A 57,671-nucleotide genomic window follows, 5' to 3' on the forward strand; every position below is an offset into this window, starting at 1 on the left:
TACCTGAAACCGCCGGGCCTTGCTCATGCAAAGCTACGATTCACTCAACAAAATCAATTATTTGCCGTTTGTGGACGGAAACTAGCCTAGGCGGTCTTGCGAATCGGCTGGCGAGATCCGGACTGTTCTTGCGAAGTCAGTTCTCCGGCAGTGACCAATCGGTTGCGGCCATTTCTTTTGCCGATATACATCAGCCGGTCGGCGAGCGCGACCAGGGCATCCGAATCGGCGGCGTCCACAGGATACATGGCGATACCGACGGTGCAGCCGATCTGGATGGCGCTATCCGGCGCCGGGATTTTGATCTGCAGCCTTTCCAGGATGCGCTCGGCGACCCGCACCGCCTTTTGCCGCGCGAGATCCGGCTCTCCCGAAAACAGGAAGGCGAACTCATCGCCACCAAGCCGCGCCACGAAATCGTCACTGCGCAAGATGGAGCGAAGGTTCTTCGATACGCGCTGCAGCAGTGCGTCGCCGGCCTCGTGGCCGAGCGTGTCGTTGACTTGCTTGAACCGGTCGAGGTCGATGAACAGAAGACCGGCCGCCTCGCCGGTGGCGCCACAGCGGGCGACCACCGATTTCAGTTCATCGTGGAAGGCGCGCCGGTTGGGCAAGTCGGTCAATGCATCGTGGTTGGCCGAATGGTCGCTCTGCAGCTTCGCCAGTTCGATCTCCCGCTTTTGCACGGACAGTTCCTCGTTGGCTGCCTTCAGATCCAGCAGCAGCTGGGAATTGAGGTCCTCGACAACCTTGCGGTCGCTGATGTCGACGACGAAACCTTCCAGGAATTCGAGTTTCCCGGTGTCGTCCCAGACACCGCCGCCGATCTCGCGCACCCATAGCGGTTCGCCGACCTGCGGGACGATGCGATAGTCGACGTTCCAGTTGCAGCGCGCCTCGAGCGCGCCGTCGACGGCGGCATAAACGGCGGCGAGATCATCCGGATGGATGGCCGAGACATAGTCACGCACCGCGTTGTGAATGAAATCGCTCGGCCAATAACCGCTGACGGTGAAAATGCCGTCGCTGATGTAGAGCATGGTATAGGACGCATCGTTGCGACAGCGGTAGAGATAGCCGTCCATGCGGCCGGTGATGCTGAGAAGCGCATCCAGGCGTTCGTCCTGATAGGCCCCCTCGCCGACCACCGATGCTGGAACTCGATCATGCTTCATGGCCGCACCCCCGTTTTGGCGGTCTGAGCGAGCCGTAGATGCCATCACGGCACGTCGGCAGGACATTCCCTATATCAGCTGAATCTTATCAATCTCTTATGGCTGAGCGCCGGCGGCCGTCTGGACGCCGTCCTGTCCGAAAGCCAGGTCGTCGGCTTTTCGTCCGCGGCGCGGACCGTTCGTCAAGTCCCAGCCGTATATGCCGCGATCGCCGCCATGTTGACGATGTCCGAGTCCTTGGCATTCAGAGACACGATCTGCACAGGCTTGTTCAGCCCGACCAGCAGCGGGCCGATTACCGTCGAGCCGCCGAGTTCCTGCAGCATCTTGGTCGAGATCGAGGCCGAGTGGAACGCCGGCATGATCAGCACATTGGCCGGGCCGGTCAGCCGGATGAACGGATATTGCGCCATTGCGCGGGCGTTGAGCGCGACATCGGCGGCCATTTCGCCGTCATACTCGAAATCGACGCGACGCTTGTCGAGGATGCGCACGGCTTCCTGGACGCGTTCGGAGCGCTCGCCCTGCGGATGGCCGAAGGTCGAATAGGCAAGCATGGCAAGCCTCGGCTCATAGCCCATGCGGCGGGCGAAGCCTGCCGCCTCCTCGGCGATGTCGGCGATCTGCTCGGCGTTCGGCATATCGTGCACGGCGGTGTCGGCGACCAGCACGGTCCTGCCCCGTGCCAGCACGATCGAGACGCCGATGACGCGGTGGCCGGGCCTGGCATCGATGACGCGGCGGATGTCGTCGAGCGCGGTGGAATAGTTGCGGGTCACGCCCGTGACGATACCGTCGGCATCACCCAACGCCACCATGCAGGCGGCGAAGTGGTTGCGGTCGTTGTTGATCAGCCGCTGGCAGTCGCGGAACAGGAAGCCTTTGCGCTGCATGCGCTCGTAGAGGTAATCGGTGTAGACGCCGTTGCGGCGCGACAGCCGTGCATTGATGATCTCGATGCCTTGCTTGTTGAGGTCGATGCCGGCGAGCTTGGCGTTGTCCTTGATGACGTCGTCGCGACCAAGCAGGATGGCGGTGCCGAGCTTCTGGTTCACATAGGAGACGGCGGCGCGCATCACCTGTTCCTCCTCGCCCTCGGCGAAGACGATGCGCTTGGGCTGGCGGCGCACACGGTCGTAGATGCGCTGCAAGGTCGAGGCGATCGGGTCACGGCGGGCTGACAGTTCCTGCGCGTAGCGGTCGAGATCGAGGATCGGCTTGCGGGCGACGCCTGAATCCATCGCCGCCTTGGCCACCGCAATCGGAATGGCCGAGATAAGGCGCGGGTCGAACGGCACCGGGATGATGTAGTTGGGGCCGAATTTCGGCCGGTTGCCCTGATAGGCGGCGGCGACGTCGTCGGGCACGTCCTGGCGCGCAAGCGCCGCAAGTGCCTGCGCGGCGGCGATCTTCATATCGTCATTGATGGTGGTGGCCCTGACATCCAGCGCACCGCGGAAGATGTAGGGGAAGCCGAGCACGTTGTTGACCTGGTTAGGATAGTCGGAACGCCCGGTCGCCATGATGGCGTCGGTCCGGATCTCGGCCACTTCCTCCGGCGTGATCTCCGGGTCGGGATTGGCCATGGCGAAAATGATCGGGTTCTTGGCCATGGACCGCAACATTGCGGTGGTGAGCGCACCCTTGGCGGAAAGGCCAAGGAAGACATCGGCGCCGTCGAGCGCCTCGGCGAGGCTGCGTGCCTCGGTCTTGACCGCATGCGCCGATTTCCACTGGTTCATGCCTTCGGTGCGGCCTTGAAAGACCACGCCCTTGGTGTCGCACAAAATGATGTTTTCGGGCGTGAAGCCCATCGCCTTCATCAATTCGATGCAAGCGATGCCGGCGGCACCGGCGCCGTTGCAGACCATCTTGGTAGTCTTCATGTCGCGGCCGGTGACCTCCAGCGCGTTGATCAGGCCGGCGGACGAGATGATGGCCGTGCCGTGCTGATCGTCGTGAAAGACCGGGATGTCCATCAATTCGCGCAGCCGCTGCTCGATGATGAAACACTCAGGCGCCTTGATGTCCTCGAGATTGATGCCGCCGAAGGACGGGCCGAGGAACCGCACGCAGTTGATGAACTCGTCGGCGTCCTCGGTATCGACCTCGAGATCGATGGAATCGACATCGGCGAAGCGCTTGAACAGCACCGCCTTGCCTTCCATCACCGGCTTGGAGGCGAGCGCGCCGAGATTGCCGAGGCCGAGAATGGCGGTGCCGTTGGAGATGACGGCGACCATGTTGCCGCGCGTCGTGTAGTCGAAGGCGCGGCTGGGGTCCTCGGCGATGGCGAGAACCGGAACCGCGACACCAGGCGAATAGGCGAGACTCAGATCGCGTTGCGTTGCCATCGGCTTGGTGGCGACGACTTCCAGCTTGCCGGGGCGGCCCATGGCGTGGAATTCGAGCGCTTCCTGCGCGCTGACGGACGGACCGTTGTTCTCGGTTTTCCTGGCCATGATGTTCTTGATTTCCTCGCCGGTGCAGCACCTCGTTGAGGCGGGTGCTTTGTTTCGATCCGAATTAAGACCACGCGCCGCCGCGTGTAAACCGCCAGCGCTTGGGAATCGCGGATCGTCCGGGAAATTGCGAACACCCGGCAGCCCGGTAGTCCCCTGTTTTTCGAAGCCCCGGCATTAAATCGTGCGATCACATCTGCTAGCGTGCCGTGCATGAACATGCATACTCCGAACGAGCCGGACGCCCCCGAGGCCATGACGCCGTTGCCGACCGCCGGCGCCACGCCGATGATAGAGCAGTTCATCGAGATCAAGGCGGCGAACCCGGATTCGCTGCTGTTCTACCGCATGGGCGATTTCTACGAGCTGTTCTTCGACGACGCCGAGAAGGCGAGCCGGGCGCTGGGCATCGTGCTGACCAAGCGCGGCAAGTATCAAGGGCTCGACATTCCAATGTGTGGCGTGCCGGTGCATGCGGCCGACGACTATCTGCAGAAGCTGATCGGCCAGGGATTTCGCGTTGCCGTCTGCGAGCAGATCGAGGATCCGGCCGAGGCGAAGAAACGCGGCTCGAAATCCGTGGTGCGCCGCGACGTGGTGCGGCTGGTGACGCCTGGCACCATCACCGAGGACAAATTGCTGGCGCCGTCGGAATCAAGTTTTCTGATGGCCTTGGGGCGGGTGAAGGGTGGAGGGACCGATCACGCCTTTGCGTTGGCCTGGATCGACATCTCGACCGGCGCCTTCCGCGTCACCGACACCACCGCCGACCGGCTGCTGGCCGACATCTTCCGTGTCGATCCGCGTGAGCTGATCGTCGCCGAGCCAGTGTTTTACGATCCGGAGCTGAAGCCGGTGTTCGACGTGCTCGGCCGCGTCGCCAGCCCGCAGCCGCCGTCGCTGTTCGATTCGGCATCGGCCACCGGGCGCATCGCCCGTTTCTTCGACGTGGCGACGCCGGACTCCTTTGGCGCCTTTTCGCGCGCCGAACTGTCGGCGATCTCCGGTGCCATTGCCTATGTCGAAAAGACGCAGAAGGCCGAGCGGCCGCCGCTGTCGCGGCCGGAGCGTGAGGAGCAGGGTTCGACCCTGTTCATAGATCCGGCGACGCGCGGCAACCTCGAACTGCTGCGCACGCTCTCCGGCAGCCGCGAGGGCTCGCTGTTCAAGGCGATCGACCGCACGGTGACCGGTGGCGGTGCAAGGCTGCTCGCCGACCGGCTGATGGCGCCGCTGACCGACCCGGCGGCGATCGGCGCCAGGCTGGATTCAGTGTCGTTCTTCCGCTCCGAAACGCGGCTCTGCCAGGCGGTGCGATCGAGCCTGAAGAGCGTTGCCGACATGCCGCGGGCACTATCCAGGCTGGCGCTCAACCGCGGCGGCCCGCGCGATCTCGGCGCGCTGCGCGCCGGTTTCGAGGCGGCAGGCGCGATCGCCGAAATCTTTGCCGCGACCGCCCTGCCCCAGGAGCTCACGGCGGCACTGGCCGCCATTCAGGCGCTGCCTCAGGCGCTGGCCCAGCACCTGACGCAGGCGCTTGGCGAGGAACTGCCGCTGCTGAAGCGCGACGGCGGCTTCGTGCGCGGTGGCTACCACCCGGATCTCGACGAGATGCGGGCGCTGCGCGACGAATCGCGAAAGGTGATCGCCGGGCTGGAGCGTTCGCTGATCGAAGAGACCGGCATCCGCTCGCTGAAGATCCGGCACAACAATGTGCTTGGCTACTACATCGAGGTGACCGCCAATCACCATGCGATCATGACCGGTAGCGACGGCGCCAAGGCGCGCTTCATCCACCGGCAGACCATGGCCAACGCCATGCGCTTCACCACGACCGAACTCGCCGAACTGGAGACCAAGATCGCCAATGCCGCAGACCGGGCGCTCAGCATCGAGCTAGCCGCCTTCGACGCGCTGACGGCGGAAGCGGTCGGCGAGGCGCAAAAGATCCGCGCCGGCGCCGATGCGCTGGCCGTGCTCGACGTGTCGGCGGCACTCGCGCTTTTGTCGGAAAGCGAAGCCTGGTGCCGGCCGGTGGTGGATTCGAGCTTGGCTTTCGAGATTGCGGGCGGGCGGCATCCGGTGGTCGAGCAGGCGCTGCGCCGCTCCGGCGAAGGCCCGTTCGTCGCCAACGACTGCGACCTGTCGCCGGAAGGCAGCGCCAGGAACGGCGCGATCTGGCTTTTGACCGGTCCCAATATGGGCGGCAAGTCGACGTTCCTGCGGCAGAACGCGCTGATCGCCATCCTGGCCCAGACCGGCTCCTTCGTGCCGGCGACATCGGCACATGTGGGCGTCGTCGACCGGCTGTTCTCGCGCGTCGGCGCCTCGGACGATCTGGCGCGCGGCCGCTCTACATTCATGGTCGAGATGGTCGAGACGGCGGCGATCCTCAACCAGGCCGGTGAACGGGCGCTGGTCATCCTCGACGAGATCGGCCGCGGCACCGCCACTTTCGACGGCCTGTCGATCGCCTGGGCGGCCGTCGAATACCTGCACGAGAAAAACCGCTGCCGGGCAATCTTCGCTACCCATTTCCACGAGATGACGTCGCTCGCCGGCAAGCTGGCGCGATTGCACAACGTCACCATGCGGGTCAAGGAATGGGAAAACGACGTCGTCTTCCTGCACGAGGTCGGCAAGGGCGCCGCCGACCGTTCCTACGGCGTGCAGGTGGCGCGGCTGGCCGGCCTGCCCGAAGCGGTGGTCGACCGGGCCAAGGAAGTGCTGCACCAGCTCGAAGAAGGCGAGGTCTCAGGCAAGACCAACCGGCTGGTCGACGATCTGCCGCTGTTTTCGGTGGCGGTGAAGCGCGAAGCGCCGAAGCCGGTGAAAAGTGATGCGCTGGGTGCAGCGCTGGGCGAGATCAATCCTGACGAGATGACGCCAAGGGAGGCGCTGGAAGCGCTTTACCGGCTGAAGGGGCTGGCGGGCAAGTAGTCAGATCATCTCCAGGCCGCGCTTGCGCGTCGGCGGCGGGAAGGTGCGGTCGAGATCGGCGAGATCTTCGCCCGTAAGCTTGATGTCGAGTGCAGCGACATTCTGGCGGACGTGCTGCTGGCGGCTGGCTTTCGGAATGGCGATGACGCCCTCCTGGTGCATCACCCAGGCCAAGGCGATCTGTGCGGCCGTGGCGTTGTGGCGGGCGGCAATTGCGTCGAGCCGGGCATTGCGCGCCAGCGCGCCCTGCTCGACCGGCGAATAGGCCATCAAAGGGATGCCGCGCTGCCGACTCCAGGGGGCGAGATCGAATTCGAGGCCACGCCGGACCAGATTGTAGAGCACCTGGTTGGTCTGGACGTTGCCGCCATCTGGCAGGCCGACCAGTTCTTCCATCTCGTCGGCGTCGAAATTGCTGACGCCCCAGTGGCGGATCTTGCCGTCCTCTTTCAAGGCCTCGAAGGCCGCGACCGTCTCGGTCAGCGGCACGCCGCCGGGCCAATGCAGCAAATAGAGATCGATGCGGTCGGTGCGCAGGCGTTTCAGGCTGTTTTCGCAGGCGCGCTGCACGCCCTCGCGCGAAGCGTTTGATGGTAGAACCTTTGAAACCAGGAAGGTCTCGTCGCGGCGCCCGGCAATAGCCTCGGCCACCACCTCCTCGGCGCGGCCGCCGGCATACATTTCAGCGGTGTCGATCAGTGTTATGCCGAGGTCGAGGCCGAGCTTGAGAGCATTCACTTCATCGGTGAGGCGGCTGATATCCTCACCCATCTTCCATGTCCCCTGACCAAGCACCTGAACGGCTTCGCCAGACGGCAATTTGGTGGTTCTGATGATCGATGGCATGACAAGCTCCAGTGGGGCCGGATCGCATCACAGGCTGGGCGAGAAATCCAGAGGCGTTCTCGATTGCCTTGGCGATTGCCTGAAGCTTACTTCACCGGGTGGGCGGCGAGCCATGCCTGCATCTGCTTGATCTCGGCTTGCTGGGCGGCGATGACGCCTTCGGCGAGCTTGCGGATTTCCGGATCCTTGCCATTGGCAAGCACGACCTTGGCCATGTCGATGGCACCTTGATGGTGCGGGATCATGCCCTTGACGAAATCGACGTCGGCATTGCCGGTGTACTCGGACGCCATCATGTCGGTGTGCATCTTGTCCATCGCCGCCTTGTAGCCTTCCGTCGAAGGGCTAGTCGCCGCGCCCGTCGCCATGGCGCCCATGTCGTGTTTCATCTCTTCGCTCTGCGCCGGAACGCTTTCGAGGAAGACGGCAACCAGCATTCCGGCCGCCATCAGCAAAAGCACGATTTTCTTAGCCAAGGTCATTCCTGGTCTCCTGTTGATTGGTTTTCGTATTTGGGGGCTTGGATCAGAGTTTCAATGTTCTGAGCCGCAGGGCGTTTGATATCACCGACACCGAGGACAGGCTCATCGCCGCCGCCGCCAGCATCGGCGACAACAGCGTGCCCGTGAGCGGATAGAGCACGCCGGCAGCGACCGGCACGCCAAGCACGTTGTAGAGGAAGGCAAAGAACAGGTTCTGGCGGATGTTGCGGATCGTCGCCTGGGCCAGCGTGCGGGCCCGCACGATGCCATTGAGGTCGCCCTTGACCAAGGTGATGCCGGCGCTTTCGACGGCGACATCGGCGCCGGTGCCCATGGCGATGCCGACATCGGCCGCGGCAAGCGCGGGTGCGTCGTTGACGCCGTCGCCGGCCATGGCGACGCCCGCGCCTTTTGCGCGCAGTTCCTCAACGAGGCCCGCCTTCTGTTCCGGCAACAGGCCGGCGCGAACCTCGTCGATGCCGAGGCTCCTGGCAATGGCGTTGGCCGTACGCTCATTGTCGCCGGTCGCCATGATGATCCTCAGGCCGCTGCCATGCAGCGCCTTGATCGCCTCGGCGGTGGTCGCCTTGACCGGATCGGCGACAGCGACAATGCCGCCCAGTTTCTTGCCGACGGCGACGAACATCGCCGTCTTGCCTTCCGCCTGCAGCGTCTCGGCCTGAGCCGAGATGGATGCGGTGTCGATGCCGATATCGGCCATCATCGCGGCATTACCGAGCGCGACCTTCTTTCCCGATACGGTGCCGGAGACGCCCTTGCCGGTGACCGCCTCGAAGCCGCTGGCATCGGCGACGGCTATGCCGCGCGTAGCGGCGCCTTCGACGATGGCTTCGGCCAGCGGATGCTCCGACCCCTTCTCCAGGCCTGCGGCAAGCGCCAGCAATTCGTCTTCGGAAAAGCCCTTTGCCGCAACGACATCGGTTAGTTTCGGCCGGCCTTCGGTCAGCGTACCCGTCTTGTCGACAATCAGCGTGTCGACGGAGGCGAAGCGTTCGAGTGCCGCGGCTTCCTTGATCAGTACACCGGCGTGCGCCCCACGCCCGGTGGCCGTCATGATCGACATCGGCGTGGCGAGGCCGAGCGCACAGGGGCAAGCGATGATCAGCACCGACACCGCCGAGACGATGGCAAAGATCAGGCTGGGCTCGGGTCCGAACATGGCCCAGGCGACGAAAGCGGCAATCGCGATGAGGACGACGGCCGGGACAAAGTAGAAGGAAACGCGATCGGCCAGCCCTTGAATCGGGGCGCGCGAGCGTTGCGCCTTGGCGACGAGCTCGACGATGCGCGCCAGCGTCGTCTCGGAGCCGATCCGCTCGGCGCGCATGATCAGCGAACCGTTCTTATTGAGCGTGCCGCCGGTCAAGGCATCGCCTTCAGTCTTTTCGACCGGCAACGGCTCGCCCGTGATCATCGATTCGTCTATCGAGGAACGGCCCTCCAGCACGATGCCGTCGACCGGCACCGCGTCGCCGGGACGAATGCGCAGGCGATCGCCGGCCTTGACCGCATCAAGCGACACATCGCTTTCGGAACCGTCGGCGGCGAACAGCCGCGCGGTCTTGGGTGCGAGATCGAGCAAGGCACGGATTGCCGAGCCGGTCTTTTCACGCGCGCGCAATTCCAGCACCTGGCCAAGGAAGACCAGCGCGACGATGACGGCGGCAGCCTCGAAATAGACCGGCACGGCACCGCCATGGCCGCGGAACTGATGCGGAAAAATGTCCGGAAACAGCGTCGCGACGACGCTGTAGAGATAGGCAGCACCTACACCTAGCGAGATCAGGGTCCACATGTTGGGGCTGCGGTTGAGGATCGAATCCCAGCCACGATGAAAGAAGGGCAGCGCCGCCCACAGCACGACGGGACTGGCCAGCGCCAGCTCCAGCCAGACCATCGTCCGCTCGTCGATAAAGGCCTGGAACGTCAGGCCGAGCATTGGCGCCATGGCGACGATCAGCAACGGCACAGACAGTGCGGCACTGACCCAGAACCGCCTGGTGAAATCGACCAGTTCGGGATTTGGCCCTTCATCGCCTGTCGGGACGCCCATCGGCTCCAGCGCCATGCCGCAGATCGGGCAGGAGCCGGGCTTGTCGCGGATGATTTCGGGGTGCATCGGGCAGGTGTATTGCGTGCCCTTGGGCATCGCCTGGGGCGCCGGCCTGTCGCCGAGATATTTTTGCGGCTCCGCTTCGAATTTCGCTTGGCAGCCAGCGGAACAGAAGTAGAAGCCCTGACCTTCGTGGCGGACGAAGTGCCTGGCTGTCGCACGGTCGACGCTCATGCCGCAGACCGGATCGGTGGCAGTCAGGAATTTTTCCGGCTCGGCGACGAATTTCGTGCGGCAGCCTTGACTGCAGAAATGATAGAGATGGCCATCATGCTCGGACGTCGGCTTGCCGGCGGCCGGGTCGACGGTCATGCCGCAGACCGGATCGCGGACGACGGCCTGTGCGGCAGGTGCTTCGCGGTTTGCCGAACAGCAGCCGCCATGCGCGTGATGATCGTGATCGGAATGCGTCATGCGAAAATGCCTCTAAGGGTCGGTGGGTGACGCGGAGATAGGGCTTCCAGTAACTGGAAGGTCAAGGGGTTAAATTTCTTCATCTCGTTGCGGGTGGATGCCAAGCACGCTTGAGCGAGAGCGGGCTCGTATTTCCGCCCCATACCCAGCGCCGCGAAAACGCGCTATAGACGCCGCCGAAAAGGCAAGGCCGACCTGGACATATGGCAAGAATCTCCCTGAAGCTCGACGAACTGATCGATGGCGAAGCCTTGCGACGCGAGATGACCGCGCTGACTGCGGCCAAGGCAGGCGACGGCTCCGCACAGACGGCGCGCAGCGGTGTGCTCCATCTGCTCAAGGGGCGGCTGGCAGACGGGCGCGCCATTGCCGAACGGATGCTGCGGGACGACGGCGGCGGCAGCGCCTGCGCGGCGCGGCTGTCGCATCTCATGGACGAGATCATCCGGGCGCTCTACGATTTCGCCGTCACCCATGTCTACCGGGTCAAGAACCCGTCTTCGGCGGAGCGCATGGCCGTCGTCGCCGTCGGCGGCTATGGCCGCGGTACGCTGGCGCCCGGGTCCGACATCGACCTGTTGTTCCTGCTGCCCTACAAGCAGACGCCATGGGGCGAACAGACGGTCGAATACATACTCTACATGCTGTGGGATCTGGGGCTGAAGGTCGGCCACGCTACCCGCAATATCGACGAATGCGTGCGGCTGTCGCGCAACGACATCACGATCCGCACCTCGATCCTCGAAGCGCGGTTCCTGTGGGGCGAGGAAAAACTCTATGACGAGCTGATGCTGCGCTTCGACCATGAGGTGGTGCGCACGACCGGCCCCGAATATGTCCAGGCCAAGCTTGCCGAACGTGACGACCGTCATGCCAAGGCCGGTGAAAGCCGCTATCTCGTGGAGCCCAACGTCAAGGACGGCAAGGGCGGCCTGCGCGACCTGCAGACGCTGTTCTGGATCGGCAAATATTTCTACCGGGTGCGTACCGGCGAGGAACTGGTCGACAAGGGCGTCTTCACCGAGGGCGAATACCGGGAGTTCCTGAAGGCCGAGGATTTTCTGTGGGCGGTACGCTGCCATATGCATTTTCTCACCGGCAAGGCCGAGGAAAGGCTGCATTTCGACATCCAGCGCGAGATCGCCGAACGGCTCGGCTACACAACCCACCCCGGCCTATCGGCGGTCGAGCGCTTCATGAAGCACTATTTCCTCGTCGCCAAGGATGTCGGCGACTTGACCCGCATCTTCTGTGCCGCGCTCGAGGAGGAGCAGGCCAAGCACGTGCCGGGCTTCAACCGTATCTTCCTCACCTTCTCGCGACGCAAGCGCAAGCTGGCCGGCACGTCGGATTTCATCGTCGACAACCACCGCATCAACATCGCCGACGACCAGGTGTTCGAACGCGATCCGGTCAATCTTTTGAGGTTGTTCTGGTTTGCCGACAAGCACGGCCTTGAATTCCACCCCGATGCGCTGAAACTGCTGACCCGCTCGCTCGGCCTGGTCAACAAGTCGCTGCGGCGCGATGAGGAAGCCAACCGGCTGTTCCTCGACATCCTGACCTCGGACCGCAATGCCGAACTCAATCTGCGGCGCATGAATGAGGCCGGACTGCTCGGCAGACTGATCCCGGATTTCGGCAAGATCGTCGCCATGATGCAGTTCTCGATGTACCACCACTACACGGTGGACGAGCACCTGATCCGCTGCATCGGCGTGCTGGCCGAGATCGAGCGCGGCGACGGCGAAAAGGTCCATCCCCTCGCGCACACGCTGATGCCGGGGCTGAAGAAGAGCCGCGAGGCGCTCTATGTCGCCGTGCTGCTGCACGACATCGCCAAGGGCAGGCCGGAGGATCATTCCGAGGTCGGTGCCAGGATCGCCCGGCGCATCTGCCCGCATATGGGACTGTCTCCAGCCGATACCGAAACCGTTGCCTGGCTGGTCGAGAACCATCTAGTGATGTCGATGACGGCGCAGACCCGCGACCTCAACGACCGCAAGACCATCGAGGATTTCGCCGCGATCGTGCAGTCGGTCGAGCGGTTGAAGCTGCTTTTGGTCCTGACCGTCTGCGACATCAGGGGCGTTGGACCCGGTGTCTGGAACGGCTGGAAGGGCCAGTTGCTGCGCACGCTTTACTACGAGACCGAATTGCTTTTGACCGGCGGCTTTTCGGAAGTGTCGCGCGCTCAGCGCACGGCGGCGGCGCGCGAGCTTCTCGCCGAGGCACTCGCCAGTTGGCCGGACAAGGTCCGCAAGCGCTATGTCGGCCAACACTACGAGAACTACCTTTTGACCGTCGATCTCGCCGACCAGCTGCGCCATGCCGAGTTCATCCGCGAGGCCGATGTGGCGGGCAAGAAGCTCGCCACCATGGTCAAGACCCATCAGTTCGAGGCCGTGACCGAAATCACCGTGCTGGCGCAGGACCATCCCCGCCTGCTCTCGGTCATCGCAGGGGCGTGCGCCGGAGCCGGTGGCAACATCGTCGACGCACAGATCTTCACGACGTCGGATGGCCGCGCCCTGGACACCATCCTGATCTCGCGAGAATTCGACCGCGACGAGGACGAGCGCCGGCGTGCCGAGCGTGTCGGACGGCTGATAGAGGACGTGCTCTCAGGCAAGAGCTGGCTGCCGGAGATGATCGAGAAGCGCACCAAGCCGCGGCGCGGCTCCAAGGCATTCAAGATCCCGCCGCGCGCCGAAATCCGCAACACGCTGTCCAACCGCTTCTCGGTCGTCGAGGTCGAGGGCCTGGACCGGCCGGGCTTGCTGTCGGAGATCACCGGAACGCTTTCCGACCTGTCGCTCGATATCGCATCGGCCCACATCACCACCTTCGGCGAGAAGGTCATCGACACCTTCTATGTCACCGATCTCACCGGCCAGAAGATCGACAGCCCGGCTCGCATCGCCACCATCCGCAACCGGCTGGTGGCAACGCTCGAAGGCATCGTGCCCGAACGCGGCGGCAAGGCCAAGGCAGCGGCCGAGTGACCGCCACCATCACTTTGTCCTCATCCTGCAGGCAGTCTCCAAACGCATGAGCCTCGTCAAGAAATTCGCAACGGTCGCTTCCGGCACGCTGATGAGCCGCGCGCTCGGCTTCGGCCGTGAGATGCTGATGGCCGCAGCGCTCGGCACCGGACCAGTCGCCGACGCCTTCAACGCCGCATTCCAGTTTCCCAACACCTTTCGCCGGCTATTTGCCGAGGGCGCCTTCAATGCTGCCTTCGTGCCGCTGTTCGCCAAGGAGATCGAGACCCACGGTACCGATGGCGCCAAGCGCTTCTCCGAGGAAGTCTTCGGCGTCCTGTTCACGGCTCTGCTGGCGCTGACGATCATCATGGAACTGTCGATGCCGCTGATCGTGCGCTATTTGGTGGCGCCCGGTTTTGCCGGCACGCCGGGGAAGTTCGACACCACGGTGACGCTGGCGACGATCATGTTCCCCTATCTGATCTGCATGTCGCTCGGCGCCATGATGGCGGGCATGCTCAATTCGCTGCGCCGCTATTTCGCCGCCGCGGTGGCACCGGTGTTCCTCAACGTCATCCTGATCGGCGTGCTCGCCTATGCCTGGTACAGGGGCTCCGACGCGCTCACCGTCGGCTACGGGCTGTCCTGGGGCGTGCTTGCCGCCGGACTGGTGCAACTGGCGATCGTCTGGGTGGCGGTGCGCCATGCCGGCATCTCGATCGGCTTTCGCCGTCCGAAAATGACGCCCGCAGTCAAGCGGCTGCTGATCCTGGCACTGCCGGCGGCAATCACCGGCGGCATCACCCAGATCAACCAGCTGATCGGCACGGCAATCGCCTCGGCGCAGAACAGCGCGGTGTCCTCGCTCGCTTATGCCGACCGCATCTACCAGTTGCCGCTCGGCGTGGTCGGCGTCGCGGTCGCGATCGTGCTGTTGCCCGAACTGTCGCGGGCGCTGAAGTCGGGCAATCTGATCGAGGCGGCCAATCTGCAGAACCGTTCGGTCGAATTTACCTTGTTCCTGACTTTGCCGGCCGCCGCCGCACTCTGGGTCATGTCGGACCCGATCGTGCGGCTGGTCTATGAACGGGGGGCGTTCGCCGCCAACGGCTCGACGCCGACGGTGGCGGCGATCCTGGCGATCTTCGGCCTCGGCCTGCCAGCCTTCGTGCTGATCAAGGCGTTCACACCGGGCTACTTCGCCCGTGAGGACACGCGCACGCCGATGATCTTTGCCGCCATCTCGGTAGCGGTAAACGTCACCACGGCCCTGACGCTGTTTCCACGGATGGGCGCTCCCGGCATCGCGGTGGCCTCGGCCGTCGCCGGCTGGGTCAACGCGATGATGCTGCTCGGCGTCTTGATCCGGCGCGGCCATTGGGGCCGCGACGTGCCCCTGATGAAACGCATTCCGCGGCTGGTGCTGTCGGCGGTGGTGATGGGGGCGGCGCTCTATTTTGCCGAGCACTGGTTCGCCGTGAGGCTCGGCCCGGGTTCGCCGCTGGTCGTCAAGGCGACGACGCTCCTGGCGCTGGTTGCCGGCGGGGCACTGCTCTACTTCGTCACCGCGTTTGCAACCGGCGGCGCCGATTTCGGCATGATCCGTCGCAATGTCAAACGGGGCGAGGCCAAGGGAGCACCCCTGGCCGCAAGAATCGAACCGGACGAATAGACCGGGCAACCGGTCGGCAACGCCGGTCTTGATCGCAACGCTGCTCTCGTCCATAAGCGCGCCGTCGAAAGACTTTCGCCGCGCGCGAAACGGCCCTCCACAAGCCATGAGGAAATCATGACCGCATTCAAGCCACTCGTCTTTTCCGGCGTCCAGCCGACCGGCAATCTGCATCTCGGCAACTATCTCGGCGCCATCAAGAAATTCGTCGCCCTGCAGGACACTTCCGACTGCATCTATTGCGTCGTCGACCTGCATTCGCTGACCGCCCAACTCGTTTATGAAGACCTCGCCGACCAGACGCGGTCGATCACCGCGGCGTTCCTGGCCTCGGGCATCGACCCCAAGAAGCACATCGTCTTCAACCAGTCGCGGGTCATGCAGCATGCGGAGCTTGCCTGGATCTTTAATTGCGTGGCGCGTATCGGCTGGATGAACCGCATGACGCAGTTCAAGGACAAGGCCGGCAAGGACCGCGAGAACGCGTCACTCGGCCTGCTTGCCTATCCCTCCCTGATGGCTGCCGACATTCTGCTCTATCGTGCAACGCATGTGCCGGTGGGTGAGGACCAGAAGCAGCATCTGGAGCTGACCCGCGACATCGCGCAGAAATTCAACAACGATTTTTCGGACCGCATCGCCCGTCTTGGCGTCGGCGTCGAGATGCAGGTCGGGGAAGAGACCGTGAACGGCTATTTCCCGCTGACCGAGCCGGTCATCGGCGGGCCGGCGGCGCGCATCATGTCGCTGCGCGACGGCTCTAAGAAGATGTCGAAGTCGGACCCGTCGGACCTGTCGCGCATCAACCTGACCGACGATGCCGATGCCATCTCGAAGAAGATCCGCAAGGCCAAGACCGACCCGGAAGCGTTGCCGAGCGAACTGGACGGCTTGGCCGCCCGGCCCGAGGCGGAAAACCTGGTCGGCATCTATGCTGGCCTCGCCGAGATGTCCAAGGCCGATGTGCTCAAGGAGTTCGCCGGCCAGCAGTTTTCGGTGTTCAAGCCGGCACTGGCAGACCTTGCGGTGGAAAGACTGGCGCCGATCGCCAGCGAGATGCGCCGCATTTCCGACGACCGCACCTATGTCGACGCGGTGCTCAGGGACGGCGGCGAGCGCGCCGGCGTGCTGGCCGAGGCGACGATGAAGACCGTGCGCGACATCATCGGGCTGCTGCAGGCCTGATCTCTCGCTGTCGCACTGCACCATACTGGCCCTAGGCCGGCGGCTTGCCGCCGGTCTGCGGCGGTGGCAGATTGCGGCCTCAGTAACACCGAGTACACAGACATGGTCTCCAAACGCCTCAGCCGCGAAGCCGGCCATCGCCGCAAGTTCCTGGCGATCATCGACGACACGCCCGAGTGTGAGCGCGCCGTCGCCTACGCCTCGAAGCGGGCGCAGAGCACCAGCGGCACGCTGGTGCTGCTCTACGTCATCGAGCCGGACGATTTCCAGCACTGGCTGGGCGTCGAGAAGATCATGCGCGAGGAGGCGAACGCCACGGCGCGCGCGGCACTCGACAGCTATGCCAGCAAGGTGCGCCAGAAGCTTGGCATCGAGCCGGAGATGGTGGTGCGCGAAGGCAAGCCGACGGAAGAGATCCACAAATTGATCGAGGAAGACCAGGACATCGCCATCCTGGTGCTGGCCGCCGGTGCGGGCAAGGAGGGCCCGGGCCCGCTGGTCGGCGCCGTGGCCGGCAAGGGTGCCGCCTTCCCGATCCCGGTGACGGTCGTGCCGCAGAACCTTTCGGATGAAGAGATCGACAGCCTCGCCTGAGGTGTATCGATGTCAGGGCGGCCTGACTTGAACCTCAACACACCTTCGATCACCTCCCGGGGGCGCAAAAACATTCCGCCAGCCAGCCGTTCCGACGATGCGTTTCGCTTGAATGTCCAGCGGATTGGGCCTATTTAGAATTATTCCAAACTAGCTGCCCGAAACGGGCACGGAGACGGCCATGTTCATCCAGACCGAATCGACGCCAAACCCGGCGACGCTGAAATTCCTGCCCGGCAAGGAAGTGCTTCTGGAAGGCACCGCCGATTTCCGCGATGCCGAGAGCGCCTCAATTGCCTCGCCGCTCGCCGGCCGGCTGTTTGAAATTGCCGGCATTACCGGTGTTTTCTTCGGCTATGACTTCATCACCGTGACCAAGGATGGCCCCGACTGGCAGCATTTGAAGCCGGCGATCCTCGGCGCCATCATGGAACATTTCATGTCCGGTGCGCCTGTCATGGCCAAGGCCGGCCCTGCCGCCGAGACCAGCCTGACCGGCGAGTTCTACGACAAGGCTGACGAGGAACTGGTCATCACCATCAAGGAACTGCTCGATACGCGCGTGCGCCCGGCGGTTGCCCAGGATGGCGGCGACATCACTTTCCGCGGCTTCGAGAACGGCACGGTGTTCCTGCACATGAAAGGCGCCTGCGCCGGCTGCCCGTCGTCGACGGCGACGCTGAAGCACGGCATCCAGAACCTTCTGCGCCACTTCGTGCCGGAAGTGCAGCAGGTCGAACAGGTTTCTTGACGGTTCAGCTCGCCGCCTTGCCGGCTAACAAACTCGATCCATCGCAAAAAACAAAAAACCGGGCCAAAGTGCCCGGTTTTCTGTTTGGGACGTCCGTTGTTGCCTAGACGGTCCGCGTACGAAAGCTGCCTCTATCTGATCATGATTTTTCCGAGAACCGGTACCGGTTTCTCGGGATCATGGTCTAAAGAACAATGACCTTGGCGCCGACCGAGGCGCGGTCATAGAGGTCGATAATGTCCTGATTCATCAGGCGGATGCAGCCCGACGACATCGCTTTGCCAATCGAATTCCATTCCGGGCTGCCATGCAGGCGATAGCCCGAATCACCGCCCTTGTTGAACAGGTACATGGCGCGCGCACCGAGCGGGTTCTTCAGGCCCGGCTCCATGCCGCCGGCAAATTTTTCCAATTCGGGCTGGCGCTGAATCATCTGCCTCGGCGGCGTCCAGGTCGGCCATTCGCGCTTGAGCGCAATGTGGGCGGTGCCGTGCCACTCGAAGCCTTCGCGGCCGACGCCGATGCCGTAGCGAATAGCCCGGCCGTCAGCTTCGACGAAATAGAGGAACTTGTTCTGCGTATCGACGATGATGGTGCCCGGCTTTTCCGGGCTGTCGTAGTTCACTTCCTGCCGATGGTACTTCAACGGCACTTTCTCGATCGGGACGCGCGGCAGCTGGTAACCGGCGTCGGTAACCGCGCCATAGTCGTTGGAAAAAATCTGCGAGCCGATGGTGCTGCAACCGGCGATAGCAGTGGACAGCGCCAGTGCGGCGACGATAGCAAACGACTTCATGCGCATCAGGTGATCCGGTGCCCCGCCCCAACTTCGGCGGCACGAGTCGGCCGCTGTTTCGCAATCATTCATGCTGGCATTTTCTTTGCTTGCCAAGCGCGCGATGCCTATATGCCGAAGTTGACGTGCCGGTAAGCGTGCCACTATGGCATTTTGGCAACAGCCTTCACAGGATTGTGGAGGAAATTCAATGGCCGCGCCCACGGCTTCATCAGGAATCGAGGAGAACTGTCATGAATGTCGGTGACGCCGCCCACCGTTCCGGCCTGCCGGCCAAGACCATCCGCTACTATGAAGAGATCGGCCTGATCGCTCCGGCGCGCGCCGTCAACGGCTACCGCGACTATTCCGAAGACGACATCCACCGGCTGACCTTTTTGCGCCGTGCGCGCAATCTCGGCTTTTCCATTGATGATTGCCGCCAGTTGATGGCGCTCTACCAGGACCGCGACCGCGCCAGCCACGACGTGCGAGAGATCGCCGCCGCCCATGTCACGGCGATCGAGGAGAAGGTGCGCGAACTGCAGTCGATGCGCTCGACCTTGCAGAAGCTGATCCACGCCTGCCATGGCGACGAAAGGCCGGATTGCCCGATCCTCGATGACATGGCGGGGGCGGCGTTGCTCAGCGACAAGCGTGCCCCGGCGCCTGCATAAGGAACCTCGCGTCGACAAGGCTCGAGCGGTGCCTTGGCGCACGGATTGTCAAGCCGGCGCCAAGAAAGCCCGTCGCCGCCGGCGCGGCAGTTCGATCGTCACAATTTCCTTCCATATCTGGGCGCGTCATTCGACCGCACTATTTCATCCTTGTCGCAATGATCAACGACGGAGGTTGGCATGGATCGGCGATTGTTTCTGACTGGAATGCTAGGAATGGCCGGGGCCGCGACCGTGGTCGCACTTGCGCGTCCTGCCACTGCGTTGGCCGGCATCCCGAATACGGGACCCGGCATTCTCGATGAACTCGACCGACCGTCCGACGATATCCTGGACCAGGATGGTCCTGACGGCATCGAGTTCGTGCGGCATCGCAGGTGGCACCGCCGCCGTCGTCGCGTCTGGAGAAGAGTTTGCCGTCGCTATTGGCGTTACGGTTACTGGCGCCGCAGGTGTTTCCGCAGATCCTTCTGGATCCGCTTCTGACCGACACGCGCGGCAAACAGGAAGGCCTCCGCATTCGCCGGGCCTGCGCTATCGCTGTCGGCTAGACTCGATCAGGCCAAAAAGGCCCGCCGCTGCAGGGCGGCGGGCAGTTTCTGGAGTGCCAGGGGATCAACCCGGCATTGGCTCAACGAGGGGGCCATGGGTTAGTTGCAAAAAGGCACACGGGGACTCGCACAGGGGGTTCGATTGTACGATCATAACCAAGCCGGGAGGCGCATTGCCCACCTTTTGAGCCGCGCTAAACTTGAAAGGCGGCAATCCTAAATCCGCCGCAGGTGGCCGACGCGATTAGGCAATGTTGTCTCACCGGCATCCGCGTCGGCCATTTTGGCAACGACTATCATTTGAGCGCGAGGGCGAGTTGTCATCCTGATGACCGGCACTTCCTTTGGTGGCAGGGTCGACGCGACTTACATCTCGGCCAACTGAGGCACGTCCAATGGACATCTCCGGACTGTCAGATTTTGTGAGTGGACCTCAGGTCTTGGCCCCGTTTGCCTGGCTGTTGATGGAAGACAGCGGCCCGGCAGCCTTTCCTTTGGGTGGACCGCTACCGGGCCTGACCGGAGCGGGGTGTCATGGGGGAGCTCCGGCTGCCGCCTAAAATACCACTTTTTCCTTATATGCGCTCTAGCTAAATTAAAGAGAGGCTATGCGCCTGTTGCTGGCGGCAGTCATCAGGGGGAAACGAACGAGGCGCCGCGGTGGCCCGGGCCCTGTCAAAATTGAAATCGCCTGGGTGCGACCGTTCCAGGCACCTGCATGAAGCGTCGCCGAAGGCCGAAGCGAGATCGCAGGCAAGCAAGGCCGCCATTCCTCGGATGGAATGAAACGAGGCGATGAGCGAGAGCGCCTTCCGGACTTCGATGGTACGGTTTTTACCAAGGCTCTCGCCCTTGTCGCCGGATGCTAGTCTGGTGAGGCGGCATACCCCCAAAGTCGCCGCAGTGGCCGACGCGGCTTCGGCAATGCCGCCCCACCGGCATGCGCCGGCCACTTCCTGGCGACCTTGGCTTGTCGCCGAGTTGGCGAACCCGGGTGCGCCGATATGAACCGCGCAAGGGGATGATACGGCTTCTTTAGGGCGTTCCAGGATATCAGGCTTCTTTGAGCCGTTCCTCGCAAATGGGAAGGCACCAATCAGAGATGCGATCCAACGCAGGCCCATCATCAGGACTTCCCATGGTGTTTGGGGCATGACGTTGCTTCTCTCTGTTGGCAATAATGCTATTTTAGGATTATATTCCTATACGCGGGGCTTGTCAATCGGTAGTTGCCCGGAAAGTGGGTTCAAACCGTGAACAGAATCTGGCATGGTGTCGCCATGCCCATTATCTCCCCCATCTCAATCAACCCACTCATCGACGGTCGCCAGTCCGAACGCGCCATGCTGGTGCGGCGGGGCGTGCAGCGGCTGTTGATGGAGATGGGCGCGCATGTGCTGCCGGAGCTGTCGCTGGCCACCGGCCGCCGTGCCGACCTCGTCGCACTGACGCGGCAGGGCGACATCTGGATCATCGAGATCAAATCCTCGATCGAGGATTTCAGGGTCGACCGCAAATGGCCCGACTACCGGCTGCACTCCGACCGCTTCTTCTTCGCCACCCATCCCGGCGTGCCCTCGGAGATCTTTCCCGAAGAGTGCGGCTTCATCCTTTCCGACGGCTACGGCGCCGAGATCATGCGCGATGCGCCCGAGCACCGCATGGCGGCGGCAACGCGCAAGGCGCTGATGCTGCGGATCGCGCGGGCCGGCGCGTCACGGCTGCTGGCAGCCGAACTTGCCGGAGTGTCGGTGCCGGCGCTCGAGGGTGAGAGCGAGTAAGCCTTATCCTTCGCTCTCTTCCAGGCCATCCTCGGCCGGCGCCATCAAAAGCACTGCAGCACCCAAGATAGCGGCGACGAAGGAGCCGGCGAGGATGCCGACCTTGACCGCATCCTGCAATGCCACGTCACTGGCGAAGGCGAGCAGGCCGATGAACAGGCTCATGGTGAAGCCGATGCCGCACAGCAGCGAGATGCCGATCATGTGCGCCCAGCCGGCATTGACGGGCAGATCGGCAAGCCCGAACCGGATGGCAAGTACCGACGAGCCGAACACGCCGACCAGCTTGCCGACCACGAGGCCGGCGGCGACACCCAGCGTCAACGGTTCGATCAGCGCGCCGAAGCTCAGGCCGGCGAGCGAAACGCCGGCATTGGCAAAGCCGAAGATCGGGATGACGACAAAGGGCACTAATTTGTGCAGGCCGTGCTCGAGCCGGTGCAGCGGCGAATGGTCGAGATCGTGGCCGATCCCGGCGGAGCGTTCGAGCGGAATGGTCAGCGCCAGCGCGACGCCGGCAAGCGTCGCATGGACGCCCGATTTCAGCACCAGCACCCACAGGACGACGCCCAGCACGAGATAGGGCAGCAGCGTCATCACCCGCATGCGGTTGAGCACGACGAGCGCGGCGATGACCGCGAAAGCGGCGCCGAGATAGGTGAGCGACAGTCCGCTGGTGTAGAAGATGGCGATGATGATGACGGCGCCGAGATCGTCGATGATGGCAAGTGCTGTAAGGAACACCTTCAGCGAAGCCGGCACACGGCTGCCGAGCAGCGACAGCACGCCGAGCGCGAAGGCGATGTCGGTGGCGGTCGGGATCGCCCAGCCTGACAGTGCCGCCGTATTGTCGCGGTTGATGGCGACATAGACGAGCGCCGGAACCACCATGCCGCCGGCGGCGGCGATGCCGGGCAAGGCGCGCCGGGGCCAGGTGGAGAGCTGGCCATCCAGCATCTCGCGCTTGATCTCCAGCCCGACGAGCAGGAAGAAAACCGCCATCAGTCCGTCATTGACCCAGTGCGACACGCTGAGCGGGCCGAGATAGGCATGAAGAGCGGAAAAGTAGGCTTCGGCGAGCGGCGAATTGGCGACGATCAGAGCCAGAGCCGCCGCCATCATCAGGATGATGCCGCCGGCCGCCTCGCTATCGAGAAATTCGCGAAGGACGGAAACCGGCCGCTGCTTCAAATCCTGCATGTCGCCTCCGTTAAGCCGCGTCACTCGCAATGTTGCGCAGGTGTCGCTGGGGACGCAAGACACCTGTTCGCGTTGGCAGATCGCATACCTCGGAGACTGGCCGAAACGCCCATCACTTCGTCATGCTATGGCGGAGCAAGGAGCGAAGCGAGGCGGCGCAGACCCGAGGATGACGACGCTCGGTTTAGCGCGGTGCGCGCTTGGCCAGTATCCGCTGCAAGGTGCGGCGATGCATGTTGAGCCGGCGCGCGGTCTCCGAGACATTGCGCTCGCACATTTCATAGACGCGCTGGATATGCTCCCAACGGACGCGGTCGGCCGACATCGGGTTTTCCGGAGGCGCCGCGCGCTCACCGGCGGTGCGGGTGAGTGCAGCGAAAATATCGTCGGCGTCGGCGGGCTTGGAGAGGTAATCGACGGCGCCGAGCTTAACCGCGGTCACCGCGGTGGCGATGTTGCCGTAGCCGGTCAGGATGATGGCGCGGGAATCGTCGCGCTTTTCGCGGATGGCCGCGACCACGTCGAGGCCGTTGCCATCGCCGAGCCGCATGTCCACCACGGCGTAGGCGGGCGGATTGGCGCGTGCCTTGGCAACCGCCTCCTCGACGCTCTCGGCCGTCTCGACGACGAATCCCCTGGTTTCCATGGCGCGGGCCAGGCGCGTAAGGAACGGCTTGTCGTCATCGACGATGAGCAGCGAGGTGTCTTCGCCTTCAACCATTGCGCCAATATTTTCGTCGCCTGTCATAGTCTCAAAATTCCTGCTGCCTTAATTTTACGCAGATATAGTTCCCAAGCCTCATTGTCCAATTTTTAGAGCTCCTTCAAGGCTCTCAGGCGGTGTCGAACATGCTGGCCGAAGTGATTTCCGGATTGAGGAACACACCACGCGGCCACGAAATCTGTACCACGGCGCCCTCACCCAGGCCGCTCGAATTGCGGAAATCGAGCGTCGCGCCCGAGCGTTCGAGCAAGGTCTTGGCGATGAACAGGCCGAGACCCAGGCCGCCGCCGGCTTCGTTGCCCTGGCGCGTCGACATATAGGGCTCGCCGATGCGGTCGATGATCTCGGCCGGAAAGCCCGGTCCGTCATCGATGATCGAGAAGGTGACGGTGGCCTCGTTCCAGCTCCAGCCTACGGTGACGCTCTTGCGGGCGAAATCGACGGCATTCTCGACCAGATTGCCGAGGCCGTAAATGACGCCCGGATTGCGGCGCCCGACCGGCTCGGGCCCGATGCGCTCGCCAGGCCGAAGCTTGATCGAGATGCCGAAATCGCGATGCGGGGCGGTGACCTCCTCGACCAGCGAGGTCAACGGCAGCCGCGAAAGATGCGCCTCGCCCTCGGACGACAGGCTGGTCAGGCGCTTGAGGATTTCGCGGCAGCGCTCGCTCTGCGAGCGAAGCAGCTTCATGTCTTCCCCGTATTTCGGATCGTTGCCGAGCGCCTTTTCCATCTCCTTGGTGACAAGCGCGATGGTGGCCAGCGGCGTGCCGAGCTCGTGAGCGGCCGCGGCGGCAAGCCCGTCGAGCGCCGAGAGGTGCTGCTCGCGCTGCAGCACCAACTCGGTGGCGGCGAGCGCATTTGCAAGAAGCCTTGCTTCGGCAGCCACGCGGAAGGCGTATATGGCGGTGAAGGCGATCGAGGACAGCACCGCCATCCACATGCCGGCGACATAGATGAAGGGCATCTCCAGCGGCGCGTCCTCATGCCAGGGCAGCGGCAGATGGACAAAGACCAGCAAGGTCGCCGCCGACATCACCAGCCCGCCGAGGATAGCCGTCAGGCGCAGGGGCAGCGATGTCGCCGAGATGACGACGGGCACGGTCATCAGCAGCGAGAACGGGTTGGTGAGGCCGCCGGTCATGTAGAGCAGGCCGGCAAGCTGCAGGCTGTCGAAGATGAGGATGCCGAAGGCCGCAAGTGGGGTGAGCCGGTGCGCCGCCGGAAACCGGAAGGCGAGAAACAGGTTCATCCAGGCCGAACAGGCGATCAGCGCAAAGCACAGGCTGACCGGCAGCGGAAACTTCAGGCCATAGGCAACGACGAGAACCGCAACGCTCTGTCCGACGATCGCAAGCCAACGCAGACGGATCAGGGTGTTGAGGCGCAGTCTCTGGCTCTGCTGGAAATCGGGCGAATGCAAAACGTTGGTCATGGCCTGAAATACAGCCGCGGGACGGCAAGCGCTAGGTACCTCTGGGTTTTGCCCGGGCCGTGGCGGCGGCGAGCAGCGGATTTTCGGGCCAGACATGCTTGGGATAGCGGCCGCGCATGTCGGCGCGCACATCGGCCCAGGAGCCGCGCCAGAAGCCGGGCAGGTCGCGTGTCGTCTGGATCGGCCGGTGCGCCGGCGACAGGAGTTCGAGCGTCAGCGGCACGGTGCCATTGGCGATGGCGGGGTGGCGATCGAGGCCGAACAGCTCCTGCACGCGAACCGCCAGCACCGGCCACTCGCCGTCATAGCGGATCGGCACATGGCTGCCTGACGGAACATCGAAATGGGTTGGCGCCAACGTGTCGATCTTGCGCTGGAGATCGTGCGGCACGAGTGTGGCCAGTCCGGTCGAGACGACGCCCGCATCGATGGCGGCAAAATTTGCCGCGCCGGACAGGAACGGCAGCAGCCAGTCGTCGAGGCGCTCGATGAGGGCGGCATCCACCATATCGGGCCAGGGCGCGCCAAGGCCACGATGCAGCCAGCCAAGCCGCTGGCGCAGCGTTTGCGCCTCCTTGCTCCAGGTCAGCAGCGACAGCCCGTGCTCGCGCACCGCATCAAGGATGGCCTGATCGGCATCTGTGCCGGTTGGCGGCGGCAGCATGCGCTCGGCAAGCGTGATCGCGCCGAGGCGCACGGTTTCGCGCTCGCGCACGGCACGCTTGTCGCGGTCGAAGCTCGTTTGCCTTCGTGTTTCGATCCTGCCGGCAAGTGCTGCGCGGACATCGTCCTCGCTAATTGCCGCCGCCGCCGTGATGCGCGCATTCTGCGCCTTGCCCTGCAGGTCGGCGACGACCAGAAACGGCTCGCCCGCCAGCGGATCGGCGGCGTCGAGCATGGCGCCCGAACCATTGGCCAGCACGAAACGGCCGCGCTCTCCACGCGCCTTGGCGATGCGATCCGGCCAGGCGTGGACGAGCAGGGGACCGGCTCGACCCTCCCCCTTGTGGGGAGGGTCGATCCGCGTAGCGGATCGGGGTGGGGTCGGTTCGGGCACGCCATCGGCGACCCCACCCCGTCTCCCTCGCGTCGCTGCGCGCTGCTCGCTCGCCGACTCTCCCCTCGAGGGGGAGGGTAAGGCCTGTCTCGCCAACCGCTCGGCGAGCTGCCTCGCGGCGGTGGCGCGCAGCGATCGTTCCGAGCGAAAGCGCATCAGTCGCCGCTCCAGGTCGGCTCCATCGCCGCCACGGCCGCGTTCGGTGAGCAGCACGGCAAGCATGGCCGCCTCGAAGGCATGGCCGCTCTTCGCTGCCTCGGCGACCATATGTGCCAGCCGTACGGGCAAAGCGAGCTTGCGAATCGCCGTGCCCGCTTCCGTCAGGCGGCCCGCCTCGTCCATGGCATCCAGCGCGCGCAGCAGCGCCCGGGCCTCGTTGAGCGCCGGCGCCGGCGGCGGATCGAGAAAGGCGAGCCTTGTCGGATCGGCGACGCCGAAGGCGGCGCAGTCGAGCAACAGGCCGGATAGGTCCGCCTCGAGGATTTCGGGTGGCGTGAAGGCGGCGAGTGCTGCCGTCTGCTCGGCCCGCCACAGCCGGACGGCGACGCCAGCTTGCGTGCGCCCGGCACGGCCGGCGCGCTGGTCGGCGGAAGCCTTGCTGACGCGCACGGTCTCCAGCCGGGTGAGGCCACTGGCCGGCTCGTAGCGCGGGAGCCGCGACAGGCCGGAATCGATGACGACCCGCACGCCGTCGATGGTGATCGAGGTTTCGGCAATCGACGTCGCCAGCACCACCTTGCGGCGGCCTGGAGGCGCTGGCTTGATCGCCGCATCCTGCGCCTTGCCGTCGAGCATGCCGTAGAGCGGCACGATGTCGGTATCGGCACCGGTCCTGCCGGCCAGCCGCTCGGCGGTGCGTTCGATCTCGCGCTGGCCGGGCAGGAAGGCAAGCACGCTGCCGCTCTCATCGGCAAGGGCGGCGCGGATCGCCTTGGCCATGGCGTCCTCGACGGTGGTGCCAGCGGCGCGCTCGTCATGGCGGATGTCGACAGGAAAGGCGCGACCCTCGCTCTGGATCACCGGGGCGCCCGACAGAAGTTTGGCGACGCGCGCGCCGTCGAGCGTCGCCGACATCACCAGCAGCCGCAGATCCGGCCGCAGCGCACCCTGCACGTCGAGCGCCAGCGCAAGACCGAAATCGCCGTCGAGCGAACGCTCGTGGAATTCGTCGAAAATGACAGCCGAGACGCCGGGCAGTTCGGGATCATCGAGGATCATGCGCGCGAGCACGCCCTCGGTGACCACCAATATCCTGGTCTTTGCCGAGGTGCGGTTCTCCATGCGCATTGCGTAGCCGACGGTGGCGCCGGGCTCCTCATCAAGCAATTCGGCCATGCGGCGGGCGGCGGCGCGGGCGGCGAGCCGGCGCGGTTCGAGCAACACGGTCTTGCCGGTGCCCAGCCAGGATGCGCCGAGCAGCGCCAGCGGCACCAGCGTCGTCTTGCCGGCGCCGGGCGGCGCCACCAGCACGGCGCTGTTGCCATGGCCGAGCGCCTCGTGCAGCGCCGGCAGCACGGCGGAAACAGGAAGCTCGGGCAAGGGCTTTGTCGTCATCGCGTCCGCATATCAGCGCTGACGGTCGCCGTGCAACCGGTGCCGGCTCAGAGCCGGGTGCGGGAAAACGGGTTCCAGCGCACGGTACCCAGCCGCGCTTCCTCGCGCACCATGGTCAGCAGGCCGGCTCCACCGACGACCGCCAGGCCGACCAGCGTCAGCCCGTCGGGGTATTCCTGGAAGAACGACGCGCCAAGGATCACCGCCCAGACGATCTGCGAGTAATGCGTCGGCGCGACGCGGTTGGCGGGTGCGTATTTCATGGCCAGAAGCTGCAGGAATTGTCCGCCTGCCGTGAAGGCGCCGGCCATCACCAGCCACACCAGCTGCTTTCCGTCGGGAACGGTGAACGTGGTGGCCGCGGCGCCGATGCCGTTGAACGCCAGGCCGTAGCCGACCAGCACGCCCAGCATCGTCGTGCGCTTTTCCTGCTGCGCCAGCGAGCGCATCAGGATGACGCTGGTGGCGGCGAGGAAGGCGACGCCGAAGGCGGCAAGGTGGCCAAGGTTAAGCTCCCGAAACCCCGGCCGCACTACCAGCATGACGCCGGCAAAGCCGGCGACCACTGCCAGCCAGCGCCACGGGCCAACCTTCTCCCCGAGAATCGCCACGGAGAGAATGGTGACGCAGAGCGGCGCCAGGAAGATCAGCGCGTAGCACTCCGCCAGCGGAATGGTTGTGAAGGCATAGACGCTAAGCACGCCGGAAGCGATTCCCGCCCACGCACGCGACTGCACCGCCCAAGGCCGTCTTGTGCGCCAGAAATCACGCCAGCGTTCGTCCGCTGGGCGCGTGAAAAAGAGGAAGAAACCTGCAAACAGGGTTATGAAAAATCCGATCTCGAAGACCGTCAGCTGTCCGCCCAAGCTTTTGACAACGGCATCGCTGCCCGAATAGCTTGCATAGGCAATCAGGGCGAGCAGGATTCCGTTCGGCACGTTTTTCCATTTCCGGGGAGAGAGTGGTTTGAAAATACTGGCGCTCGGTGCGCATCCGGACGACATCGAGATCTTCATGTTCGGTACGATGGCCGCCTACGCCGCGCAAGGCGCAGAACTCACTTTTGCCATAGCCACGGATGGTGCCAGGGGCGGCACGAGCGGTCCCGCAATTCTCGCTCGCGTTCGTCGTGCAGAAGCGACGGCCGCGGCCGCGCTGCTCGGGGCGACGCTGCGCTTCCTCGACTTTCCCGACGGCGAACTGGTGGCCGATGCGGCGTTGATCGGTGCGCTGAAAATGCTGATCGGCGAGACCGGGCCGGATCTGGCGATCACGCATGCGCCCAACGACTATCACGCCGACCATCGCGCGCTTTCCGACGGCGTGCGCATCGCGGCGTCGTTCACGGTCCCGGTGCTGCATGCCGACACGATGGGCGGTACCGGTTTTTCGCCGACGCATTATGTCGACATTTCCGCGCATGCCGCTCTCAAGGTCAAGGCGATCCGGGCACATCGATCACAGGATCCGGAGCGCTTCGTCTATGCCACCCGAACGCAGAATCTCTTCCGTTCCGGTCAGTGCAACGGTGCGCAAGGTTCGTTGGCCGAGGCCTTCCGCTTCGAGCCGTTGTTCCCCTTCGCCGACATCCGCGAACTGCTGCCGCCGGCGCCACCGATCCGGTCGGTCATGGTGAGCACCAAGCGGGTCGACCGATAGGCGAGGCGCCGCTCCGTCCTGATCCGAATCGGCTGCAGGGCTTCGAACGCCCGACGAGCGAGCAGCACTTTTTCCAACGTTTTCAGACACCGCCCCCGGCATGTTGCGGCGCAGCAACGAATTCGCTTGCCTTGTTTAGTAAAAATTGCACCACTAAACAAATTACTAAACATCTGCCGCGCTGCCGCGCCGCCATGTTTGGGCCCCTGAGGAGAGGGGTTGAGGGCTTTTGAAACCGTCATCCGGACGCGTTTCGCAAATGGGAGGAAGGCATGAAATCGAGATTGAAACTGGCGTTGGGACTCACCTCGGCGATTACAGCGTCGACAGCCGTCTCGAACGTCGCGCACGCTGAAGACCTGACGCTGTGCTGGGCCGCCTGGGATCCGGCAAACGCGCTTGTCGAACTGTCCAAGGATTTTACCAAGGAAACCGGCATCGGCATGAAATTCGAATTCGTGCCGTGGACCAACTATGCCGACCGGTTCCTCAACGAGCTGAATTCGCATGGCAAGCTGTGCGACCTGATCATCGGCGACAGCCAGTGGATCGGCGGCGCCGCCGAGAACGGCCACTACGTCAAGCTGAACGACTTCTTCGACAAGGAGAAGATCAGCATGGACGACTTCGTGCCGGCAACCGTCGTCGGCTATTCGGAATGGCCCAAGAACACGCCGAACTACTGGGCGCTGCCGGCCATGGGCGACGTCGTCGGCTGGACCTATCGCAAGGACTGGTTCTCCAAGCCGGAACTGCAGAAGGAATTCAAGGAGAAGTATGGCTGGGATCTCGGCCCGCCGACCACCTTCGACCAGCTGAAGCAGGTCGCCGAATTCTTCCAGAAGCGTGAGATCGACGGCAAGACCGTCTACGGCGCCTCGATCTATACCGAGCGCGGCTCTGAAGGCATCACCATGGGCGCCATGGATGTACTCTACAGCCATGGCTTCCAATACGAGAACCCCAAGAAACCCTACGAGATGGAAGGCTTCGTCAACTCCGACAAGTCGGTGAAGGGGTTGGAGTTCTACAAGGCGCTCTATGATTGCTGCACGCCGCCAGGCGCCTCGAACAGCTACATGGGCGAAGGTGTCGATGCCTTCAAATCGGGCCAGGTGGCGATGCATATGAATTTCGCCTTCACATGGCCCGGCCTGCAGAAGGACGAGAATGTCGGCGGCGACAAGATCGGCTACTTCGTCAACCCGAAGGGTCCCGACGGCGAGCAGTTCGCCCAACTCGGTGGCCAGGGCATCTCGGTGGTGTCCTATTCCGACAAGCAGGAAGCGGCGCTGAAATACATCAAGTGGTTCGCCAACAAGGACGTGCAGGCCAAGTGGTGGTCGCTCGGCGGCTATTCCTGCCTCAACGCAGTGGTCAAGGATCCGGCCTTCCCGGCCAGCCAGCCCTACGCACAGACCTTCCTCGACTCGATGGCCATCGTGAAGGACTTCTGGGCGGAGCCCAGCTACGCACCGCTGCTGCAGGCCTCGCAAAAGCGCTTCCACGACTATGTCGTCGCCGGCCAGGGATCGGCCAAGGACGCACTCGACGGTCTCGTCAAAGACTGGACGCAGGTCTTCCAGGACGATGGCAAGATGTAATCGGCTCCTCCCGAGCTAGGCCCCTGGAGGCGGATGATTTTCAGGTCGAATCGACCAGAAATCATCCGCCTCCAGGGATAAAAAAAGAGAGACCATGATGTCGTCCGAAAACCGCTGCACACTTTTCAGCATCATGCTCTTGGTCCCGTGCCGCCCTTGGCACGGGACGCGGTTCAGATAAATTCCATGACAGAGACGACCAAGTGACCGAAGCAGGACTGACCATGCTCAATCGGACCGCGGAGAACGTTGCCCGGGCGACCCCGGAACCGTTGGCCCGCAAGGTCCGGGGCATCAGCGACAAGGGCCTCGCCTGGCTGTTCATCTCGCCGACGATCCTGTTGCTGCTCGCCATCAACATCTTCCCGCTGTTCTGGGCGATCTACCTGTCGTTTACCAACTACCGGGCCAACCGCCCGAACGAAGTGGTGAAGAACCTCGGCTTTGCCAACTACCAGCGCATCCTCGGCGACAAGGATATCTGGCTCGCCATGCAGACCACGGCGCATTTCGTGTTCTGGACAATCCTGTTGCAGACGCTGATCGGCTTCACGCTGGCCTGGCTGATCGACCGGAAATTCCGCGGCCATGCCTTCTGGACGACGCTGATCCTGGTGCCGATGATGCTGTCGCCGGCGGTGGTCGGCAATTTCTGGCGCTTCCTTTACGAGCCGCAGATCGGCTTGTTCGCCTATGCCATCTCGTTCGTCACGAGGATCCCGCCAACGGATATCCAGATGCTCTCCAACGTGTCGCTGGCGCCGTGGTCCATCATCATCGTCGACACCTGGATGTGGACGCCCTATGTGATGCTGATCTGCCTCGCGGGCTTACGCTCCATCCCCGAATACATCTATGAGGCGGCCGAGGTCGACCGCGCCTCAAACTGGCGGCAGTTCTGGTCGATCACGCTGCCGATGGCGCTGCCCTTCATCATGCTGGCGGTGCTGTTTCGCGGCATCGAGAACTTCAAGATGTTCGACATGGTCAACCTGTTGACCGGAGGCGGGCCGGGCTCAACCACCGAAGTCGCCTCGATCACTCTGAAGCGGCAGGCCTTCGAGAGCTGGCGTACGGGCTATTCCTCGGCTTTCGCCATCATCCTGTTCGTCGCGGTGTTCGGGCTGGCCAACATCTACGTCAAGGCGCTCAACAAGGTGAAGCAGAGATGAGCCTGACCACAGCCCACTCGGTCGTCGCACCCTCGGTCAACTCGAAGCGCATCGCCGGCGCGATCATCATTGCCTATGCTTTGATCTCAATCGTGCCGCTGCTGTGGATATTCGCCACCAGCTTCAAGACGCCGCCGGATTCGATCGCCTATCCGCCGAAGATCCTGTTCCAGCCTAGCCTAGAAGGCTACTGCAACCTGTTCACGACGCGGACCCGGCAGACGCCCGAATACATCAACTCGCTGGGTCCGGCGACCGGCTTCTGCGACGAGACCACGCGCAAGCGCAACATGGTCATCGCGGGCCCGTCCAACTTCCTGCCGCGCTTCGTCAATTCACTGATCATCGCCTTCGGCTCGACCTTCTGCGCCGTGTTCCTCGGCACGCTGTCGGCCTATGGCTTCTCGCGCTTCAAGGTGCCGCTCGCCGACGACCTTTTGTTCTTCATCCTGTCGACCCGCTTCATGCCACCGATCGCCGTCGCCATTCCGATCTACCTGATGTACCGCGAGCTTGGCCTGTCGGACACCGCTCTCGGCATGATCCTGCTCTACACGGCGGTCAACGTGTCGCTGGCTGTATGGCTGCTGAAAGGCTTCATCGACGAGATCCCGCGCGAATATGAGGAAGCGGCGATGATCGACGGCTATACGCGGCTGCAGGCGTTCTGGCGCACCGTGCTGCCGCAGGCGACGACCGGCATCGCCGCGACCGCCATCTTCTGCCTGATCTTCGCCTGGAACGAATATGCCTTCGCAGCGCTCCTGACCTCCGGCACGGCGCAGACCGCGCCGCCCTTCATCCCGACCATCATCGGCGAAGGCGGCCAGGACTGGCCTGCCGTGGCGGCCGGCACGACGATCTTCCTGGTGCCGATCCTGGTCTTCACAATCCTGCTTCGCAAACAATTGCTGCGCGGCATCACTTTCGGCGCGGTGCGCAAATGATTGATGTGGGAATAAGAGACCGCCGGTGTCACCGTTTCCCTTCTCCTCGTTTACGGCTACGGGATCGACACATTTGCGAACGCTTAGCATTTAGCGATAGCGCGCATGGCAAGCGGGCACATGTATCGTCTGGCGCCGCGCCAGGTCGACCCCCACTCCGTCGCGCTTCGCTCGACACCTCTCCCCCGATCGACGGGGTAGAGGAAGGGCGCGAACCTAATTCAGCCAGGCTCCCTTCCTCTCCCTCCGGAGGGGGGAGAGGTGGCGCTGCGAAGCAGCGACGGAGTGGGGGAACCACCTGGCAGCCATCTCTCCCTTTGGACGTGGAAAAGGAAGGCTACGTATGACGCGCGCCGCCAACTCCAGGAAATCATCATGGCCTCGCTGGGCCAGGCGCGGGCTGATGGAAAACATCGCCACGGCGCTGATCGCCATCGGCTTCCTGATGCTGTTCCAGCCCTTCGCGCTGTCGCTCTACACCTATTCCTTCATCACCATGCTCGCCGGCACCGTGATGTTCATCGTCGTCTCGAAATTCCCGGAATAATCATGGCCGAAATTCGCGTCCAGCACCTGAGAAAGGCCTTCGGCGATTTCGTCGCCGTGCAGGATTCCAACTTCGTCGTCGAGGATGGCGAATTCTTCGTCATGCTCGGGCCGTCGGGCTGCGGCAAGACGACGACATTGCGCATGATTGCCGGGCTCGAATTGCCGACCGGCGGCCAGATCCTGCTTGGCGGCGACGATGTCACCATGCTGCGGGCACGCGAGCGCGACATCGCCTTCGTCTTCCAGCTGTTCGCGCTCTATCCGCACATGAACGTGTGCAAGAACATCGGCTTTCCGCTCCTGGCGCAAGGCATGCCGTCGGCTGAGATCCGCACGCGGGTCGAGGAGACGGCGAAGCTGCTGCGCATCGACCACCTGCTCGACAAATCCGTCTCCGGCCTTGCCGGTGGCGACCGCCAGCGCGTGGCGCTCGGCCGCGCCATCGTGCGGCGGCCCAAATGCTTCCTGATGGACGAGCCGCTTGGTACGCTCGACACCGAATTCCGTGATCTGATGGTGCATGAACTGCGCGAGTTGCACAACCGCATCCACGCCACGACCGTCTATGTTACGCACGACCAGATGGAAGCGATGTCGATGGCCGACAAGATCGCGGTGATGAACCATGGCGTCATCGAACAGTTCGGCACACCTCGCGAAATCTACGACCGCCCGGCGACCATGTTCGTCGCCGACTTCATCGGCTCGCCGCCGATGAATTTTCTGGGCTTCGGCGGCGGACTTGCCAAGGGTGCCAGGGAGATTGTCGTGCAAGGTGCGAAAGTGGCGGTGCCGGAGGTCCGCGAGGACATCGTACCCAGCGATATGGCGCTCGGCATCCGCCCGGAACACATCCGCTTCGACGATAGCTCGAAGCTGCGCGGCGCCATCTACGGCACCGAATATCTCGGCACCACGCAGATCGTGGCGGTGGAGACGGCGGACGGCATCATCAAGGCACGCGTGCCGGCCGAAATCCGGCTCTCCGCCGGCGACCATGTCGGCCTGACGCTGAGCAGCGCGCGGCTGTCGCTGTTCGAGAAAGGATCCGGCCGGGCGGTGAGAACCGCCATCCACGATGTGGCCTCTGAGCGGAGGGCCCGTCATGGCTGACGTGCGCATCAGGAACGTGACCAAGAGTTTTGGCGATCATGCCGCCGTCAACGGCCTCGACCTGCATATATCAGATGGCGAGTTCGTCGTGCTGCTCGGGCCGACCGGAGCCGGCAAAACGACGACGCTGCGGCTCATCGCCGGGCTGGAGCGGCCGGATTCCGGCACGATCGAAATCGGCGGACACAACGCCACCGCACTATCGCCGGCCGAGCGCGACACCGCCTTCGTCTTCCAGCAATATTCGCTCTATCCGCATCTGTCGGTGTTCGACAATCTCGCCTTCCCGCTGCGCTCGCCGGCGCGAAGAATGCCGGAAGACCAGATCCGCCGCCGGGTCGAGGAGGTGGCGAGGATGGTGCGCATCCATCACAAGCTCGCCAACCGCTCGACCAAGCTTTCGGGCGGCGAAATGCAGCGCGTCGCCATCGGCCGCGCGCTGGTGCGCAAGCCGTCGATTTATCTGATGGACGAGCCGCTGTCGTCGCTCGACGCCAAGCTGCGCGGGGACCTCAGGCTCGAGCTCAAGCGCATCCAGACCGAGCTCGGCGCCACCATGCTCTACGTCACGCATGACCAGATCGAGGCGATGACCATGGCCGATCGCATCGGCATCCTTGCCGATGGCGAACTGGTGCAGATCGGTTCTCCGCGGACGATCTATTCTGAGCCGGCCAACCTGCATGTCGCGGCAAGACTAGGCCAGCCCGCGATCAATCTTCTGCCGACGGGGTTGCTGCCCGATAGTGGCGCGCCGGCGGGAACCAGGACGATCGGCGCCCGCACCGAACATCTGGCGATCGAGAAGGCTGCCAACGGCCATGCCGACGGCGTCGTCGACTGGGTGGAGCATCTCGGCGACCAGAACCACCTGCATGTGACGGTGGGACCCAAGAAACTGGTGACGCTGACCGATCCCGACACGGACCTGGCGCAGGGCGACAGAGTGGTGATCCGGTACCGGTCGCCGCTGTATTTTGGCGCCGATGGACAACGACTGATGTGAACGGACTGATGTGAGCGGTTTTCGGTGTTTGCCTGCCAAGGATTTAGCACCAGTTTTTGACTTTGCTAGTACGGGACGAATTCGATGAAGCACTTTTTCAATCGCAGGGAAACGATCGTCACCGAGGCGCTGGAGGGCCTGTTGCGAACTATTGGCGCGGGCGATCTCGCCCGTCTCGATGGCTATCCCGAAATCAAGGTCATGCTGCGCGCCGGTTGGGACAAGACGAAGGTCAGCATCGTCTCCGGCGGTGGCGCCGGGCACGAACCATCGCATGCCGGTTTCGTCGGCAAAGGCATGCTGACAGCGGCGGTCTCGGGCGAGATCTTTGCCTCGCCAAGCGTCGAAGCGGTGCTGGCGGCCATCCGCGCGGTGACCGGCCCGGGCGGCTGCCTGCTCATCGTCAAGAACTACACAGGTGACCGCCTCAATTTCGGCCTCGCGGCCGAGAAGGCGCGCGCCGAAGGGTTTCGCGTCGAGATGGTGATCGTCGCCGACGACATCGCTTTGCCTGACATCACCCAGCCGCGCGGCGTTGCCGGCACCTTGTTCGTGCACAAGATCGCTGGCCATCTGTCGGAAACCGGCCATGACCTGGCGTCCGTTGCGGCAGCCGCGCGCGCGGCGGCGAAGGATATCGTTTCGTTCGGCATGTCGCTGTCGTCCTGCTCGATCCCCGGTCAGCCGCATGAAGACCGGTTTGGTGAAAATGACGGCGAGCTCGGCCTCGGCATTCATGGCGAGCCGGGCGTCGAGCGCATTGCGGTGCAAAGCGCCGACAGGCTGGTCGCGGTCATGGCCGAACGCCTGTCGGCACGGCTCGACCCTGCGGCCAGCTACGCCCTGCTGATCAACAATCTCGGCTCGGTGCCACCGCTCGAAATGTCCGTTATCGCCAACGCGGTGCTGGCTTCGCCGCTGGCCAAAGCGATCAAGCTGACCATCGGCCCAGGCCCGCTGATGACGGCGCTCAACATGAACGGTTTCTCGCTGTCGCTGATCCGGCTCGACGCGGCACGCGAAACAGCCTTGCTGGCGCCAGTCGGCCCGCATGCCTGGATGCCGGCCAAGCCTGTTGTACCGCCCGCCGTCTTGCCGATGTCGAAAGCGGCCGGGCAAAATGCGGCGCGCAAGCCCAGCCAGGATGCACACACCAGACGCCTGATCGTCACGGTCTGCGAAAGACTGATCGCGCTCGAAGGCACCTTGAACGCGCTGGATGCCAAGGCGGGTGACGGCGACACCGGCTCGACGGCAGCGACCGGCGCACGCAGCGTGCTGGAACGGCTCGACACGCTGCCGCTTGCCGAACCTGCCGCGACCCTTGGTGCGATAGGTGACATTCTGAGCGCGTCCATGGGCGGTTCCAGCGGCGTGCTGCTGTCGATCTTTTTCACGGCGGCGGCTCAGGGTTTGGACAGCGGGGCCAAACTGGCCAAGGCGCTGCTAGCTGGCCTGGAGCGGATGACCTTCTATGGCGGTGCAAGGATTGGGGATCGGACCATGGTCGATGCCTTGGAACCGGCCCTGAAAGCGCTCGACGCCAATGGCCTGGAAGATGCTGCAACAGCGGCCCGACGCGGCGCAGAGGCTACCTCCTCCATGGAGAAGGCGAAGGCCGGACGATCCGCCTATGTCGGCAGCAAGCTGCAAGGTGTTGTGGATCCCGGCGCCTATGCGGTGGCCGAGGTCTTCGCGGCCGCCGCCGCGCTGCACGAAGCGGCCTGATGCATGCTCCAGTTGTCGAATGAGCGTTCTTTCGATACTGCCGGAAAGGTGGAAACCAGGAATGCGGGTGATATGGCGGCGCTGAACCTTGCCGGACTGATAACGGCTGCCGCGGACACGATTGCCGAGCACGCCGAAGAGTTGACGGCGCTCGACCAGGCGATCGGCGACGGCGACCACGGGCTGAACATGAAGCGCGGCTTCGAGGCGGTGCGGGCCGAGGCCGATATGTTTGCTGCCAAGCCATTGCCCGAGGCCCTGAAGGCGATCGGCACCAAGCTGGTGATGACGGTCGGCGGCGCTTCCGGCCCGCTGTTCGGAACGTTGTTCATGGCGCTCGGCAAGGAAATTTCGGCGGAACCCGATCGCACCAATCTGACCGCGGCCTTCGGCAAGGCGATCGAGGCGGTGGCCGCGCGCGGCAAGTCACAGGTTGGACAAAAAACCATGCTCGACGTCCTACAGCCGGTGCATGACGCGTTGGTCGAGGGCAAGACTGGATCGGAAATCGCCGATGTCGCCGACACTGCGGCTAAGGCGACCGTGCCGATGAAGGCCCTGCGTGGCCGCGCCTCGTTCCTCGGCGAACGTTCGATCGGCCACATGGATGCCGGCGCACGTTCGACCGCGCTTCTGGTACGCACGATCGTCGAAACGCTGGAACGTCAGCCATGAGCAATGTCGGCATCGTCATCGTTTCGCATTCGCCGCTGGTCGCCGAGGGCACGGCCGACATGGTCCGGCAGATGGTGGGCGACGAAGTGCCGCTTGCGTGGTGCGGCGGAAACGGCCATGGCGGACTCGGCACCAATGTCGAGGCGATCATGGGCGCCATCGACAGGGCGTGGTCGGAGGCCGGTGTCGCCATCCTGGTCGATCTCGGCGGCGCCGAGACCAACAGTGAAATGGCGGTGGAGATGATCGGCGAGCCACGGTCGCAAAAGATCATCGTGTGCAACGCGCCGATCGTCGAAGGCGCGGTGATGGCGGCGACCGAATCTTCCGGCGGCGCCTCGCTGAAGGAAGTGGTGGCGACGGCGCATGAATTGTCGCCGTCGTGAGCGAACGGGAAGCCTGAAGACATGTCCGCATCCGCCGAAGCGACCGTTGTGATCACCCACGAGGTGGGCCTGCACGCGCGTCCTTCGGTGAAGTTCACCAAGCTGGCCAAGACTTTTGCCGCAGAGGTGGAAATAGCGCTGGCCGCCAACGGACCGTGGTTCGACGCCAAGAGCATCGTCAAGGTGATGGCGACCAAGGCGCCGAAGGGTACGGTACTGCATATCAGGGCCAGCGGCGACGGCGCCAATGATGCCGTCGACGCGCTAGTCGAACTGGTGCGCCGCGATTTCGACGAAGGCACGGACCATGTCCGGACCGCTTAGGCTGCAAGGCATTTCGGCCTCGGCCGGCTATGCCGAGGGGCCGCTGTTCGATCTCGACCGGATTGCCGCATCCTATGTCTGCAAGGAAACAGCCGACGATGAGAAAGCCGCGCTCGAGAGCGCAATCGGCAGTGCGGCGGCTCGTCTCGCCGCTTTGATCCAAACCGCCGACGGAGACGCCGCCGACATTCTTGAATTTCAAATCGCCATGCTGGAGGACGATGCACTGAGCCGCCCGGCCTTTGCCGCGATCGAGACTGGTCAACCCGCCGATGTGGCGTGGCGACAGGCGCTCGACGCTGAGATCGCCGGCTACGATGCCTCGGACCAGGACTATTTCCACGCACGCGCCGCCGACATACGCGACATAAGGGACCAGGTGCTGCGGGCACTGACCAAGGACAGCGACATCCAGGCACCGGTCGGCGCCATTCTCTATGGCGAGGACATCGCGCCGACGCGCTTTCTCGAAACCGACTGGAACGGCGGCGGCGGCATCGCGCTGGAGGCAGGCAGCACCGCCAGCCACGTCGCCATGCTGGCGCGCTCGCGCGGCGTTCCCATGGTCGTCGGGCTGGGCGCTTCGCCGGCTCACCCCTCAGGCATCGCCCTGCTCGACGCCGAACATGGCGGCATCGTGCTGTCACCCTCCAAGGCTGACATTGACACCTTTCGCCAATCGTCGTCATCATTCTCGGCGCGCCGCGACCGGGCTGGGACTTTCCTGGCACGGCCGGCGGTGACCAGAACCGGCACGCCCGTTCGCGTGCAGGTCAACATCGCCGACCCGTCCGAAGTCGACAGCATCGACATCGCCACCTGCGACGGTGTCGGGCTGATGCGCACCGAATTCCTCTTCGGCAGGACGCTTCCGGATGAGGAGACGCAATATCGCGCCTACCGCAAGGTGCTGGAGTGGGCCGGCGACAAGCCGGTGACGATCCGTACCGTCGATGCCGGCGGCGACAAGCCGGTGCCCGGCTTCACCGTCGAGGAGAGCAACCCGTTTCTTGGCCTGCGCGGCATCAGGCTGTCGCTGGCAAGACCGGAGGTTTTTCGTGTACAGATCCGTGCGCTGTTGCGCGCAGCCGTGCACGGCAGTCTGAAGGTGATGTTCCCGATGATCGCCGTTATTGAGGAATACAGGCAGGCAGCGGCGATATTCGCTGAGGAACAGGCCGCGCTTGCCGCGCGCGGCATCGCCCAAAAGATGCCGCCACTCGGCATCATGGTCGAAGTGCCTTCGGTGGCGATCGCGCCGGAAGCGCTTGCCGAGGTCGACTTCTTTTCTATCGGCTCAAACGATCTCACCCAATATGTCATGGCGGCCGCCCGCGACAATGCCGCGGTGGCACATCTGAATTCGGTTCGTCATCCTGCCGTGCTGCGGCTGATCGCTGCCGTGACCGCGTTTGGCCTGCGTGAAGAAATCCCGGTCAGCCTGTGCGGCGATGCCGGCGGCGATCCCGCCTCGATCCCGTCACTGCTCGAAGCCGGCCTGCGCGACCTTTCCGTCGCTCCGGCGCAACTCGCCATGGCCAAGGCGGCCATCGCCGACGTTTCGATTTAGGCGCGGCTGGCATGATCGACAAGAAACCCGAACCCGGCTCCGAAGAGGCAATCCGCGCCTACAAGACGATCCTGTCGAACGTCATCGACCAGCGTCCGTCCGGCATGCGCCAGCGCCTTGCAGACGCGCTCGGCAAACACCGCAGCTTCGTCACGCAGATTTCCAGTCCGGCCTATTCGATCCCGATTCCGTCCAAACATTTGCCGGCTATATTTTCGGTGTGCCATTTCAGCCCGGCCGAGCGTGACCAGTTTCTCGCCGCCTACCATCAGGCGCATCCCGGCAAAATGTCCGTCGCCGCAGGGATGCGCAAGACGCGGCATGTTTCGCTTGTTGTGCCCGATTTCGGCGACGACAAGCAGAACGCCGCGCTCGACAGGGCGGTGAACGACTTCATCCAGAAGATCACCAGCATCACCGGCAAGGGTGGCTGATCGTTTCTATCTGGCCTATTTCGGGAGGAGACGGCCGTGAAGAAATTCATGAACTCGGTGGACACGGTGCTGACCGAGAGCCTCGACGGTTTCGTGGCCGCCCATGCCGACATCCTCGTGCTTGGCGACGAGCATAAATTCATTCGCCGGAAGATCTTGCGGCCGGGCAAGGTGGCGCTGATTTCTGGCGGCGGCTCGGGCCATGAGCCGCTGCATGGCGGCTTTGTCGGTCACGGCATGCTGGACGCCGCCTGCCCCGGCCAGGTGTTCACCTCGCCGACACCGGACCAGATGCTGGCGGCGGCGGAAGCCGTCGACACCGGCGCCGGCTGCCTGTTCATCGTCAAGAACTACGAGGGCGACGTGATGAACTTCGACATGGCGGCCGAGATGTCGGAAGGCATCCAGCAGATCGTGATCAATGACGATGTCGCCGTCGAGAATTCTTCTTATACGACGGGCCGGCGCGGCGTCGCCGGTACGTTGGTGGTGGAAAAAATCGTCGGCGCGGCGGGCGAGCATGGCCTAGCGCTGGCGCCACTGAAGGCGCTAGGCGACCGCGTCAACGCCGCCACCCGCTCGATGGGCGTGGCGCTGACCAGTTGCACGGTGCCGGCGGCGGGCAAGCCGACTTTCGACATCGGCGACGGCGAGATGGAATTCGGTGTCGGCATCCATGGCGAGCCCGGACGCCGGCGCGACACGTTGAAAAGCGCCGATGCTATCGCGCAGGAGATTTGTGCCGCAATCCTGGGCGATCTCGGCGACAGGGCGAAAGGCCCGGCGCTGCTGTTCGTCAATGGCTTCGGCGGCACACCGCTGATGGAACTCTATCTGATGTACAACAGCGCGCGGACGATTTTCGAGGCGCACGGCGTGACGGTGACCCGTTCGCTGGTCGGCTCCTACGTCACCTCGCTCGACATGGCCGGCTGCTCGATCACACTCACCATGCTCGACGACGAGACGACCGCATTCTGGGACGCGCCGGTGCACACGGCCGCGTTGCGCTGGGGCATGTAAAGCTGGCTAACACCCAGCTTTTCTGCAACTATCCCGGACAATCCCTTTAGCCGCAACATTGTTCGGGTTGATGCTGCCATCTCTCACGCACCCGAAGAAAAGCTGCTGCTGCGTCAGACCGGAATCGTCCTAGAAATAGTCATCAAGGCGAGGCGACAAGCAACTGACTGACCGGCTCGACCATTGCTTTTCTTCCGTAGAGTAAGGTAAAACCTGCCTGGGTCTTGGGGAGATGGCGTATGCGTTACAATTGGGAGCGGGCTCCGACGAGCTTCGAACGTCACAGAAAAGCACTGGCGACGGTTATTTTGACCGCTGGCGGCATTGGCCTTATGCTTGTGGCCCTGCCGATCTAGAGCAACTTGCTTTCACCAAGCGGATTCCGCCTGTCAGGGCGCTGCGTGTTGGCGCGGCTGACCGGTCACGGCAATAAGGCGGCGGTCGCGGCCCTTGATAGCGCCTCCCCCAGCTCAAAATGTCATCAGCACAACAGCGTGCATTTGCGGCCAAGGATAGAGCGCGCTATCTGGAGGGTTGAAAATCATTCCTGGGGAGGAGCCGGATGACTTCACGCTATCACGAGGTCTATGAGGGCTGGAAACGCGACCCGGAACAATTCTGGGCGGATGCGGCCCGCGCCATCGACTGGTATTCGCCCTATGACAAGGTGTTCGATGCCTCTGCCGGCGTCTATGGCCGCTGGTTTGCCGGCGCCACTTGCAACACCTGCTACAACGCCATCGACCGCCATGTGGCGGGCGGACGCGCCGACCAGATCGCGCTGATCCATGACAGCGCCATCACCGGTACGGTCAAGAAGTTCACCTATGCCGAACTCAAGCGCGAGGTGGTCGCACTCACCTCGGTGCTGAAGAACCGCGGCATCGGCAAGGGCGACCGCGTCATCATCTACATGCCGATGGTGGCGGAGGCAGCCATGGCCATGCTTGCCTGTGCCCGCATCGGCGCGGTGCATTCCGTGGTGTTCGGCGGCTTTGCCTCGCATGAGCTTGCCACCCGCATCGACGATGCCAGACCGAAGCTGATCATTTCCGCTTCCTGCGGCCTGGAGCCGGGTCGCGTCGTCGCCTACAAGCCGCTGCTCGACAAGGCGATAGAGATCTCCCGCCATAAGCCGGACGCCTGCCTGATCCTGCAGCGCGACCAGCTGCGCTGCGACCTCAAGGAGCATTTCGACATCGACTACGCCGATGCCGTCGCCCGCGAACGGGCAGCGGGCGCCAATGTCGATTGCGTGCCGGTGTTTGCCACCGACCCGCTCTACATCATCTACGCATCGGGCACGACCGGCCAGCCAAAGGGCATCGTGCGCGACAATGGCGGCCACATGGTCGCGCTGAAATGGACGATGGAAAACGAGTTCGGCGTCAAGCCGGGCGAGGTGTTCTGGGCTGCATCCGATGTCGGCTGGGTGGTCGGGCATTCCTATATCGTCTACGGGCCGCTGCTGCATGGCTGCACCAGCATCCTGTTCGAGGGCAAGCCTGTCGGCACGCCCGATGCCGGCACCTACTGGCGGGTGATATCGGAATATGGCGTCGTAGCGCTTTTCACCGCTCCGACCGCATTCCGCGCCATCAAGGGGCAGGATCCGAAGGGCGAGTTCATCGCGAAATACGATTTGTCGAAATTCCGCACGCTGTTCCTTGCCGGCGAGCGCGCCGACCCGGAAACCATCAAATGGGCGGAGCAGAAGCTGAACGTGCCGGTGATCGATCATTGGTGGCAAACCGAGACCGGCTCGCCGATGACGATCAATCCCGCCGGCCTCGGCCTGCTGCCGGTGAAATACGGCTCGCCGGGCGTGCCTATGCCCGGCTACGACATTCGCGTGCTCGACGATGCGGGCCACGAGGTGCCGCGCGGCACGCTGGGCAATGTGGTGGTCAAGCTGCCGCTGCCGGCCGGCTGCCTGCCGACGCTGTGGAACGCCGACCAACGCTTCCGCCAAGCCTATCTCGACGAGTTCCCCGGCTTCTACAAGACGGCGGATGCCGGCATGGTCGACGAGGACGGCTATCTCTACGTCATGGCCCGCACCGACGACATCATCAATGTCGCCGGCCACCGGCTGTCGACCGGCGCCATGGAGGAGGTGCTTTCGGCCCATCCCGATGTCGCCGAATGCGCGGTCATCGGCATTGCCGATGCGATGAAGGGGCAGGTCCCGCTCGGCTTCGTGGTGCTGAATGCGGGCGTGACGCGCGATATCGGCCTGATCGAAGGTGAAGTGGTCGGCCTGGTGCGCGAACGCATCGGCCCGGTCGCCGCCTTCAAGACGGTGGTGACGATCAAGCGCCTGCCCAAGACGCGCTCGGGCAAGATCCTGCGCGGCACCATGCAAAAGATCGCCGACAAGGAAGAATGGGCGATGCCGGCGACGATCGACGATCCGGTCATTCTCGACGAGATCTCCGCCGCCCTGAAGGCGCGCGGGATCGGCCTTTGAGCGCTGAAGCGGTTTACTTGTCGCGCGGCTTTTCCCGATCGGCGGGCAGTCTTTTATTGTGCACGGAGAATGCACTCTACACGATCCACGACGTTGTCGGCGCGGCCATGCTTGGGTGGCGATCGTCCGCGCCAGAGCGTCCAGTCGCGATGAACGGAACGCGGCCGGTCTTGCCCTGGCAGCGGTCAAATCAGACCGGTGCCTTGCCGCGCACCTCCGACTTTTCCAGATAGTAGGTCGAGTATTTGTCGAAGAATTTCTCCGAGCCGCCGAACGACCCGTATTTGGCCAGCTTCTTCAGGTCGACCTTGTTCAGCACCGCGCCGACGATCTTGTTGGCGACGTAGGGTTCGGATTCCAGCATCGACCTGACCATTGCGCGCGGCGTGCTCCCCCATTCGGTGACGAGCACAAAACCGTCGACCAGCGGCGCGAAGGCCTTGGCATCGACCACAGGTCCGAGCGGCGGCAGATCGACGACTATGTATTCGAATGTCTCCTTGGCGTTCTCGACAAAACGCCGCATGCCCGCCGAGGAGAGAAGTTCGCTCGTATGTGAGAAGTTGCCGCGCAGCGCTGCCGGGATGATCGCCAGCTTCGTCTGCCTGTCGATCTTGCCGACGGACTGCCAGGTCAGGCCGTTGACCACCGCCTCCATCAAGCCCTGCTCGGCTTCCATGCCAAGGCCCCGGCTGAGGCCGGGATTGCGCATGTCACCGTCGATCAGCAAGGTCTTGGCACCGTTGGTGGCAAGCAGGCCGGCGAGATTGGCCGCGACCGTCGACTTGCCCTCGCCGGGGAGCACCGAGATGATGCCGATGACACGGCTGCCTTGCCCTTCCAATACGACGTCGAAGGCGATCTTGGCGCTGCGCAGCGTCTCGGAGAACATCGAGGCCGGCGAATCGATGCTGACCCGCATGCGCGCCCGTTTTTCTGCAGCCGACAGCGATTTGGCGGTCTTGGCATCCACCTGGGTCTCGCCCGGCTTTTCTTCCTTGCCGAGTTTGCCGCCGATCATCGGCAGATAGCCGAGGAATTTCAGGCCGACGCGGTCGCGTACATCCTCGCCGGTCCTGAAGAACCGTTCGTTGAACTCGTTCAGGCCACCGAAGCCGGCGCCCATCAGCATGCCAAGAACCAGCGAAAGTCCAAGCACGACAATTGTGCGCGGGCTTGACGCGCTAAGCGGCATCGAAGCGTCCGAGATGATACGGATCTTGCCGACCGGGAAGGATTGCTGCTGTGCGGCTTCCTCATAACGGCCGAGGAATGTCTGATAGAGCGTGGTGAGCGCCGTCGCCTGCTGATCGAGTTCACGCAGCTTGACTTGCGTCTGGTTATCGACCGAGCTCTTGCCTTGTGCGGCCGCTACGTTGGCCCTGAGCGCGGTCTCGCGCGTCTGCGCCACCTCATATTCGTTGCGATAGCTTTCGGTCAGCTGCTTCAGTTCGCCGAAAATCTGGGTCGAGATGTCGGCCTTTTCCTTGGCGAGCGCAACCGCCTGTGGATGCTCGGGACCGAAATTCGCCTCGACGTCCTGCAGCCGCTTGGACACCGCCAGGTAGCGGGTCTTAAGCGCCGCGATGACCGAACTGCTCGGCTGGTCGCTCGATATGGCGGCGTCCTTGAAGGCGTTGTCGGAACCGCTGTCGACAATCGCCTTGTACTGCTGGTAGCGGGCGCTGGCGCGCGCGGTGTCGGCCTGCGCCACGATGAGCTGCGCATTGAGATCGGAGAGCTGCTTGTCGCTCATCAGCTGGCCATCGCTGTTGGCGGCGAGCCCGTGTTCGGCCCTGAATTTCTCAACGGCGAGCGAGGCTGCCTGGGAACTCTGGCGCAGTTCCGTCAATCGACCCTGCAGCCAGACCGCCGCCCGCTCGGTGGCGTCGAAGCTGGCATCGAGCTGATCGGCGAGATAGGCCTCGGCATAGGCTTTGGTGACCGCGTTTGCGAGGGCCGGATCCGTCGCCTGGTAACCTAGGGTGATGACGAAGCTTCGCCCGACGCGCTCCGCCTGCACCTCGCTTTGCAGCTTGAGGATTGCGTAGTCACGACGCGACGTCGCCATCAGCGCGTCGCGGGCGGCGGGGTCGAGCTTACTGATGTCGCCAACACCCGGCATGGAAGGACTGGGGCGGACATACTGGATCACGCTTCGGACGAAACCAACGCCCTTCGCCAGAGCCGATATGGGCGGATTCATGAACGCATCATTCTGGTCGAGCTTCAGCTTGTCGACGACGACCGAAGCAAGCCGCGTCGAGGTCAGGATTTCGATCTGGCTCAGGATGGCGGAATCGGTCTGCATGGTTGTCGACGCCGCCGAAATGTCGTCGACGATCTTGTTCAAGCCCTCGTCGATCAGCACGCTCGCGTACGACTGATATTTGGGCGGCGTGGTCTGCAAATAGAGCACGCCCAGGAAAAGGCCAATGACAGCGCACACGGCAACCACCTTGGCCTGCCGCGCAGCCATGCCAAGCAGCCGCTCGATATCGATGAAGTCTTCGCCGTCTCCTGCGTCGGAATTCGGCAATGGCATCCTCTTGTCGAGAGGAAAGTTGGCATAGTTCATCTTCGGTCCAATTCTAGAGCCGGTCCCATTCCGATTGATCGCAATGGGCTCTATCTCACTATTTGAACATGATCTTTTCCGGAAACCGGGACCCACTTTCCGGGATCATGCTTTGGCTTGCAGGCGCCGCCAGGATCGGGAGCGTTTGCGCAAAAGCGACGCAAACTTCGTGCCAGACAGCGCTGGGCCTATAGCCCCGCGCCATCCACCATCTGAAAATGCTCCCAAAACATGGGCATTATGCGGCTTCTTCCTGACGTTCATGCGACCGGACGAACTCCTGAAGCATCTCGAAAACCGGGCCCTTCATGTCGTCGCGCGCGAGCGCGAAGGCGATGTTGGCCTGGATGAACCCTTCCTTGGAACCGCAGTCGAACATGCGCCCCTTGAAAGGCTGGGCGAAGAACGGCTGATCCTTCGACAGACGCACCATGGCGTCCGTCAGCTGGATCTCGTTGCCGGCGCCGCGCTGCTGATTGCCCAGAAGCGCGAAGATCTCGGGCTGCAGGATGTAGCGGCCGTTGATGTAGAAATTCGACGGCGCGTTGGCCGGCGCCGGCTTTTCGACCATCGCCGTCACCTCGAAGCCACTGCCGATCTCGGCGCCGCGGCCAACGATGCCGTATTTGTTGGTCTCGGCCGGTTCGCAACGCTCGACGGCGATGACATTGCCGCCGGTGCGCTCATAAAGGTCGACGGTTTCGGCGAGGCATCCGCGCCCGCCAAAGGAGACCATGTCCGGCAGCAGCAAGGCGAAGGGCTCGTTGCCGATGACTTCGCGCGCGCACCAGACGGCATGGCCGAGGCCTTGCGGCGATTGCTGGCGGATGAAGCTGGTGGCGCCGGCCACCGGCAAGAGGCTTTCCAGCGACTGCAACTGCGTCTTCTTGCCGGTCTGTTCCAGGGTTCCGATCAGTTCCGGATGGAGGTCGAAATAGTCCTCGATTACCGCCTTGTTGCGACCGGTCACGAACACGATGTGCTCGATGCCGGCCTCGAAGGCCTCGTCCACCGCATATTGCACGACGGGTCTATCAACGACAGGAAGCATTTCCTTCGGCATCGATTTGGTCGCCGGCAGGAACCGTGTTCCAAGCCCCGCCACCGGTATGACGGCCTTCCTGATTTTCTTCATCGCAAATTCCTTCTGAGGAGATCGACTTCAGTCCATTCACAGGCCACGAAAAACTCTCCATGTGCCTGCATCTTCACCTGCCCACCCCAACGGCAAACTGCGCCGCCATTCTTCGCAACCGCACGGCGATCGGCATGCCCATATGCCTGACCGCCGCCGGGTCGCCGAGTGCTGTCAGGATCGCCTTGAATGGCGACCGCGCCTTGATGTGCCGAACCATCGACAGGAATGAGGCGGCCGTGCGCAGGCTGCGGCCGCGCCGGGCGAACGCGGCCTGCGCGGCGTCATCCATCTGATGAGTTTGAGCGAACACGGCATCTGCCCTGTGCATCGCTTCGATATGGTGAAGCTCGAGCACACGGGAGATGGAGCCGCTGCGGATATGATAGGCATAGCCGATATCAGGTTCGACGACGCATTTGCCGCCCATGGCCAAGGCGTTGGCCAGGAGGATGTAGTCTTCCCCGATGATCAGTTTTTCATCGTAGCGAAGCCCGTTCTCGTTCAGGAACTCGCGCTGGAAGATCGGCTTGAGATAGCCGAGATTGAACTTAGATTCGAAGAGGATGTTGCCGGCGATGTAAGTGGCCAGCGAAATTTCCCGCAAGCCTTCCAGATAGTGCCGCGGGAACATCGCGGCCTCGATGATACCGTCCTCGCGAATGACCTGGAGGTTGTCGACGGCGATCTGGGCGCCTGCACTCTCGGCACGCGCGATCATGGCGGCGAGCCGATTGGGAAAGACGGCGTCGTCGGAATCGAGAACCGCGATCCACCTGCCTCGGGCGGCGTCGAGGCCAGCATTCCTGGCCCCGCCAGGGCCGCGATTGCTGGCCAGAGCGACGACGCGGACGATATCCTGCGGATAGGCCCGCGCCACATCGAGCGTCGCGTCGCTCGACTTGTCGTCGACAACGATGATTTCGACGCTGACGTTGTTCTGGGCGATGGCGCCGGCGATCGCCCGGTCGAGGGTCGCCTCGGCGTTGAAGGCGGCAATCACGAAGCTCACATCAGGCTGCACGCTTGCCTCCCTCCTGTGGCGAAGGCTGACCGTAGAGCCGGATTTCGCGAATGCCGACCAGCCCACTGACGACGCCGACATGCATAATGCCGCGCAGCACGCTTCGGTTCCTTCGAACCGGACTGATGAGGACCGGAAGTGCCGAGGCGAAGCAATAGATGGCCTTCGCCGACGCCAGGCCGACCTGCTTGACCAGGCCGATGCCGCGCGCGTTGCGCCCCAGAAGATGGCCATGCGTCTGCCCGACGCGGAAGCGGCGGCGGCCGAGCCAGTCGAATGCCGCCCTTGTGCGCGGCACCACCTCGTCGACCCAGGCTTCCGGCGCAAAAGCGATGCGGCCGCCGGACTTGTGCATCTGGTCGAAGAACTCGGTGTCCTCGCCGCCGGTCTGGCCGCGCGCCAGGCTGAAGCGGCGGCCGCGCAGGCTCCCAGATCCCATCCGGAGCAGGACGTTGCAGGTGTAGCCGGTCTGGATCTCGCCGCGCACCCAGACGGGCAAGGTCGAATGGAAATCGCCGCGCCGCATCCAGTCCGGCGCATCCGGGCGATAGTGCGCCCTGACCGGGCCGAGCACAGCGGCGGCATCGCTTGCTTCAGCCATGGCGACCAGTTCGGCGAGCCATGCGGGCGTGGCCGTCTCGTCGTCATCGATGAAGGCGACGAAATCCGCAGTGCTGGCGTCGAGGCAGGCGTTGCGGGCGATCGAAATGTTACGCGCCGGAGCATGCTGATAGCGGATCGGCACCGTCAATTCCCGCGACAGCGCCGTCACCAGGTCGCGGGCGGTCGGGGCGTCGTCATTGTCGGCGACGACGATGCTGACATCGAACCCTTCAGGCATGTCCATGGCGTCGAGCGAGCGTAGCGTGTCGGCCAGTTCCGGCCGGCGGAACGTGCAGACGCCGACGTCAATGCTGCGCTTCTTGCCCTGCGCCGCCATCACGCCGCCTCGCGTCGCGACCCGAGGCCGAGAAGCTGCAGCCAGAAGCCGACCGACCAGCCAAGATGCATGACCATCGCCGAAACGCCGGCAAGCGCGATATCGGCATTGCGCTGGCGGATGGCCGTCGACAGGCCATAGAAGAGGCATACCGAAGCCCAGACCAGCAGCGGCACTGCCGCCAGCCAATACACAAAGGAGAAGGCGGCCAACAGCACGACCGGAAACACCAACAGCAGCACCATCTGCCGGACCTTTGGGATGACGCGATGCTTGAGGACGTTCTTGGCGCGGCCGCGGCCATAGCCGAGATACTGGAAATAGAGGCCGCTGAGCGAGGCGCGTGGATAGTAGACCATCTGCGTCTTGCCGCTCATCCAGATCTTGTAGCCGGCTTGTCTCAGCCGGTAATCGAGCTCGGCGTCCTCATTGTGACTGAACGTCTCGTCATAACCGCCGACTGCCTCGAAGGCCGATATCCGCATCAGTGCGTGATGGCCGTGGTCGATCCACTCTCCCCCCGAAAGATGCCGATGCTTCGAGCCGCCGGTGCCGAGCTTGGAATTCTGTGCCGCGGCGGCGGCCTTCTGCACGGTGCCGCTGCCGCTGGTCAGCATCGAAACGACAACCGAATCCGCCCCGGTGGCCAATGCCTCCTCGACCAGCCGGTCGCAATAGTCGTCGGGATAGCCGCCATGCGCATCGATGCGGATCAGATAGTCGGCGCCCTCGCCGAACGTGCCGACGGCGAGATTGATCGCCGCGCTCTGGATGCGTCGCTTATTGTTAAGCAGGACAACGCGCTGGTCCTTCGCAACGATATCCTTGACGATGGCCAGCGTGCCGTCGGTGCTGCCGCCGTCGGCGACAATGATCCGGGCGTCAAGCCTGGCTGCCGCGGGTCGCAATTGATCGAGCAGCGCGCCGATATGGGCGGCTTCGTTCAGGCACGGGATAACGATCAGGCTGGATGAAGGCTTTTCAGTCTGCGTCATCAACCTCTGTCCATCCTGCCACTGTCCATCTCTGCCCATCCTATGCCAATGCCTCGGCCGCAAAGGAGCCGGGCATGGCGGTCAGGCTGCGCAGCCGCTCGACGAGCGCCCGGCAATCGCTGCGATCGTAGCTCCAGGTCCTTGGGTTGCGGGCAAGAACACGCCCTTTCAGCCTGGCAAAGCGATGCTCCTCCATCTTGCCGAGTTCGGCTTCGAGCGCTTCGGGCGACGCCTGCGGCAACAACACACCGATATCCTGCTGTTTTAGGAACCGCCCGGTCTCGGTGTTGCCCATCGAGATCGGCACCGCGCCGAAACGGCAGCCCTCATAGAGCCGGTTTGGCAGAAGCCATTCGGAGTTCTGCCCGGCTTCGAAGAAATCGATTGCCCAGGAAAAATGGACTTCCTTGTAGATCGCCGCCATGTCCTCCGGGTTGCGGTAGGGCCCGCGAAACGACAGCCATGGCTCGGCTTCGACGAAGCCATGGAAATCCGGGAATTCGGACAAAGCCGGGCGGCCGCGCAGCACGACCTCGAAGCGTCCCTCCATTCGGCGGGAGAAATCGGCCAGCAACTCGAGCGAACGGCGGCAGCGCAGGGCGCCGAACCAGCCGATCCGCCACGGCGGGCCGGGCGGGCTCTCAACCGCTTCAGCATCGCCAGGCAAGACCGCCGCGACCTCGAAATACTTGTTTTCGACCAGCTCGATGGGTGCCGCGACCTGGCCGAACGGCTTGAAGTAATTGGCTATGAAGGCCGGCGAACTGGTAACCAGCAGCTTCACGTCCCTGGCCAAAAAGCGTTCGGTGGCGCGCAGCGCCTTGCCCAGGACATCGTTGCGCAGCACCAGGCGATGAATATCGAGGCACTCGTATACGATCGGAACCGACGCACCTAAGGCTGACCTCGCGCGGCGGGCGAGCGCCAGCATTTCCAGGTTGCGCGCGATGATGAGATCGGGCCTCGGCACTCCGGCAAGCTTCGAGCCCATCGATAACGTCGCCTTGGCGACCGCCGCGAGGCGCTGGCCGAATCGCCCGTCACGCGTCGCGCCAAGGTCGATCGGCCGCAATCCCTCGACATCCGCTATCGGAGTCGTGGTGCGACGGAAGCCGGCCAAGGTGACCTGGGCCCCACCTGCCCTGAGCATCGTAATCCTTCGGCGCACTGCCGGGTCGGAAACGTCGTGCACAAGGTACAAGACATGCAGCATGAAAACTCGACCGCTGTTGGCCCACCCATAGGAATCCTAGTACAGGTCTTGCTGCATCGCAACATTTTTGGTGCAACGATCCACCTTTTCTGTTGCACTGCAAAATTGAGGCGTTAATCTCGGGCTAGCTTTTAGCGCCACTCGGACCGTGCGGTTGGTCACCTGGTGCGGCGCCCTAAATCGTGACGCGGAGCGCATCGGGATCGTCCTGGCGTGCAGCATTTTTCGGTCACCCCCGTCTTAAGCACCGCTGGCCTGGCCGCGGAATCTGCTGACGATATGAGGTAATTCCATGAAGATCGTGGTCGAAAACACAGTCTGCCTGAACACCGGGGATGCAGCGATTTTGCTAGCGATCCGGCACATCCTAAAGGCAGTCGCCGGGAGCGACCTGCAATTCTTCATCTTCGACAGCCAGCCCGAGGTCGCGGCGAGGCTTTACCCGCAAAGGGATTATCCGGACCTTGAATTTCACAAGCTGCTGTCGGAGTCCCTTTTCCGGTATAAGAATGGCGATGGACTGAAGAACTGGATCAAGCCGATCTACAACAAAATTGTCCTTCAGGCCCTGCGGTGGTTCGGGAGCAGCGCGATTGGCGCTTTCTTCAGCCGGAGTGACCGTCGCAGCCTCGATATCTACACTGGCGCCGATCTCGTGGTCACGACAGGCGGGACCTATCTCGTCGAGAACTACAATCTCGAAAGACGTCTCAATCAGTTCCGGCTTGATGCCGTGCTCGGCAAGGATCCGGTCTTCTTCACGCAATCCCTCGGCCCGTTCAATAAAAGTTACAACCGCCAGGAACTGAGCCCGATCTTCGACCGCAGCCCGCTCATCCTGCTGCGTGACGAACGGTCCAGAAACCATATCCAGGATCTGGTGAAGGATTTCGGCAAATGCCACGTGGTGGCCGATGCCGTCTTCGCCCTTGCCGATACCGACAGGATCGAGAAAATTCTAGCCTCCGGTCAGCCGCCGGCGCCGACGGGCCGTGTCGCCATTTCCGTCCGCCACTGGAATTACGTCAGCGATGGCGAAGGCGGCATGCGCCGCTATCTCGATTCGATCCGCGAGATCGCGTCGATTCTCGTCAGGGACCACGGCAAGGAGGTGACGTTCGTCTCCACGTGTCAGGGGGTGTCGGAATACGCGCATGACGATTCCAAGACCGCGCGGGCGATCGTCGCCGAACTCGATCCGGAGATCGCCAAACATGTGACCGTAGATGCTGCGTTTCACACGCCGGAACAGTTGATGGCGCTGGTGAAAGGCTTCGACTTCGTGGTCGCCACGCGTATGCACATGATGATCATGTCGCTTTGTGTCGGCACGCCGGTGCTGCCAATCGCCTATGAGTTCAAGACCAAGGAAGTGGCCAAACGGATCGGTGTCGCCGACGTGCTGCTCGACATCGACACGGTAACGCCTGAAGAAGCGGGCGAAAAGCTCGGCAGATTTGCAGCAAACCTCAACCTCTATCGCCAGACCAGCCTTCAGGCCGTGCTTGAGGAGCATGCCTCGGCGATGTCGGCCACAAACCTGCTGGCACCGTTGATCGACGGTCACTCAGCGGATGTTGCGCGCGGCGTTGGACAGGGTGGTGAACAACGCGCGGCGCGACTGGGCGACCGCAAGCATGAGAATGAGACCGATCCCGTAATTGAGAGCAATCGCGAGAAAGACCGCGAGCAGGTCTGACTGTCCGGTCAGCGACGCCGGCAACCACGAGTACGCGTGCCAGGCGAGCAGGGACGAGGCAATGAAAAGCCCCTGCATGACCAGAAAGTCGGCGGCTGTGACGGGACCGACTCGATGGACCAGCACGGCAAGCACGGGAACGCGCAGCACGTAACCGCTGATGGCATAGGCCGCGGCAACGCCGACGGCACCCCAGTGCAGGCCGACGATGAAGGCGGCTACGGTCGTCAGTGACGAATAGATGCCCCAGTGGAACATGGTCTTCGTCTTGCCCTGACAGATGAATATCCAGCCTGTGGTGCTTGAAACGGACTGGACCAGGCTAGCGATGCCCAGCCAGGCGAAAATCGGCGCCACCGGCGCCCAACCCTGGCCGAAGAGAAGCGCCACGACCTGATCGGAGGTCATCGTCAGCGCCGCGATGCCGGGCATGGTAACGGCAGCCAGCATCCAGTTGGTCCGCACGTAGATGTCGCGAAATCGAGCCTTGTCCTCATGGATGCGGCTTAGCAGAGGCACCATCACGCGCGTCAGCGGCTGGTTGATGTTCTGCAGCGGGAACAGCAGGAGCTTATAGGCGCGGTCGTAATAGCCGAGCTCGATCGCGCCGGAATATTTTCCGATGAGAATGTTATCGAGATTGCGCGAGAAGAAGTTGGCAAGATTGAAGCCCGTCAGATTGGCGCCGAACGACAATATGTCGGCATCGACTTTCAAATCCGGGCGAAGCGGCTTCCACCGCGCCACCCGCCACGCGGCCGCCAATGCGACAACCGCTGAAACAGCCGGGCCGATGACCAGCGACCAGTAGCCAAGCCCCGCATAGGCTGCGACCGCAGCGGCCAGAAGTCCGGCGGCGGCACTTATCACATCATTCACGGCGAGCTGGCCGAATTGCAGGTGGCGATTCATCAATGCCAGCGGCACCGCGGCAAGACTGCCGAGGAGCAGCGGCAAGGCGGAGCCAAGGGTAATGCCGGACATGCGCTGATCGCCGTAGAAAGCGGCAATCGCGGGCGCCATGCCGGCCACTACCACGGCACTGCCCAGCCCGACGAGCGCACTGATCCAGAAAACCTGGTTGAGCTGCTGGTCGCTGATGTCCTTGCGCTGAACCACAGCCTGCTGGAGGCCCAGGTTTTGAAGCAAACCAACAAAGGCCACGATCGGCCCGACGGAAGCCACCAGGCCGAAATCCTCGGGAACGAGCAGACGGGCGAGCACGATGACGGAGAGAAACTGGATCGCCATCTTGAAGCCCTGCGCACCGATCGTTACCAACCCGCCACGAAGGGCGACACGACCAAAATGAGGGGGCGGCGGATTGACATTCATGAACCGACCCTCGTTTCGCCAAGCTGCTCGGCGATCTGTGCGAAACGTTCGTTCAGCACATCTGCGTTGAAGTCCGCCTCGATCTTCTTGCGCGCGGCGAGGGCAATTTGCTCGCAGGGCTTCGGATTCTCGGCGATCCAGGCAAGTTTGCAAGTCAGCGCCGCGACGTCTCGCTCGGGAGCCAGAAAACCTGTCTTTTGATCCTCGATCAGTTCGGGAATCCCCGAGTGATATGTGCTGACCACCGTCAGGCCGGCGGCCATAGCCTCCATCAGTGAAACCGGAATGCCTTCCAGATCGCCATCGCGCGCAGTGACGCTAGGCAGCAGGAACACATGGGCATTGCGCAGACGCTGCTTCACTTCGCTGTGCGGACGCGGGCCAAGAAAAGTCACCCTGTCGGCGATGCCGAGATTTGCGGCGATCCCCTTCAGCTCCTCCAGAAGTTCTCCGCCTCCGATCACCGAATAGACCCAATTGCGCCGCGGCAGGCTGGCGAGCGCGCGAAGCGCATATTCGATGCCCTTTTTTTCTGTCAGGCGGCAGACCGAGATGAAAGATAGCGTGGCTTGCTCCCATGAACGCCACCGATAGCCGATCTCGCTCGGCCGCACGCCCATATGGTGAACCATAACCTGCGTCGGCGGTGCACCAACGTCGATCAAGGCATCGCGGAAAAACGCATTCACCGGCAGTTGAAGAGCGCCCTTCTCGAACACAATCTTGTAGCGCGAGAGTGTATCGTCATGCAGCGGCTCGCCGACATCGCGGCCATGAAATATCGTCATAAGGGGAGCGGAAATCCTGCCTCGTTTAATAGCGCGGGCCACGCGCATGCCGTTGTTGCCAAAATGGGCGACGATCACGTCGGCATTCTGCAACCTATGCGCATGAGCAATGTCGATGGCGGTCGAGAGTTTATCCCAGAACCTGCCAGACCACTTCCTGAGCAGTGGGCGATAGCGAGCTAGGCGACCCCACCAGCATACGACCTTTCCCGGCAGCGCGTGCCAGCGCGAATCGTCGATATTGGCGTCCTTGCCAAAGGACATCTCATTGCAGACGACTCCGACTTCCATGCCGCGCTCAAGGCACCCGGCTATCTGGTCGAGAACGAACGTCTCCGACAATGAGGGGAACTTGTCGACTACGAAGCAAATCTTCATCGGCAGGATGCATTCATGCGAATACCGATCAAGCAGCCCGTTGTGAACCGCCCGGCATGGGGACCGGCAGGGGGCACGGAAACCTCGCAAGGTGGCTGCAGGTCAACCGCACTGGGAGCCGGTGCGCGCCCGACGACGGCCGGGCCGAAAACATCGTGCCCAAGGCACGAGACATGCAGCATAGAATTCTACCGCTGTTGGCCACCCGGGACGGACATTAGTACAGGCTTTGCTGCACTGCAACATTTTTGGTGCGGCGGAGCAAGATTTCCGGCAATTTGGCGTGTCTGACGATCAACCACCAAGGCCCGCAGATGAAGGACTCGCCAGGACCTCGGCAGCGCCGGCATGCTTGGCGGGTTCAGGTGCAGAGGCCGGCGTGGCCAGTTGGGCAACCATTTGTGCAAAACGTTCATTCAGAACATCGGCGTTGAAGTCGTCCTCGACCTTGCGGCGCGCGGCAACTGCGATGCGTTCGCATTCCTGCGGATGTTCGGCTGCCCAGGCAAGCTTGGCGGCAAGCACTGAAACGTCTCGCTCGGGTGCAAGCAACCCTGTCTCCTGATCCTCGATGAGCTCTGGGATTCCCGAGTGATGCGTGCTGACCGCAATCAATCCGGCGGCCATGGCCTCCATGAGCGCGACCGGAATGCCTTCCATGTCCCCGTCGCTGGCGGTGACGCTTGGAAGCAAGAAGAGATGCGCCGTGCGAAGCCGTCTTTTCACCTCCATGTGGGGGAGGCTGCCAAGGAATGTTACGCGACCCGCCAAGCCCAATTCCACAGCCAGCTGCTCCAAACCAACCCGCAATGGACCGTCGCCGACAATATCGTAGCGCCAGTCTATCTCAGGATGGGACGCTGCCAGAGAGGCAAGGGCGCGCAAGGCGAACTCGACGCCTTTCTTCTCCACCAGGCGACAAACCGTCGTCACGATCAGCTGGGTTCCTTCCCACGATTCCCAGCGATAGCTGATTTCGCGGGGATCGATTCCCATGTGATGGACCGTTGTGCTTGCCTGAGACGCACCGGCTTCCAGCAACATCCTGCGGAAGAAATCGTTGACCGGCAGGTTCAAGCTGCCGTGCTTGATTAGCCCAGCGTATTGCGTCGCAAGTACTGCCTGCCGCGCGGGGATCGCGACATCCGCGCCGTGAAAGATGGTTATGATAGGCGGTTTGAGGGCCTTCCATTTCTTCAGCGCCGCCGCTCTTTCCCCGTTCTGTCCGAAGTGAGCGACAATCACGTCACAGTGGTTCAGGCGGCGTGCGAAAACCATATCAAGGGCGGTCGACGCCTTGTATCGCAGGCGCGGCGGCAGCCGGCGTACAAATTCGCTGATTCCAGCGGCCCATCTCCACCAATGTTGGGTTCTGGCGAGCAGCGTCGCCATCGGCTCCATTTGCCGGTCTATCCGATCGTCGCCTTTCGTCCTGTCGCAGACGACCTCAACATCGAAGCCCCGCGCCAGCAGCCCAGCCATCTGGTCCACGACGAAGGTTTCTGAAAGCAGAGGGAATCCGCCGACGAC

Annotated in this window: 45 protein-coding genes and 1 pseudogene (1 of these 46 running past the window's edge); 24 read left to right on the plus strand and 22 right to left on the minus strand. The window is 63.2% G+C overall.

What is annotated here, in order from left to right; all coding sequences use genetic code 11:
• Window positions 1–86: 86 nt before the first annotated feature.
• Window positions 87–1,175 (minus strand): sensor domain-containing diguanylate cyclase, encoded by a 1,089-nt coding sequence (locus tag NKJ90_RS05490; protein WP_023762736.1) that lies wholly within the window; start codon window positions 1,173–1,175, stop codon window positions 87–89.
• Window positions 1,176–1,357: 182 nt separating this feature from the next.
• The gene (locus tag NKJ90_RS05495; protein WP_023762737.1) at window positions 1,358–3,637 is read right to left on the minus strand and encodes an NADP-dependent malic enzyme; all 2,280 of its coding nucleotides are present in this window, start codon (window positions 3,635–3,637) and stop codon (window positions 1,358–1,360) included.
• Window positions 3,638–3,850: 213 nt separating this feature from the next.
• Between NKJ90_RS05495 and mutS the strand changes: the two genes are divergently transcribed.
• Entirely contained in the window at window positions 3,851–6,577 is a 2,727-nt protein-coding gene (gene mutS / locus NKJ90_RS05500; RefSeq protein ID WP_023762738.1) for a DNA mismatch repair protein MutS, read from the plus strand.
• Here mutS and NKJ90_RS05505 read toward each other — a convergent pair whose 3' ends face one another.
• From NKJ90_RS05505 to NKJ90_RS05515, 3 genes are all read right to left on the minus strand, one after another.
• Window positions 6,578–7,423, minus strand: a complete 846-nt coding sequence (locus NKJ90_RS05505) for an aldo/keto reductase (RefSeq protein ID WP_023762739.1) — start codon at window positions 7,421–7,423, stop codon at window positions 6,578–6,580.
• An 86-nt stretch (window positions 7,424–7,509) separates the two neighbouring features.
• Window positions 7,510–7,905, minus strand: a complete 396-nt coding sequence (gene copM / locus NKJ90_RS05510) for a CopM family metallochaperone (protein ID WP_023762740.1) — start codon at window positions 7,903–7,905, stop codon at window positions 7,510–7,512.
• Window positions 7,906–7,948: 43 nt separating this feature from the next.
• Window positions 7,949–10,453: a heavy metal translocating P-type ATPase gene (locus tag NKJ90_RS05515; RefSeq protein WP_023762741.1), complete on the minus strand. Its 2,505-nt coding sequence runs from the start codon at window positions 10,451–10,453 to the stop codon at window positions 7,949–7,951.
• A 203-nt stretch (window positions 10,454–10,656) separates the two neighbouring features.
• On the opposite strand from NKJ90_RS05515, the gene NKJ90_RS05520 reads away from it, so the two are divergent.
• The 5 genes from NKJ90_RS05520 (at window position 10,657) to NKJ90_RS05540 (ending at window position 17,642) form a co-directional block, all read left to right on the plus strand.
• Window positions 10,657–13,458, plus strand: coding sequence for a [protein-PII] uridylyltransferase (locus NKJ90_RS05520; RefSeq protein WP_023762742.1), 2,802 nt, complete (start codon window positions 10,657–10,659; stop codon window positions 13,456–13,458).
• A 46-nt stretch (window positions 13,459–13,504) separates the two neighbouring features.
• The gene (gene murJ / locus NKJ90_RS05525) at window positions 13,505–15,112 is read left to right on the plus strand and encodes a murein biosynthesis integral membrane protein MurJ (protein WP_023762743.1); all 1,608 of its coding nucleotides are present in this window, start codon (window positions 13,505–13,507) and stop codon (window positions 15,110–15,112) included.
• Between the two features lie 117 nt (window positions 15,113–15,229).
• Complete coding sequence (trpS, locus tag NKJ90_RS05530; protein ID WP_023762744.1) at window positions 15,230–16,297, plus strand: tryptophan--tRNA ligase; 1,068 nt, start codon at window positions 15,230–15,232, stop codon at window positions 16,295–16,297.
• 102 nt (window positions 16,298–16,399) lie between these two features.
• Window positions 16,400–16,891: a universal stress protein gene (locus NKJ90_RS05535; RefSeq protein ID WP_023762745.1), complete on the plus strand. Its 492-nt coding sequence runs from the start codon at window positions 16,400–16,402 to the stop codon at window positions 16,889–16,891.
• A 181-nt stretch (window positions 16,892–17,072) separates the two neighbouring features.
• Window positions 17,073–17,642: a NifU family protein gene (locus NKJ90_RS05540; protein WP_023762746.1), complete on the plus strand. Its 570-nt coding sequence runs from the start codon at window positions 17,073–17,075 to the stop codon at window positions 17,640–17,642.
• Between the two features lie 184 nt (window positions 17,643–17,826).
• On the opposite strand, the gene NKJ90_RS05545 is transcribed toward NKJ90_RS05540, so the two are convergent.
• The gene (locus NKJ90_RS05545; protein ID WP_023762747.1) at window positions 17,827–18,444 is read right to left on the minus strand and encodes a L,D-transpeptidase; all 618 of its coding nucleotides are present in this window, start codon (window positions 18,442–18,444) and stop codon (window positions 17,827–17,829) included.
• Window positions 18,445–18,671: 227 nt separating this feature from the next.
• On the opposite strand from NKJ90_RS05545, the gene cueR reads away from it, so the two are divergent.
• Entirely contained in the window at window positions 18,672–19,094 is a 423-nt protein-coding gene (gene cueR / locus NKJ90_RS05550) for a Cu(I)-responsive transcriptional regulator (RefSeq protein ID WP_023762748.1), read from the plus strand.
• 210 nt (window positions 19,095–19,304) lie between these two features.
• On the opposite strand, the gene NKJ90_RS05555 is transcribed toward cueR, so the two are convergent.
• Both NKJ90_RS05555 and NKJ90_RS05560 read right to left on the minus strand, forming a co-directional pair.
• The gene (locus NKJ90_RS05555; RefSeq protein WP_023762749.1) at window positions 19,305–19,466 is read right to left on the minus strand and encodes a hypothetical protein; all 162 of its coding nucleotides are present in this window, start codon (window positions 19,464–19,466) and stop codon (window positions 19,305–19,307) included.
• Between the two features lie 769 nt (window positions 19,467–20,235).
• A complete protein-coding gene (locus NKJ90_RS05560; protein ID WP_031261310.1) occupies window positions 20,236–20,772 on the minus strand; it encodes a hypothetical protein in 537 nt (178 codons plus the stop codon).
• Between the two features lie 153 nt (window positions 20,773–20,925).
• Here NKJ90_RS05560 and NKJ90_RS05565 point away from each other — a divergent pair, with 153 nt between their 5' ends.
• On the plus strand, window positions 20,926–21,426 hold the full coding sequence (locus NKJ90_RS05565) for an MmcB family DNA repair protein (RefSeq protein ID WP_023762752.1): 501 nt from the start codon (window positions 20,926–20,928) through the stop codon (window positions 21,424–21,426).
• A 3-nt stretch (window positions 21,427–21,429) separates the two neighbouring features.
• Here NKJ90_RS05565 and nhaA read toward each other — a convergent pair whose 3' ends face one another.
• From nhaA to NKJ90_RS05590, 5 genes are all read right to left on the minus strand, one after another.
• Window positions 21,430–22,626 (minus strand): Na+/H+ antiporter NhaA, encoded by a 1,197-nt coding sequence (nhaA, locus tag NKJ90_RS05570; RefSeq protein ID WP_023762753.1) that lies wholly within the window; start codon window positions 22,624–22,626, stop codon window positions 21,430–21,432.
• Between the two features lie 184 nt (window positions 22,627–22,810).
• The gene (locus tag NKJ90_RS05575; protein ID WP_023762754.1) at window positions 22,811–23,374 is read right to left on the minus strand and encodes an ActR/PrrA/RegA family redox response regulator transcription factor; all 564 of its coding nucleotides are present in this window, start codon (window positions 23,372–23,374) and stop codon (window positions 22,811–22,813) included.
• A gap of 85 nt (window positions 23,375–23,459) precedes the next feature.
• The gene (locus NKJ90_RS05580; RefSeq protein ID WP_023762755.1) at window positions 23,460–24,785 is read right to left on the minus strand and encodes an ActS/PrrB/RegB family redox-sensitive histidine kinase; all 1,326 of its coding nucleotides are present in this window, start codon (window positions 24,783–24,785) and stop codon (window positions 23,460–23,462) included.
• Window positions 24,786–24,816: 31 nt separating this feature from the next.
• Complete coding sequence (hrpB, locus tag NKJ90_RS05585) at window positions 24,817–27,396, minus strand: ATP-dependent helicase HrpB (protein ID WP_023762756.1); 2,580 nt, start codon at window positions 27,394–27,396, stop codon at window positions 24,817–24,819.
• 47 nt (window positions 27,397–27,443) lie between these two features.
• Window positions 27,444–28,334, minus strand: a complete 891-nt coding sequence (locus NKJ90_RS05590) for a DMT family transporter (protein ID WP_352485776.1) — start codon at window positions 28,332–28,334, stop codon at window positions 27,444–27,446.
• Between the two features lie 28 nt (window positions 28,335–28,362).
• Between NKJ90_RS05590 and NKJ90_RS05595 the strand changes: the two genes are divergently transcribed.
• The 15 genes from NKJ90_RS05595 to NKJ90_RS05665 all read left to right on the plus strand — a co-directional run bounded on the left by NKJ90_RS05595 (window position 28,363) and on the right by NKJ90_RS05665 (window position 44,056).
• Window positions 28,363–29,055 (plus strand): PIG-L deacetylase family protein, encoded by a 693-nt coding sequence (locus tag NKJ90_RS05595; RefSeq protein ID WP_352485777.1) that lies wholly within the window; start codon window positions 28,363–28,365, stop codon window positions 29,053–29,055.
• Between the two features lie 272 nt (window positions 29,056–29,327).
• Window positions 29,328–30,659: an ABC transporter substrate-binding protein gene (locus tag NKJ90_RS05600; protein ID WP_023761529.1), complete on the plus strand. Its 1,332-nt coding sequence runs from the start codon at window positions 29,328–29,330 to the stop codon at window positions 30,657–30,659.
• Between the two features lie 224 nt (window positions 30,660–30,883).
• On the plus strand, window positions 30,884–31,831 hold the full coding sequence (locus NKJ90_RS05605) for a carbohydrate ABC transporter permease (RefSeq protein WP_032907930.1): 948 nt from the start codon (window positions 30,884–30,886) through the stop codon (window positions 31,829–31,831).
• Window positions 31,828–32,778: a carbohydrate ABC transporter permease gene (locus NKJ90_RS05610; protein ID WP_023761527.1), complete on the plus strand. Its 951-nt coding sequence runs from the start codon at window positions 31,828–31,830 to the stop codon at window positions 32,776–32,778. Before NKJ90_RS05605 ends, NKJ90_RS05610 begins: the two co-directional genes overlap by 4 nt.
• Window positions 32,779–33,121: 343 nt before the next feature.
• Window positions 33,122–33,325 (plus strand): hypothetical protein, encoded by a 204-nt coding sequence (locus tag NKJ90_RS05615; protein WP_023761526.1) that lies wholly within the window; start codon window positions 33,122–33,124, stop codon window positions 33,323–33,325.
• 2 nt (window positions 33,326–33,327) lie between these two features.
• Window positions 33,328–34,440: an ABC transporter ATP-binding protein gene (locus NKJ90_RS05620; RefSeq protein WP_023761525.1), complete on the plus strand. Its 1,113-nt coding sequence runs from the start codon at window positions 33,328–33,330 to the stop codon at window positions 34,438–34,440.
• Window positions 34,433–35,446, plus strand: a complete 1,014-nt coding sequence (locus NKJ90_RS05625) for an ABC transporter ATP-binding protein (RefSeq protein ID WP_023761524.1) — start codon at window positions 34,433–34,435, stop codon at window positions 35,444–35,446. Before NKJ90_RS05620 ends, NKJ90_RS05625 begins: the two co-directional genes overlap by 8 nt.
• Window positions 35,447–35,530: 84 nt before the next feature.
• Complete coding sequence (locus NKJ90_RS05630; protein ID WP_023761523.1) at window positions 35,531–37,174, plus strand: dihydroxyacetone kinase subunit DhaK; 1,644 nt, start codon at window positions 35,531–35,533, stop codon at window positions 37,172–37,174.
• 72 nt (window positions 37,175–37,246) lie between these two features.
• Window positions 37,247–37,849: a dihydroxyacetone kinase subunit DhaL gene (dhaL, locus tag NKJ90_RS05635; protein WP_023761522.1), complete on the plus strand. Its 603-nt coding sequence runs from the start codon at window positions 37,247–37,249 to the stop codon at window positions 37,847–37,849.
• Complete coding sequence (dhaM, locus tag NKJ90_RS05640; protein ID WP_023761521.1) at window positions 37,846–38,235, plus strand: dihydroxyacetone kinase phosphoryl donor subunit DhaM; 390 nt, start codon at window positions 37,846–37,848, stop codon at window positions 38,233–38,235. Before dhaL ends, dhaM begins: the two co-directional genes overlap by 4 nt.
• Window positions 38,236–38,256: 21 nt before the next feature.
• Complete coding sequence (locus NKJ90_RS05645; protein ID WP_023761520.1) at window positions 38,257–38,559, plus strand: HPr family phosphocarrier protein; 303 nt, start codon at window positions 38,257–38,259, stop codon at window positions 38,557–38,559.
• Window positions 38,543–40,129: a phosphoenolpyruvate--protein phosphotransferase gene (ptsP, locus tag NKJ90_RS05650; protein ID WP_023761519.1), complete on the plus strand. Its 1,587-nt coding sequence runs from the start codon at window positions 38,543–38,545 to the stop codon at window positions 40,127–40,129. Before NKJ90_RS05645 ends, ptsP begins: the two co-directional genes overlap by 17 nt.
• 11 nt (window positions 40,130–40,140) lie before the next feature.
• Window positions 40,141–40,563, plus strand: a complete 423-nt coding sequence (locus NKJ90_RS05655; protein WP_023761518.1) for a hypothetical protein — start codon at window positions 40,141–40,143, stop codon at window positions 40,561–40,563.
• Between the two features lie 36 nt (window positions 40,564–40,599).
• Complete coding sequence (gene dhaK, locus NKJ90_RS05660) at window positions 40,600–41,586, plus strand: dihydroxyacetone kinase subunit DhaK (RefSeq protein WP_023761517.1); 987 nt, start codon at window positions 40,600–40,602, stop codon at window positions 41,584–41,586.
• Between the two features lie 562 nt (window positions 41,587–42,148).
• The gene (locus tag NKJ90_RS05665) at window positions 42,149–44,056 is read left to right on the plus strand and encodes a propionyl-CoA synthetase (RefSeq protein ID WP_352485782.1); all 1,908 of its coding nucleotides are present in this window, start codon (window positions 42,149–42,151) and stop codon (window positions 44,054–44,056) included.
• A gap of 190 nt (window positions 44,057–44,246) precedes the next feature.
• Here the strand turns inward: NKJ90_RS05665 and NKJ90_RS05670 are convergent, their stop codons facing one another.
• The 6 genes from NKJ90_RS05670 to NKJ90_RS05695 all read right to left on the minus strand — a co-directional run bounded on the left by NKJ90_RS05670 (window position 44,247) and on the right by NKJ90_RS05695 (window position 51,941).
• Window positions 44,247–46,634 (minus strand): polysaccharide biosynthesis tyrosine autokinase, encoded by a 2,388-nt coding sequence (locus tag NKJ90_RS05670; RefSeq protein ID WP_023761515.1) that lies wholly within the window; start codon window positions 46,632–46,634, stop codon window positions 44,247–44,249.
• A gap of 238 nt (window positions 46,635–46,872) precedes the next feature.
• Entirely contained in the window at window positions 46,873–47,769 is an 897-nt protein-coding gene (locus tag NKJ90_RS05675; protein ID WP_023761513.1) for a UTP--glucose-1-phosphate uridylyltransferase, read from the minus strand.
• A gap of 73 nt (window positions 47,770–47,842) precedes the next feature.
• A complete protein-coding gene (locus NKJ90_RS05680; protein ID WP_023761512.1) occupies window positions 47,843–48,793 on the minus strand; it encodes a glycosyltransferase family 2 protein in 951 nt (316 codons plus the stop codon).
• The gene (locus NKJ90_RS05685; RefSeq protein ID WP_023761511.1) at window positions 48,783–49,733 is read right to left on the minus strand and encodes a glycosyltransferase family 2 protein; all 951 of its coding nucleotides are present in this window, start codon (window positions 49,731–49,733) and stop codon (window positions 48,783–48,785) included. The genes NKJ90_RS05680 and NKJ90_RS05685 overlap by 11 nt, the downstream gene beginning before the upstream one ends.
• Window positions 49,733–50,728, minus strand: coding sequence for a glycosyltransferase family 2 protein (locus NKJ90_RS05690; RefSeq protein ID WP_023761510.1), 996 nt, complete (start codon window positions 50,726–50,728; stop codon window positions 49,733–49,735). The genes NKJ90_RS05685 and NKJ90_RS05690 overlap by 1 nt, the downstream gene beginning before the upstream one ends.
• 40 nt (window positions 50,729–50,768) lie before the next feature.
• Window positions 50,769–51,941 (minus strand): glycosyltransferase, encoded by a 1,173-nt coding sequence (locus NKJ90_RS05695; protein WP_023761509.1) that lies wholly within the window; start codon window positions 51,939–51,941, stop codon window positions 50,769–50,771.
• Window positions 51,942–52,233: 292 nt separating this feature from the next.
• Here NKJ90_RS05695 and NKJ90_RS05700 point away from each other — a divergent pair.
• Window positions 52,234–53,283: pseudogene (locus NKJ90_RS05700) on the plus strand (polysaccharide pyruvyl transferase family protein); the annotation flags it as partial.
• Between the two features lie 225 nt (window positions 53,284–53,508).
• Here the strand turns inward: NKJ90_RS05700 and NKJ90_RS05705 are convergent.
• From NKJ90_RS05705 to NKJ90_RS05715, 3 genes are all read right to left on the minus strand, one after another.
• On the minus strand, window positions 53,509–54,975 hold the full coding sequence (locus NKJ90_RS05705; protein ID WP_023761507.1) for a lipopolysaccharide biosynthesis protein: 1,467 nt from the start codon (window positions 54,973–54,975) through the stop codon (window positions 53,509–53,511).
• The gene (locus NKJ90_RS05710; protein ID WP_023761506.1) at window positions 54,972–56,141 is read right to left on the minus strand and encodes a glycosyltransferase; all 1,170 of its coding nucleotides are present in this window, start codon (window positions 56,139–56,141) and stop codon (window positions 54,972–54,974) included. Before NKJ90_RS05710 ends, NKJ90_RS05705 begins: the two co-directional genes overlap by 4 nt.
• A gap of 294 nt (window positions 56,142–56,435) precedes the next feature.
• A protein-coding gene (locus NKJ90_RS05715; protein WP_023761505.1) for a glycosyltransferase crosses the window boundary here: on the minus strand, window positions 56,436–57,671 show its 3' portion. The gene runs 15 nt beyond the window's last position; 1,236 of the gene's 1,251 nt are visible here — the last part of the coding sequence; the start codon falls outside the window, past its right edge; its stop codon occupies window positions 56,436–56,438.

Source organism: Mesorhizobium sp. M0051 (assembly GCF_040323235.1).
Taxonomy (GTDB): Bacteria; Pseudomonadota; Alphaproteobacteria; order Rhizobiales; family Rhizobiaceae; genus Mesorhizobium.

Excerpts from the sequence above, each read along its gene's own strand:
- NKJ90_RS05490 (WP_023762736.1), bottom strand. The coding sequence starts at position 1,175 with ATGAAGCATGATCGAGTTCCAGCATCGGTGGTCGGCGAGGGGGCCTAT.
- NKJ90_RS05495 (WP_023762737.1), bottom strand. The coding sequence starts at position 3,637 with ATGGCCAGGAAAACCGAGAACAACGGTCCGTCCGTCAGCGCGCAGGAA.
- mutS (WP_023762738.1), top strand. The coding sequence starts at position 3,851 with ATGAACATGCATACTCCGAACGAGCCGGACGCCCCCGAGGCCATGACG.
- NKJ90_RS05505 (WP_023762739.1), bottom strand. The coding sequence starts at position 7,423 with ATGCCATCGATCATCAGAACCACCAAATTGCCGTCTGGCGAAGCCGTT.
- copM (WP_023762740.1), bottom strand. The coding sequence starts at position 7,905 with ATGACCTTGGCTAAGAAAATCGTGCTTTTGCTGATGGCGGCCGGAATG.
- NKJ90_RS05515 (WP_023762741.1), bottom strand. The coding sequence starts at position 10,453 with ATGACGCATTCCGATCACGATCATCACGCGCATGGCGGCTGCTGTTCG.
- NKJ90_RS05520 (WP_023762742.1), top strand. The coding sequence starts at position 10,657 with ATGGCAAGAATCTCCCTGAAGCTCGACGAACTGATCGATGGCGAAGCC.
- murJ (WP_023762743.1), top strand. The coding sequence starts at position 13,505 with ATGAGCCTCGTCAAGAAATTCGCAACGGTCGCTTCCGGCACGCTGATG.
- trpS (WP_023762744.1), top strand. The coding sequence starts at position 15,230 with ATGACCGCATTCAAGCCACTCGTCTTTTCCGGCGTCCAGCCGACCGGC.
- NKJ90_RS05535 (WP_023762745.1), top strand. The coding sequence starts at position 16,400 with ATGGTCTCCAAACGCCTCAGCCGCGAAGCCGGCCATCGCCGCAAGTTC.
- NKJ90_RS05540 (WP_023762746.1), top strand. The coding sequence starts at position 17,073 with ATGTTCATCCAGACCGAATCGACGCCAAACCCGGCGACGCTGAAATTC.
- NKJ90_RS05545 (WP_023762747.1), bottom strand. The coding sequence starts at position 18,444 with ATGCGCATGAAGTCGTTTGCTATCGTCGCCGCACTGGCGCTGTCCACT.
- cueR (WP_023762748.1), top strand. The coding sequence starts at position 18,672 with ATGAATGTCGGTGACGCCGCCCACCGTTCCGGCCTGCCGGCCAAGACC.
- NKJ90_RS05555 (WP_023762749.1), bottom strand. The coding sequence starts at position 19,466 with ATGCCGCACGAACTCGATGCCGTCAGGACCATCCTGGTCCAGGATATC.
- NKJ90_RS05560 (WP_031261310.1), bottom strand. The coding sequence starts at position 20,772 with ATGATGGGCCTGCGTTGGATCGCATCTCTGATTGGTGCCTTCCCATTT.
- NKJ90_RS05565 (WP_023762752.1), top strand. The coding sequence starts at position 20,926 with ATGCCCATTATCTCCCCCATCTCAATCAACCCACTCATCGACGGTCGC.
- nhaA (WP_023762753.1), bottom strand. The coding sequence starts at position 22,626 with ATGCAGGATTTGAAGCAGCGGCCGGTTTCCGTCCTTCGCGAATTTCTC.
- NKJ90_RS05575 (WP_023762754.1), bottom strand. The coding sequence starts at position 23,374 with ATGACAGGCGACGAAAATATTGGCGCAATGGTTGAAGGCGAAGACACC.
- NKJ90_RS05580 (WP_023762755.1), bottom strand. The coding sequence starts at position 24,785 with ATGACCAACGTTTTGCATTCGCCCGATTTCCAGCAGAGCCAGAGACTG.
- hrpB (WP_023762756.1), bottom strand. The coding sequence starts at position 27,396 with ATGACGACAAAGCCCTTGCCCGAGCTTCCTGTTTCCGCCGTGCTGCCG.
- NKJ90_RS05600 (WP_023761529.1), top strand. The coding sequence starts at position 29,328 with ATGAAATCGAGATTGAAACTGGCGTTGGGACTCACCTCGGCGATTACA.
- NKJ90_RS05605 (WP_032907930.1), top strand. The coding sequence starts at position 30,884 with ATGCTCAATCGGACCGCGGAGAACGTTGCCCGGGCGACCCCGGAACCG.
- NKJ90_RS05610 (WP_023761527.1), top strand. The coding sequence starts at position 31,828 with ATGAGCCTGACCACAGCCCACTCGGTCGTCGCACCCTCGGTCAACTCG.
- NKJ90_RS05615 (WP_023761526.1), top strand. The coding sequence starts at position 33,122 with ATGACGCGCGCCGCCAACTCCAGGAAATCATCATGGCCTCGCTGGGCC.
- NKJ90_RS05620 (WP_023761525.1), top strand. The coding sequence starts at position 33,328 with ATGGCCGAAATTCGCGTCCAGCACCTGAGAAAGGCCTTCGGCGATTTC.
- NKJ90_RS05625 (WP_023761524.1), top strand. The coding sequence starts at position 34,433 with ATGGCTGACGTGCGCATCAGGAACGTGACCAAGAGTTTTGGCGATCAT.
- NKJ90_RS05630 (WP_023761523.1), top strand. The coding sequence starts at position 35,531 with ATGAAGCACTTTTTCAATCGCAGGGAAACGATCGTCACCGAGGCGCTG.
- dhaL (WP_023761522.1), top strand. The coding sequence starts at position 37,247 with ATGGCGGCGCTGAACCTTGCCGGACTGATAACGGCTGCCGCGGACACG.
- dhaM (WP_023761521.1), top strand. The coding sequence starts at position 37,846 with ATGAGCAATGTCGGCATCGTCATCGTTTCGCATTCGCCGCTGGTCGCC.
- NKJ90_RS05645 (WP_023761520.1), top strand. The coding sequence starts at position 38,257 with ATGTCCGCATCCGCCGAAGCGACCGTTGTGATCACCCACGAGGTGGGC.
- ptsP (WP_023761519.1), top strand. The coding sequence starts at position 38,543 with ATGTCCGGACCGCTTAGGCTGCAAGGCATTTCGGCCTCGGCCGGCTAT.
- NKJ90_RS05655 (WP_023761518.1), top strand. The coding sequence starts at position 40,141 with ATGATCGACAAGAAACCCGAACCCGGCTCCGAAGAGGCAATCCGCGCC.
- NKJ90_RS05665 (WP_352485782.1), top strand. The coding sequence starts at position 42,149 with ATGACTTCACGCTATCACGAGGTCTATGAGGGCTGGAAACGCGACCCG.
- NKJ90_RS05670 (WP_023761515.1), bottom strand. The coding sequence starts at position 46,634 with ATGAACTATGCCAACTTTCCTCTCGACAAGAGGATGCCATTGCCGAAT.
- NKJ90_RS05675 (WP_023761513.1), bottom strand. The coding sequence starts at position 47,769 with ATGAAGAAAATCAGGAAGGCCGTCATACCGGTGGCGGGGCTTGGAACA.
- NKJ90_RS05685 (WP_023761511.1), bottom strand. The coding sequence starts at position 49,733 with ATGGCGGCGCAGGGCAAGAAGCGCAGCATTGACGTCGGCGTCTGCACG.
- NKJ90_RS05690 (WP_023761510.1), bottom strand. The coding sequence starts at position 50,728 with ATGACGCAGACTGAAAAGCCTTCATCCAGCCTGATCGTTATCCCGTGC.
- NKJ90_RS05695 (WP_023761509.1), bottom strand. The coding sequence starts at position 51,941 with ATGCTGCATGTCTTGTACCTTGTGCACGACGTTTCCGACCCGGCAGTG.
- NKJ90_RS05705 (WP_023761507.1), bottom strand. The coding sequence starts at position 54,975 with ATGAATGTCAATCCGCCGCCCCCTCATTTTGGTCGTGTCGCCCTTCGT.
- NKJ90_RS05710 (WP_023761506.1), bottom strand. The coding sequence starts at position 56,141 with ATGAAGATTTGCTTCGTAGTCGACAAGTTCCCCTCATTGTCGGAGACG.